Origin of the sequence: Micromonospora sp. DT229 (assembly GCF_049844505.1) — a bacterium.
Classification (GTDB): Bacteria; Actinomycetota; Actinomycetes; order Mycobacteriales; family Micromonosporaceae; genus Micromonospora.
Window position 1 is genome coordinate 313,475 of record NZ_JBNCLD010000003.1, and the last position, 57,168, is coordinate 370,642.

52 protein-coding genes (2 of these 52 only partly in view) are annotated in these 57,168 nt (G+C 71.5%); 33 read left to right on the top strand and 19 right to left on the bottom strand.

What is annotated here, in order from left to right:
• Positions 1–216: the 5' end (the start) of a hypothetical protein gene (locus ACLQ2T_RS06945; RefSeq protein WP_425765132.1), read on the bottom strand. 3,426 nt of this gene lie to the left of the window's left edge; only the first 216 of its 3,642 coding nucleotides appear in the window; the start codon lies at positions 214–216; the stop codon falls past the left edge of the window.
• Positions 217–396: 180 nt separating this feature from the next.
• The gene (locus tag ACLQ2T_RS06950; RefSeq protein WP_425765133.1) at positions 397–1,191 is read right to left on the bottom strand and encodes a DNA-formamidopyrimidine glycosylase family protein; all 795 of its coding nucleotides are present in this window, start codon (positions 1,189–1,191) and stop codon (positions 397–399) included.
• Positions 1,192–1,302: 111 nt separating this feature from the next.
• Between ACLQ2T_RS06950 and ACLQ2T_RS06955 the strand changes: the two genes are divergently transcribed.
• Positions 1,303–2,502, top strand: a complete 1,200-nt coding sequence (locus ACLQ2T_RS06955; protein ID WP_425765134.1) for a hypothetical protein — start codon at positions 1,303–1,305, stop codon at positions 2,500–2,502.
• A 64-nt stretch (positions 2,503–2,566) separates the two neighbouring features.
• Here the strand turns inward: ACLQ2T_RS06955 and ACLQ2T_RS06960 are convergent, their stop codons facing one another.
• The gene (locus tag ACLQ2T_RS06960) at positions 2,567–2,794 is read right to left on the bottom strand and encodes a CPCC family cysteine-rich protein (RefSeq protein WP_425765135.1); all 228 of its coding nucleotides are present in this window, start codon (positions 2,792–2,794) and stop codon (positions 2,567–2,569) included.
• 64 nt (positions 2,795–2,858) lie between these two features.
• Complete coding sequence (locus ACLQ2T_RS06965; protein WP_425765136.1) at positions 2,859–3,695, bottom strand: SAM hydrolase/SAM-dependent halogenase family protein; 837 nt, start codon at positions 3,693–3,695, stop codon at positions 2,859–2,861.
• A gap of 125 nt (positions 3,696–3,820) precedes the next feature.
• On the opposite strand from ACLQ2T_RS06965, the gene ACLQ2T_RS06970 reads away from it, so the two are divergent.
• The gene (locus ACLQ2T_RS06970; protein WP_425765137.1) at positions 3,821–4,444 is read left to right on the top strand and encodes a hypothetical protein; all 624 of its coding nucleotides are present in this window, start codon (positions 3,821–3,823) and stop codon (positions 4,442–4,444) included.
• Positions 4,445–4,499: 55 nt separating this feature from the next.
• Here ACLQ2T_RS06970 and ACLQ2T_RS06975 read toward each other — a convergent pair whose 3' ends face one another.
• On the bottom strand, positions 4,500–9,074 hold the full coding sequence (locus ACLQ2T_RS06975) for an ATP-dependent helicase (protein WP_425765138.1): 4,575 nt from the start codon (positions 9,072–9,074) through the stop codon (positions 4,500–4,502).
• A 180-nt stretch (positions 9,075–9,254) separates the two neighbouring features.
• Here ACLQ2T_RS06975 and ACLQ2T_RS06980 point away from each other — a divergent pair, with 180 nt between their 5' ends.
• The 10 genes from ACLQ2T_RS06980 to ACLQ2T_RS07025 all read left to right on the top strand — a co-directional run bounded on the left by ACLQ2T_RS06980 (position 9,255) and on the right by ACLQ2T_RS07025 (position 19,485).
• Complete coding sequence (locus tag ACLQ2T_RS06980) at positions 9,255–9,626, top strand: hypothetical protein (protein WP_425765139.1); 372 nt, start codon at positions 9,255–9,257, stop codon at positions 9,624–9,626.
• Positions 9,627–9,803: 177 nt separating this feature from the next.
• Entirely contained in the window at positions 9,804–12,641 is a 2,838-nt protein-coding gene (locus ACLQ2T_RS06985; RefSeq protein WP_425765140.1) for a Na+/H+ antiporter subunit A, read from the top strand.
• Complete coding sequence (locus ACLQ2T_RS06990; protein ID WP_425765141.1) at positions 12,638–13,105, top strand: Na(+)/H(+) antiporter subunit C; 468 nt, start codon at positions 12,638–12,640, stop codon at positions 13,103–13,105. The genes ACLQ2T_RS06985 and ACLQ2T_RS06990 overlap by 4 nt, the downstream gene beginning before the upstream one ends.
• A 34-nt stretch (positions 13,106–13,139) precedes the next feature.
• Positions 13,140–14,642 (top strand): Na+/H+ antiporter subunit D, encoded by a 1,503-nt coding sequence (locus ACLQ2T_RS06995; RefSeq protein WP_425765142.1) that lies wholly within the window; start codon positions 13,140–13,142, stop codon positions 14,640–14,642.
• Positions 14,639–15,229: a Na+/H+ antiporter subunit E gene (locus ACLQ2T_RS07000; protein WP_425765143.1), complete on the top strand. Its 591-nt coding sequence runs from the start codon at positions 14,639–14,641 to the stop codon at positions 15,227–15,229. Before ACLQ2T_RS06995 ends, ACLQ2T_RS07000 begins: the two co-directional genes overlap by 4 nt.
• Complete coding sequence (locus ACLQ2T_RS07005; protein ID WP_425765144.1) at positions 15,226–15,489, top strand: monovalent cation/H+ antiporter complex subunit F; 264 nt, start codon at positions 15,226–15,228, stop codon at positions 15,487–15,489. Before ACLQ2T_RS07000 ends, ACLQ2T_RS07005 begins: the two co-directional genes overlap by 4 nt.
• Entirely contained in the window at positions 15,486–15,911 is a 426-nt protein-coding gene (mnhG, locus tag ACLQ2T_RS07010) for a monovalent cation/H(+) antiporter subunit G (RefSeq protein ID WP_425765145.1), read from the top strand. The genes ACLQ2T_RS07005 and mnhG overlap by 4 nt, the downstream gene beginning before the upstream one ends.
• A gap of 237 nt (positions 15,912–16,148) precedes the next feature.
• The gene (locus ACLQ2T_RS07015) at positions 16,149–17,501 is read left to right on the top strand and encodes a hemolysin family protein (protein WP_425765146.1); all 1,353 of its coding nucleotides are present in this window, start codon (positions 16,149–16,151) and stop codon (positions 17,499–17,501) included.
• Complete coding sequence (locus ACLQ2T_RS07020; protein ID WP_425765147.1) at positions 17,498–18,565, top strand: hemolysin family protein; 1,068 nt, start codon at positions 17,498–17,500, stop codon at positions 18,563–18,565. The genes ACLQ2T_RS07015 and ACLQ2T_RS07020 overlap by 4 nt, the downstream gene beginning before the upstream one ends.
• An 11-nt stretch (positions 18,566–18,576) precedes the next feature.
• The gene (locus ACLQ2T_RS07025; protein WP_425765148.1) at positions 18,577–19,485 is read left to right on the top strand and encodes a sporulation protein; all 909 of its coding nucleotides are present in this window, start codon (positions 18,577–18,579) and stop codon (positions 19,483–19,485) included.
• Positions 19,486–19,498: 13 nt separating this feature from the next.
• Here ACLQ2T_RS07025 and leuE read toward each other — a convergent pair whose 3' ends face one another.
• Complete coding sequence (leuE, locus tag ACLQ2T_RS07030; RefSeq protein WP_425765149.1) at positions 19,499–20,161, bottom strand: leucine efflux protein LeuE; 663 nt, start codon at positions 20,159–20,161, stop codon at positions 19,499–19,501.
• Positions 20,161–21,402 carry a bifunctional pyridoxamine 5'-phosphate oxidase family protein/GNAT family N-acetyltransferase gene (locus ACLQ2T_RS07035; RefSeq protein WP_425765150.1) on the bottom strand — a complete coding sequence of 414 codons (1,242 nt, stop codon included), beginning with the start codon at positions 21,400–21,402 and terminating at the stop codon, positions 20,161–20,163. The genes leuE and ACLQ2T_RS07035 overlap by 1 nt, the downstream gene beginning before the upstream one ends.
• A gap of 34 nt (positions 21,403–21,436) precedes the next feature.
• Here ACLQ2T_RS07035 and ACLQ2T_RS07040 point away from each other — a divergent pair, with 34 nt between their 5' ends.
• The 9 genes from ACLQ2T_RS07040 (at position 21,437) to rny (ending at position 30,566) form a co-directional block, all read left to right on the top strand.
• The gene (locus ACLQ2T_RS07040) at positions 21,437–22,777 is read left to right on the top strand and encodes an aminotransferase class I/II-fold pyridoxal phosphate-dependent enzyme (RefSeq protein ID WP_425765151.1); all 1,341 of its coding nucleotides are present in this window, start codon (positions 21,437–21,439) and stop codon (positions 22,775–22,777) included.
• A 263-nt stretch (positions 22,778–23,040) separates the two neighbouring features.
• Positions 23,041–23,733: a UdgX family uracil-DNA binding protein gene (locus ACLQ2T_RS07045; RefSeq protein ID WP_425765152.1), complete on the top strand. Its 693-nt coding sequence runs from the start codon at positions 23,041–23,043 to the stop codon at positions 23,731–23,733.
• Between the two features lie 227 nt (positions 23,734–23,960).
• Positions 23,961–25,325: an MFS transporter gene (locus ACLQ2T_RS07050; protein ID WP_425765153.1), complete on the top strand. Its 1,365-nt coding sequence runs from the start codon at positions 23,961–23,963 to the stop codon at positions 25,323–25,325.
• Positions 25,316–25,516 (top strand): DUF3046 domain-containing protein, encoded by a 201-nt coding sequence (locus ACLQ2T_RS07055; RefSeq protein WP_425765154.1) that lies wholly within the window; start codon positions 25,316–25,318, stop codon positions 25,514–25,516. Before ACLQ2T_RS07050 ends, ACLQ2T_RS07055 begins: the two co-directional genes overlap by 10 nt.
• Positions 25,517–25,701: 185 nt before the next feature.
• Positions 25,702–26,748: a recombinase RecA gene (gene recA, locus ACLQ2T_RS07060; protein WP_119573308.1), complete on the top strand. Its 1,047-nt coding sequence runs from the start codon at positions 25,702–25,704 to the stop codon at positions 26,746–26,748.
• 8 nt (positions 26,749–26,756) lie between these two features.
• Positions 26,757–27,449, top strand: coding sequence for a regulatory protein RecX (locus tag ACLQ2T_RS07065; RefSeq protein ID WP_425765155.1), 693 nt, complete (start codon positions 26,757–26,759; stop codon positions 27,447–27,449).
• Between the two features lie 26 nt (positions 27,450–27,475).
• Positions 27,476–28,180 (top strand): 3-keto-5-aminohexanoate cleavage protein, encoded by a 705-nt coding sequence (locus ACLQ2T_RS07070; RefSeq protein ID WP_425765156.1) that lies wholly within the window; start codon positions 27,476–27,478, stop codon positions 28,178–28,180.
• A 476-nt stretch (positions 28,181–28,656) separates the two neighbouring features.
• Positions 28,657–28,803, top strand: coding sequence for a hypothetical protein (locus tag ACLQ2T_RS07075; protein ID WP_425765157.1), 147 nt, complete (start codon positions 28,657–28,659; stop codon positions 28,801–28,803).
• On the top strand, positions 28,800–30,566 hold the full coding sequence (rny, locus tag ACLQ2T_RS07080; RefSeq protein ID WP_425765158.1) for a ribonuclease Y: 1,767 nt from the start codon (positions 28,800–28,802) through the stop codon (positions 30,564–30,566). Before ACLQ2T_RS07075 ends, rny begins: the two co-directional genes overlap by 4 nt.
• Positions 30,567–30,702: 136 nt before the next feature.
• On the opposite strand, the gene ACLQ2T_RS07085 is transcribed toward rny, so the two are convergent.
• The 4 genes from ACLQ2T_RS07085 to ACLQ2T_RS07100 form a co-directional block, all read right to left on the bottom strand.
• Positions 30,703–31,575, bottom strand: coding sequence for an amino acid ABC transporter permease (locus tag ACLQ2T_RS07085; protein WP_425765159.1), 873 nt, complete (start codon positions 31,573–31,575; stop codon positions 30,703–30,705).
• Positions 31,575–32,249, bottom strand: a complete 675-nt coding sequence (locus ACLQ2T_RS07090; protein ID WP_425765160.1) for an amino acid ABC transporter permease — start codon at positions 32,247–32,249, stop codon at positions 31,575–31,577. The genes ACLQ2T_RS07085 and ACLQ2T_RS07090 overlap by 1 nt, the downstream gene beginning before the upstream one ends.
• A gap of 81 nt (positions 32,250–32,330) precedes the next feature.
• Complete coding sequence (locus ACLQ2T_RS07095; protein ID WP_425765161.1) at positions 32,331–33,194, bottom strand: glutamate ABC transporter substrate-binding protein; 864 nt, start codon at positions 33,192–33,194, stop codon at positions 32,331–32,333.
• A 59-nt stretch (positions 33,195–33,253) separates the two neighbouring features.
• A complete protein-coding gene (locus ACLQ2T_RS07100; protein ID WP_425765162.1) occupies positions 33,254–34,009 on the bottom strand; it encodes an amino acid ABC transporter ATP-binding protein in 756 nt (251 codons plus the stop codon).
• 182 nt (positions 34,010–34,191) lie between these two features.
• Between ACLQ2T_RS07100 and selD the strand changes: the two genes are divergently transcribed.
• Positions 34,192–35,181 (top strand): selenide, water dikinase SelD, encoded by a 990-nt coding sequence (selD, locus tag ACLQ2T_RS07105; protein ID WP_425765163.1) that lies wholly within the window; start codon positions 34,192–34,194, stop codon positions 35,179–35,181.
• A gap of 242 nt (positions 35,182–35,423) precedes the next feature.
• Positions 35,424–35,903, top strand: a complete 480-nt coding sequence (locus tag ACLQ2T_RS07110) for a hypothetical protein (protein WP_425765164.1) — start codon at positions 35,424–35,426, stop codon at positions 35,901–35,903.
• A gap of 97 nt (positions 35,904–36,000) precedes the next feature.
• Here ACLQ2T_RS07110 and ACLQ2T_RS07115 read toward each other — a convergent pair whose 3' ends face one another.
• A complete protein-coding gene (locus ACLQ2T_RS07115) occupies positions 36,001–36,210 on the bottom strand; it encodes a DUF2277 family protein (protein WP_425765165.1) in 210 nt (69 codons plus the stop codon).
• A gap of 52 nt (positions 36,211–36,262) precedes the next feature.
• On the opposite strand from ACLQ2T_RS07115, the gene miaB reads away from it, so the two are divergent.
• The gene (gene miaB, locus ACLQ2T_RS07120; RefSeq protein WP_425765166.1) at positions 36,263–37,765 is read left to right on the top strand and encodes a tRNA (N6-isopentenyl adenosine(37)-C2)-methylthiotransferase MiaB; all 1,503 of its coding nucleotides are present in this window, start codon (positions 36,263–36,265) and stop codon (positions 37,763–37,765) included.
• Between the two features lie 48 nt (positions 37,766–37,813).
• Here miaB and ACLQ2T_RS07125 read toward each other — a convergent pair whose 3' ends face one another.
• Both ACLQ2T_RS07125 and ACLQ2T_RS07130 read right to left on the bottom strand, forming a co-directional pair.
• Positions 37,814–39,250: an RICIN domain-containing protein gene (locus ACLQ2T_RS07125; protein ID WP_425765167.1), complete on the bottom strand. Its 1,437-nt coding sequence runs from the start codon at positions 39,248–39,250 to the stop codon at positions 37,814–37,816.
• Between the two features lie 439 nt (positions 39,251–39,689).
• Positions 39,690–40,898 (bottom strand): DUF349 domain-containing protein, encoded by a 1,209-nt coding sequence (locus ACLQ2T_RS07130; RefSeq protein WP_425765168.1) that lies wholly within the window; start codon positions 40,896–40,898, stop codon positions 39,690–39,692.
• Positions 40,899–41,195: 297 nt separating this feature from the next.
• Here ACLQ2T_RS07130 and ACLQ2T_RS07135 point away from each other — a divergent pair, with 297 nt between their 5' ends.
• The 3 genes from ACLQ2T_RS07135 to dapF are packed head-to-tail and all read left to right on the top strand — an operon-like array spanning position 41,196 to position 43,676.
• On the top strand, positions 41,196–41,918 hold the full coding sequence (locus ACLQ2T_RS07135) for a hypothetical protein (RefSeq protein ID WP_425765169.1): 723 nt from the start codon (positions 41,196–41,198) through the stop codon (positions 41,916–41,918).
• Positions 41,915–42,829 (top strand): tRNA (adenosine(37)-N6)-dimethylallyltransferase MiaA, encoded by a 915-nt coding sequence (gene miaA / locus ACLQ2T_RS07140; protein WP_425765170.1) that lies wholly within the window; start codon positions 41,915–41,917, stop codon positions 42,827–42,829. The genes ACLQ2T_RS07135 and miaA overlap by 4 nt, the downstream gene beginning before the upstream one ends.
• 7 nt (positions 42,830–42,836) lie before the next feature.
• On the top strand, positions 42,837–43,676 hold the full coding sequence (dapF, locus tag ACLQ2T_RS07145; protein WP_425765171.1) for a diaminopimelate epimerase: 840 nt from the start codon (positions 42,837–42,839) through the stop codon (positions 43,674–43,676).
• Positions 43,677–44,041: 365 nt separating this feature from the next.
• Here dapF and ACLQ2T_RS07150 read toward each other — a convergent pair whose 3' ends face one another.
• Positions 44,042–45,514 carry an NAD-dependent malic enzyme gene (locus tag ACLQ2T_RS07150; RefSeq protein WP_425765172.1) on the bottom strand — a complete coding sequence of 491 codons (1,473 nt, stop codon included), beginning with the start codon at positions 45,512–45,514 and terminating at the stop codon, positions 44,042–44,044.
• A gap of 174 nt (positions 45,515–45,688) precedes the next feature.
• Between ACLQ2T_RS07150 and hflX the strand changes: the two genes are divergently transcribed.
• Both hflX and ACLQ2T_RS07160 read left to right on the top strand, forming a co-directional pair.
• Positions 45,689–47,131, top strand: coding sequence for a GTPase HflX (gene hflX / locus ACLQ2T_RS07155; protein WP_425765173.1), 1,443 nt, complete (start codon positions 45,689–45,691; stop codon positions 47,129–47,131).
• Positions 47,132–47,182: 51 nt separating this feature from the next.
• A complete protein-coding gene (locus ACLQ2T_RS07160; protein ID WP_425765174.1) occupies positions 47,183–48,997 on the top strand; it encodes a hypothetical protein in 1,815 nt (604 codons plus the stop codon).
• A gap of 129 nt (positions 48,998–49,126) precedes the next feature.
• On the opposite strand, the gene lexA is transcribed toward ACLQ2T_RS07160, so the two are convergent.
• The gene (gene lexA, locus ACLQ2T_RS07165; RefSeq protein WP_425765175.1) at positions 49,127–49,909 is read right to left on the bottom strand and encodes a transcriptional repressor LexA; all 783 of its coding nucleotides are present in this window, start codon (positions 49,907–49,909) and stop codon (positions 49,127–49,129) included.
• Positions 49,910–50,473: 564 nt separating this feature from the next.
• On the opposite strand from lexA, the gene nrdR reads away from it, so the two are divergent.
• Positions 50,474–50,974 carry a transcriptional regulator NrdR gene (nrdR, locus tag ACLQ2T_RS07170; RefSeq protein WP_425765176.1) on the top strand — a complete coding sequence of 167 codons (501 nt, stop codon included), beginning with the start codon at positions 50,474–50,476 and terminating at the stop codon, positions 50,972–50,974.
• A gap of 63 nt (positions 50,975–51,037) precedes the next feature.
• Complete coding sequence (locus ACLQ2T_RS07175) at positions 51,038–53,917, top strand: vitamin B12-dependent ribonucleotide reductase (RefSeq protein WP_425765177.1); 2,880 nt, start codon at positions 51,038–51,040, stop codon at positions 53,915–53,917.
• A 279-nt stretch (positions 53,918–54,196) separates the two neighbouring features.
• On the opposite strand, the gene ACLQ2T_RS07180 is transcribed toward ACLQ2T_RS07175, so the two are convergent.
• Positions 54,197–55,378: an RNA polymerase sigma factor gene (locus ACLQ2T_RS07180; RefSeq protein WP_425765242.1), complete on the bottom strand. Its 1,182-nt coding sequence runs from the start codon at positions 55,376–55,378 to the stop codon at positions 54,197–54,199.
• A 125-nt stretch (positions 55,379–55,503) separates the two neighbouring features.
• Entirely contained in the window at positions 55,504–55,845 is a 342-nt protein-coding gene (locus ACLQ2T_RS07185; RefSeq protein ID WP_425765178.1) for a YciI family protein, read from the bottom strand.
• 163 nt (positions 55,846–56,008) lie between these two features.
• On the opposite strand from ACLQ2T_RS07185, the gene ACLQ2T_RS07190 reads away from it, so the two are divergent.
• Positions 56,009–56,248, top strand: a complete 240-nt coding sequence (locus tag ACLQ2T_RS07190; protein WP_425765179.1) for a DUF5522 domain-containing protein — start codon at positions 56,009–56,011, stop codon at positions 56,246–56,248.
• Positions 56,249–56,256: 8 nt separating this feature from the next.
• Here ACLQ2T_RS07190 and ACLQ2T_RS07195 read toward each other — a convergent pair whose 3' ends face one another.
• Positions 56,257–56,946: a metal-dependent transcriptional regulator gene (locus ACLQ2T_RS07195; RefSeq protein WP_425765180.1), complete on the bottom strand. Its 690-nt coding sequence runs from the start codon at positions 56,944–56,946 to the stop codon at positions 56,257–56,259.
• Between the two features lie 100 nt (positions 56,947–57,046).
• Here ACLQ2T_RS07195 and ACLQ2T_RS07200 point away from each other — a divergent pair, with 100 nt between their 5' ends.
• Positions 57,047–57,168 carry the beginning of a sulfurtransferase gene (locus ACLQ2T_RS07200; protein WP_425765181.1) on the top strand. 736 nt of this gene lie beyond the right edge of the window, so only the first 122 of its 858 coding nucleotides appear in the window; its start codon is at positions 57,047–57,049; the stop codon falls past the right edge of the window.

A 57,168-nucleotide genomic window follows, 5' to 3' on the forward strand; every position in this document is an offset into this window, starting at 1 on the left:
ACTGTGGGCGTGGTTGGGTACCGGGCCGAAGCAACGCGGTGCCGCCGCCGGGTCCAGGCTCGCCGTTGCCGGGGTGCCGGCGGAATCGGTACGACCGGCCAGGGCATCCGCCGTCGGGTCGGTACGGGCGTTGGGCAGGGTAGCGGGCGGGGCCGGCTGATCGCTGCGGGTGGCCCGGTCGAGCCAGGTCGACCGGAGTCTACGGAAGACGGCCATGGCTCTCCCGGTGATCGGGGCGCGGCGGTCACCACTCCGACGTGGTCGGCCGCATCACGCTGCGTTGACTATCCGTGAGCGCTCAACCGCAGCATGCGACCTGACCGGCCGGCAAGCTAGTACCCAATCGTGTCAATTTGCTGCTCATCCGGCGTGTTGTCGCCCGCCACCCCGCCGCGATCAGGTCGGGGCGGGCTGGCAGCGGGGACACCAGTAGGTGACCCGTTCGCCCAGTTCCTCCTTGCGGATGGCGGTGCCGCACCGCCGGCACGGCTGGGCCCGCCGTCCGTACACGTAACTGGTCTGGCCCCGATGCAGCGACCCGGTGGTGCTCTGGGTCCATCGGCCCCGGTTGGCGGCCAGCAGGTCGTGCGCCAGGGTGACCAGGCCCGCGAGGTCGGGCACGGCGTCCACCCGGGTGCGCGGGTTGATTCCGCGCAGGAACAGCAGCTCGCACTTGTAGAGGTTGCCGACACCGGCCAGGTTGCGCTGGTCCAGCAGGGCCTCCGCGATGCTCTCCGCCGGACGGTCGGCCAACCGGCGGACCGCCTCGGCCGGGTCCCAGTCCGGCCCCAGCAGGTCGGGGCCGAGGTGCCCGACCAGCCGGTGCTCCTCGGCGGTCGGCATCAGCGCCACCTCGTGCAGGTGGTAGCCGACCGCGGTGGCGGTAGCGGTGGTCAGCACCACCCGGATCAGGTGGGCCGGACGGGCGGTCCAGCGTTGCCCCGGGGCGTACACCCGCCAGGTGCCGTCCATCCGCAGGTGTGAGTGCAGGGTCCAGGGTGTGCCGCCGGTCGGCTCCGCCAGCCGGATCAGCAGGTGCTTGCCGCGGCTGGCGCAGTCGGCCACCCGCCAGTCGGTCAGGTCGGTGGCGGCCAACTGGGGCACCCGGAAGTCGCTGCCGGTCAGCCGGGCTCCGGTGAGGGCGCGAGCCAGGAGACGGGCGGTGTTCCACACGGTGTCACCCTCGGGCATCCCGCCATTATCCCCCCTTTCGAGCGCAATTCACATGTATCGCTATCTGTATCGCACTTCTCATCGCTGTGCCGATCTGGGCAGGATTAGTCGACTACATGGAGGATTGACATGAATTCTCTCCGCATTCCGTTCCTCTCGATGGCCCTGACCACAGTGCTCGCGGTGACCCTGCATCCGACACCCGCCTCCGCCGCCCGCGTCGACCGGTGGCAGGTCGACCTGTCCGTCGTGGACGCCGACGACGTCAACGTCCGGCACACCCGGGCCGGTCTGGGACTGGCCGATCCCCGCCCATCCACGGCCCCGGCGCGGCACAGCGCCGTCGCCGAGGGAATGCTGGTGACCCCCGCCCGGACCCTGGCCGCGCAGGCCACCCGGGTCCGGGCCGAGGTCACCGCCACCGCCGGGCCGGGGGCCACCGCGACGGTCCAGGTCCGAGGCTGGCGGGCCAGCGGCTGGACCGAGTGGCGTGCGGCCGGCCCGGCCGCCGTCTTCGACGGCCCGGTCACCCGGGTGCAGACCCGGGTGACGCTCACCGCCGGCCGCTCCGGCGCCAGCGCCCAGGTCCGGTCCGTCCGACTGACCGCCGACCAGATCCCCACCATCACCGCGGCCACCCCCGGCCTCACCTTCCGGGTGTTCGCCACCCGGATCGGTCTGGTCGGCAACACGACCGCGAACGGGCACGTCATCGTGGCCCGTGACCACTTCGTGGCCCTGCCCTCCGGCCGCGCCCTGTCGCCCCGCAACAGCGGGGACTACACCGTCCGGGTCTGCACCACCACCGGCAGCCGGTGCGAGTACGCCCCGGTCTGGGACATCGGCCCGTGGAACACCCGCGACGACTACTGGAACCTCAGCGGGGTGCGGGAGAACTGGAAGGATCTGCCACAGGGCCGACCGGAGGCGCAGGCCGCCTACCAGTCCGGCTACAACGGCGGGCGGGACCAGTTCGGTCGGGTGGTGCTCAACCCGGCCGGCATCGACCTGGCCGACGGGACCTTCTTCGACGGGCTGCAACTGACCACTAACGCCTGGGTCGACGTGGCCTACCTGTGGACGGGTACCGGCACCCGGGGGGTGGTCGGTGACGGCCCACTGAACATCCGCACCGGCCCGGGCACCAGCTACGCCACCCGGGGCCTGGCCGCCCAGTACGCCAGCGTGCCGATCCAGTGTTACGTGACCGGGCAGACCGTGACCGGCCCGTACCGCACCACCAACCGGTGGAATCGACTGGCCGGCGGGCAGTTCGTCAGCCACGCGTACATCTCGGCGGTCTGGGGCGACTCGGTGCCCGCCTGCTGAGTGCGGTCGGGTCGGGGTCAGATCACCTCGACCCGACCCGGCCGCGATCCGGCGGCCCACAGGGTCAGGGCAGTTCCTCGGGCCGAGGGGGGCGTACCGCATCCTGGTAGCGGGGGTGGCAGGCACCGTAGACGGCGAAGTTGAGCCGGGCCATGGTCAGGCTCAGCTCGCCGTTCGGGCCGCCCCGCACCACCTCGGCGTCGGCCTCACCCTGGCCGTCGTCGGTCCAGAAACACACCGGACAGGTGCCGCCGCCGGTACGCGACGCGCAGCAGGGACAGGCGGCAGGCACCCAGCGATCTTCCACTCCGACAGCCTTCCACAATGGAGGTTTCGTGCGTGTGGCGCCGGACCGGTCAGCAGTCGGCGAGCCCATCGACCCGCAGCAGCGTACCGGCAGCGACGCCGAGCACCTCGGCCGCCCGGCCACCGTTGGCCGACAGGGCGACCCGACCGGCCGAGTCCGGGTGTGCCACCAGGGCACCGGGCGAAGCGTCCCCGAAGGTACGACCATGCACCACGACATGCTCCCAGGTCTGCTCGCCGACCGGGCGGATCCGGACCCGGGCCGGCAGGGCCAGCAGCAGGTCGGCCGGGGCGGCCAGTTGGACGTTGCCGAAGTGGTCGACCGTCAACACCTCGGCGGTGAAGCCGTCCGGCCGCACCTCGACCACCGGCTCGGGCAGCCGGATCAGGGTCGACACCTCGACGGCCGCACCGGCCTCGGACAGCGGGGCGCCGGAGGCCAACCGGGCCGCGACCGGAGCGAAGACGTCCCGACCGTGGAAGGTGGCCGACACCCGCTCCGCCAGCCACCGCGGATTGGTCAGCTCCACCGCCTCGGTGACCCCGCCGAGCGCGGCGGCGGCGTCGATCAGCAGACCGTTGTCCGGCCCGACCAGCAGGCCCCCGGGGGTGGCCAGGGCGATGCCCCGGCGGGCCGTACCCACACCCGGGTCGACCACCGCCACGTGCACCCCGACCGGTAGGTACGGCACGGTCTGCGCGAGCACCACCGCGCCCCGACGGATGTCTCCCGGTGGCACCAGATGGGTCACGTCGATCACCCGGAGGGTCGGGGCCAGCCGGGCGATCACCCCGTGGCAGGCCGCCACGAAGCCGTCGGCCAGGCCGTAGTCGGTGGTCAGGGAGACGATCTGAGTCGACCCGGTGAGGTGCGCACTGCTGGTCACGGCATCGGATGGTACGTGCGGTCCACCGGCACCGGTGCCACCGCGGCCACCTGCCGGATAGGTGACAGGTGCACTGGCCGACCGGCCACTGCCCGGTCTGCGCCGAGTTGGGCAGACTGCCAGGAGTGAACCAACGGATGATCCTCCCCGCCGTCGTCCTGCTCACGGCCACTGTCGCGCTGACCGGCTGCGGTGGTGACCCGGATCGGCCGTCCACGGCCGCCCCGGCGCCGTCCACCTCCCTACCGGCGGCCACCCCGGCCGTACCGGCGCCGTCCTCGGCCGGACCGACCACCTCGGCCGCCGCCCCGGAGCCCGCCACCACGCCGAGCGCCGCCGTCCCGCCGGCCCCACCCGCGCCGAAGGAGGCGAAGCCCGGGCCGGAGAGCACCTCCCCACGGTTGCCGCTGAGCCCACCGCCGGTGGAGTTGCCGCCCCGCCAGCCGGGGGCACCCAGCGCCCGGGAGGTCGTAGCGGCCTTCCGCAAGGCCGGTCTCAAGGTGGCCAACTCGCGCAACCGCTCGGTCGAGTGCGGGCCGGACGGTCTGGGGCTGGGCTGCTCCGAGCTGATCGTCACCGACAACATCGCGGTGTACGTCTTCCCCGACGAGAGCAGCGCCATCGACATTGCCGAGGTGTGGAGCGGCGCCTCCCACCGCCGGGGCACCATCGTGCTCAACTACCTGCAGGGGCCGACCCCGAATGGTGACCGACCCCGCTACGAGAAGGCCCTCGCCGACCTGCACTGAGCGCGCGGCGTGGTCGGTCGCCGAGTGACCCTGCCGTTCGGTGTGGTCGGCAGGATCAGGCGCGCAGGCGTAGGCCGCGGGGGGTGGCCCGGAAGCCGGCGGCGGTGAGCGCGTCGCGCAGCGCGGAGGAGCGCACCGACTGGCCGTCGGCCCGCTCCACCGAGATCGGCCCCAACGCGCCGGAGGCCACCGCACCGGCCAGGGCCTTACCGGTAGCGGCCAGGGTCTCGGGGTCGTCGGTGTAGGAGAGCAGGGTCCGCCCGCCCCGCTCCACGTAGAGCACCAGGTCACCGGCGACCAGCACGACCAGGGCGCCGGCCTTGCGCCCGGCCCGGTGGCCGGTGCCCGGTGTGGCCGGGTCGCCGGAGTCGACCACCCGTTCCGGCCAGGGCAACGCCGCGCCGTACGGGTTGGCCGGATCGGTGGCGGCCAGCACCAGGGCCGGGCCACCGGGGGTCTTCGGGGCGTCCAGCGGTTCGGCCAGGGCACGGATCCGGTCCACCGCCCCGGGCACGGCGAACTGTGCCGCGCCCAGCCCGTCGACGAAGTAGCCACGTCGGGCGGCGCCGCGTTCCTCCATCGCGGCCAGCACCGGATAGACCGCCGCGAAGCCGCCGGACACCTGCTCGGCCACGACCGCCCCCCGGGTCAGCACGCCGTGTCGTTCCAGCAGCACGTCGGCCAGGGCCGCGGCCCGTCGGGTCGGATCGGTGTCGCGTTCGGGCAGCCGGGACCAGCGGCCGGCCACCGTCGGCGGGCCGCCCCGGCTGGGCAGGGCCACCCGGCCCGGACGCCGGTACCGACTGCGGGCCGCCGTCGGTCGGGCCCGGTGCGCGCCGCCACCACCCAGCGCCGCACGCAGGGGGGCCAGGGTGTCGTTGGTGAGGTGCCCGGCCCAGACCAGATCCCAGAGGACCCCGGTCAGATCGGCGTCGTCGGTGGCACCGACCCGGTCGGCCAGCGCCCGGAAGAACAACGCCTGTCCCTCGCCGAGGGCGTCGAGCACGGCGTCGTGCAAGGGGGTACGGGCCAGTGTCTCGTCCGGCGCCGGGAGCAGCAGGGGTGCCAGGTCGGCGTAGGCCAGGCTGACCCAGCCGTCCCCGCCGGAGATCGCACCGGCACCGGCCCACAGCACCTCGCCGCTGGCGCACAGTTCGTCGAGCAGGGCGGGGGAGTAGTCGGCCACCCGGGCCGGGAACACCAACCGTTCCAGCGCCGAGGCGGGCACGGACATCCCCTGCAACTGCTCCACGACGGCGGCCACGGCCTCCACCCCCCGGGCCGAGGAGCCGACCTGCTGCCACCGGGGCAGGAAGGTGGCCAGCGTCCGGGGCGGCACCGGCTCGATCTCCCGGCGCAGAGCGGCCAGGGACCGGCGGCGCAGCAGCCGCAGCACCTCCGCGTCACACCACTGGGTGCCGACGGTCTCCGGGGTGAACTCGCCGGACACCACCCGCCCGGTGGCGGCCAGGCGGCGCAGCGCCTGCTCCACCACGAAGACCCCCAACCCGAACCGCGCTGCGCAGCCGGCCGCCGCGAACGGACCGTGGGTGCGGGCGTACCGGGCCACCAGATCCCCCAGCGGGTCGGCCACCGGTTCGAGGTACGCCTCGGCCACCCCCACCGGCAGGGCCACCCCGAGGGCGTCGCGTAGCCGACCGGCGTCCTCCACGACCACCCAGCGGTCCTGCCCGGCGACGCGTACCGGCAGCACCCGGCGGCTGGCCGTCAGCTCGGTCAGCCAGTCCAGCGGCACCCCACGTTCGGCCAGCTCCTCGGTGCTCAGGTCGCCGACCTGGCGCAGCAGCTCGACCACGTCCTCCGCGTCGCGGGGCCGGCGCTGGGGGGTCAACCAGCGCAGTTGCCGCTCGGACTCGGCCAGCACCGCCGGGTCGAGCAACTCGCGCAGGTCCACCCGGCCCAGCAGCTCACCCAGCAGGGCCGAGTCCAGGGCCAGGGCCGCGGCCCGCCGCTCGGCCAGCGGGGCGTCACCCTCGTAGAGGAAGGCACCGACATAGCCGAAGAGCAGGGAGCGGGCGAAGGGTGAGGGTCGGGGGGTCTCCACCTCGACCAGCCGGACCCGACGGCCGGCCAGGTCGCGCATCACCTGGACCAGGGCGGGTACGTCGAACACGTCCTGGAGGCACTCCCGGGCCGCCTCCAGGGTGACCGGGAAGTCGGCGTACTCGCGGGCCACGTCGAGCAGTTGGGCGGCGCGTTGCCGCTGCTGCCACAGCGGCTGCCGGCGGCGGGGGTCGCGGCGGGGCAGCAACAGCGAGCGGGCGGCGCACTCCCGGAACCGGGCGGCGAACAGTGCCGAGGCGCCGACGGACTCCTCCACCAGTTGGGCGATCTCCTCGGGGTCGAAGGCCACCACGTCGGCGCCGGGCGGGCTGTCGGCGGTGTCCGGCAGGCGTACGACGATGCCGTCGTCGGAGGGCAGGACCTGGGCGTCCATCCCGTAGCGTTCGGCGAGTCGCCGGCCGATGGCCAGGGCCCAGGGCGCGTTGACCCGGGCCCCGAGCACACTGTGTACGGCCAGCCGCCAGTCACCCAGCTCGTCGCGGAACCGCTCGACCACGACCGTCCGGTCGTCCGGCAGGGAGCGGGTGGCGGTCTGCTGTTCGCGCAGGTAGGCCAGCAGGTTCCCGGCGGCCCAGTCGTCCAGCCCGGCGGCCCGCAGCGCGGCGGTGGCCTCCTCGTCGCCCTTGCGCAGCAGGGTCCGGATCCGCGCCCCGATCGCCCGGCCCAGTTCCACCGGGCGGCCCGGCTGGTCGCCCTTCCAGAAGGGCATCTTGGCCGCCTGCCCGGGGGCGGGGGAGACCAGCACCCGGTCCGGGGTGATCTCCTCGATCCGCCAGGAGGAGGAGCCGAGCAGGAAGACGTCACCCACCCGGGACTCGTAGACCATCTCCTCGTCCAGTTCGCCGACCCGGGCGGCGCGTTCCGCCCCGGCCAGGAAGACGCCGAACAGTCCCCGGTCCGGAATGGTGCCGCCACTGGTCACCGCCAGCCGCTGGGCCCCCGGGCGGCCGGTCAGCACATCGGTGACGCGATCCCAGACCAGCCGGGGACGCAGCTCCGCGAAGGCGGTAGAGGGATAGCGCCCGGAGAGCATGTCCAGTACGGCGTGCAGGGCCGAGTCGGGCAACTCGGCGAAGGGTGCCGCCCGGCGGACCACGGCCGCCAGGTCCTCGACCCGCCACTCGTCCAGGGCGACCATCGCGACGATCTGCTGGGCGAGCACGTCCAGTGGGTTGCGGGGATGGTGCAGTTCCTCGATCCGGGCCTCGCTCATCCGCTCGGCCACCACCGCGCAGGAGAGCAGATCCCCCCGGTGTTTGGGCAGCACCACCCCCCGCGACACCGCGCCGACCTGGTGCCCGGCCCGGCCCACCCGCTGGAGACCGGCGGCCACGCTCGGCGGTGCCTCGATCTGCACCACCAGGTCGACCGAGCCCATGTCGATGCCGAGTTCCAGGCTGGAGGTGGCCACCACGGCGGGCAGTTGACCTGCCTTGAGTGACTCCTCGATGTGCCGGCGTTCCTCCCGGGAGACACTGCCGTGATGGGCCCGGGCGATCACCGGCAGGGCCCCGGCCACCGCACCGGCCTGGGCCATGATCCGCGCCGGGGTGGCGGTGCCGTCGGTCGGTCGTGCCGCCGATGGCTCCTGGGGGGACTCCTCGGCGGCCAGCTCGTTGAGGCGGGCGCAGAGTCGTTCGGCGCTGCGTCGGGAGTTGGTGAACACGATCGTGGAGCGGTGTGCCTGGATCAGGGCGTACACCCGTTCCTCCAGGGCGGGCCAGATCGAGGCGGTGCGCGGGCCGTCGAGCCCTTCCTCGGGGCCCGGTTGATCGTCGAGGCGGGTCATGTCCTCCACCGGCACCTGGACGCTGACCTCGATCGTCTTGGCGCTGGTCGGGGCGACCACATCGACCGGTCGGGCGCCGCCGAGGAACCGGGCGCACTCCTCGATCGGTCGAACGGTCGCGGAGAGTCCGATCCGCTGCGCCGCCGCCGGCAACAGTTCGTCCAGCCGCTCCAGGGAGAGCGCCAGGTGGGCGCCGCGTTTGGTGCCGGCCACCGCGTGCACCTCGTCCAGGATCACCGTCTGGACGCCGCGCAGCGAGTCGCGTGCGGCGGAGGTCAACAGCAGGAACAGCGATTCCGGGGTGGTGATCAGGATGTCCGGTGGGGTACGGGCGAAGGCCCGGCGCTCGTCGGCCGGGGTGTCGCCGGTACGCATCCCGACGGTGATCTCCGGTGGGGGAAGTCCGAGCCGACTGGCGGCCTGTCGGATGCCGGCCAGCGGGGCCCGGAGATTGCGTTCGACGTCCACCGCCAGCGCCTTCAGGGGGCTGACGTAGAGCACCCGGCACCGGTGTCGGGGGTCGGCCGGTGCGGGGTCGCGGGCCAGCCGGTCCAGGGACCAGAGGAAGGCGGCGAGGGTCTTGCCGGAGCCGGTCGGCGCCACCACGAGAGCGTTGCGTCCGGCGGCGACCGCGGCCCAGGCACCGGCCTGGGCTGCCGTCGGTGCTTCGAAGGCGGCGCCGAACCATTCCCGGGTGGCCGCACCGAACCGGGAGAGGGTCGCCCCGCCTGCCGGGGCCGCACTTGGTGTTGCCACCAGCCCATCCTGCACCGGACCCTGGGCGTCTGCCGACCCGCAGCCTGGTGGTTATACAGCAATTAAGGCTTTCGCTACTGTCTGAGCGCTTAATCCGTTAAGTCTCACTTAACTGCTTGCTTAGGCTAGGCAACATAAAGTAACTTCACCCGCGGTGTGCTCCAGGGGTGAGGAGATCGGATGGCCGTCGAGCAGCGGGGCCCAGGGACCTCCGGCACCGATGTCCTGATTCGCAAGGTCGACAGTCGGGTGGTGGCTCTGCGTGCCGGGCTGCGCGGCGCCGACCTGGAGTTGGCCGAGCGGCTCGCCGACTGCCTGCGGGAGTTGGTCCTCGTCACCGCACAGGCCAGCGCGGCCGATCGGGCCCAGGTGCGGGTCGCCGTGCACTACTTCGTGCTGCGTCGGGAGAGCCGGGGTCGGCTGCTGTCCGTGCGCTCCCTGACCGCCACCCAGGGGCTGGTCAACAAGGTGGCCCGTCGGATCGGCCGACCGGACCTGATGGTGGACCCCCGTCCCGGGCGCGACCCGGTCCCACCGGCCCCCCACCGCTGACCCGGCACCGACCCGGGGGACCCGGGCCGCGCTGCGGTGATGCCCGGCCACACCGAAGGTGAATATGGGGCTTTTTCGGCGAACTAGCACATTAGGGCCCTGAACTGTCGTCTGATCCTTGTCAGGCGCCAGGCACCCGACACGGGCGCCGCTACCCCACCTCGACCGGGAGCGCGCGTGCTCGCACTGCTGACCCTGCACCTCGCGGCGGCCATCACGGCGCCGCTGCTGGTGCGCCGCTGGGGTCCGCGCGCCTGCTACCCCCTGGCCCTGGCCCCCGCCACCGCCTTCGGCTGGGCGCTGGTGCAGACCCCGCAGGTGGCACACGGCGGGGCGATCGTCGAGACGTACCGGTGGATTCCGCAGTTGGGGTTGGATCTGGCGTTCCGGACGACCACCCTGTCCTGGCTGATGACCCTGCTGGTCGGCGGGGTCGGCGCGGTGGTGCTGATCTACAGCGCCCGCTACCTGCCGCCGGAGGCCGTAGGCACGGCCCAGTACGCCGGCGTCATGGTCGGCTTCGCCGGGGCGATGCTCGGCCTGGTCTTCGCCGACGACCTGCTGCTGCTCTACGTCTGCTGGGAACTGACCACGGTCCTGTCGTACCTGCTGATCGGGCACAGCACCGAGCGACGCTCCGCCCGCTGGGCAGCCGGTCAGGCGCTGATGGTGACCAGCCTGGGCGGCCTGGCCATGCTCGTCGGATTCATCATGCTCGGCCACCACGGCGGCACCTACCGGTGGTCCGAGCTGGCCGAGCGGCCGTTGCCCGGTGGCGCGTACCTGGTCGTCGCCGTGCTGCTGATCCTGCTGGGCGCCCTGTCCAAGTCGGCGCTGCTGCCGTTCACCTCGTGGCTGCCGGTGGCGATGGCGGCACCGACCCCGGTGAGCGCGTACCTGCACGCCGCGGCGATGGTGAAGGCGGGTATCTACCTGCTCGGTCTGCTCGCCCCGGTGCTGGCCGGGGTGGGGCCCTGGCGCCCGGTGGTGCTGGTCTGCGGCCTGGCCACCATGGTGCTCGGCGGCTGGGCGGCGCTGCGGCAGAACGACCTGAAACTGCTGCTGGCGTACGGCACGGTGAGCCAACTCGGCCTGCTCGCGGTGGCGGTCGGGGTGGGCACCGCGGACGCCGCCCTGGCCGGCCTGGCGATGCTGGCCGCGCACGCGTTGTTCAAGGCGACCCTGTTCCTCGTGGTCGGGGTGATCGACCACGGCGCGGGCACCCGGGACCTGCGACGCCTGTCCGGGCTGGGAGGTGCCGCACCGGTGCTGGCCGGGGTGGCCGTGCTCGCCGCCGCGTCGATGGCCGGGGTGCCGCCCCTGCTCGGCTACGTGGCCAAGGAGGCGATCTTCGCCGCCTTCACCGACCGCCCGGTGGTCCTGACCGTGCTGGTCCTCGGCACGGTCCTCACGGTCGCCTACAGCCTGCGCTTCCTCTGGGGCGCCTTCGGCACCCGCCCGCAGACCCCGCCGACCACCCTGGGGCCGATCCCTTCGGCGATGCTGCTGCCGCCGGCCGCCTTGGCCCTGGCCGGGCTGGTCGCCGGTACGGCCGCGGGCCCGGTCGAGAACCTGCTGCGGCCGTACGCCGAAAGCCTCGGACCGCTGCACGGGCACCTGGCCCTGTGGCCGGGCCTCAACCTGGCGCTCGGGCTCTCCGCGCTGGCCCTGGCCGGCGGGGCGGTGCTGTTCCTCGCACGCCGCCCGCTGGCCCCCGTGCTGGCCTGGCTCCGTGCCCCGGTCGGCGGCCGACAGGGGTACGAGTGGGTCACCCACCGCTTCGACCGGATCGCCGTGGACGTCACAAGCGTCACCCAGCGGGGTTCCCTGCCCCAGTACCTCGGCCTGATCCTGCTGGTGCTGGCCGCCGTGCCCGGTGGTGTGCTGCTGACGATCCGGCCCTGGCAGCAACCGATCGCGCCGTGGGTGACCCCGGTCCAGCCGGTGGTCCTGCTGGTGATCAGTGTGGCCGCACTGCTCGCCGTGGGGGCCCGTCGCCGGATGACCGCGATGCTGCTGGTCGGGGTGACCGGCTACGGCACGGCGATGCTCTTCGTGCTCCACGGCGCCCCCGACCTGGCACTGACCCAGTTCCTGGTGGAGACCGTGACGATCGCGGTCTTCGTGCTGGTGCTGCGCCGCCTGCCGCGCCGGTTCTCCGTCCGGCCACTGTGGAGCAGCCGGTGGTTGCGACGGACGATCGGGGCGATCGTGGGGGTGACCGTCGGCGGACTGGCCGTCGCCGCCGCCACCGCCCGCCAGGCACGCAGCATCTCGGAGGACTTCGCCCAACTCGCCGTCGAGCAGGGACACGGTCGCAACGTGGTGAACGTGACCCTGGTCGACATCCGCGCCTGGGACACCCTGGGTGAGCTGTCCGTACTGGTGGTCGCCGCGACCGGGGTGGCCAGTCTGGTCTTCCAACGCTCCCGCACCGGTCCCCGGCCCCGTCGGCTGAACATCGACCGTCGGGAGGTGGTCGACGGCCGGCCGATCTGGCTGCGTGGGGGTGCCACCCTGCGGGAACGCAACCGCTCCCTGGTGCTGGAGGTGATCACCCGGCTGATCTTCCACACCGCCGTGCTGTTCTCGTTCTATCTGCTGTTCTCCGGCCACAACGCGCCCGGTGGCGGCTTCGCCGGCGGGCTGGTCGCCAGCCTGGCCCTGACCATGCGGTATCTGGCCGGAGGGCGGTACGAACTGGCCGAGGCCGCCCCGGTCAGCGCCGGCACCGTGCTCGGGGCCGGCCTGGCCGTGGCGGTCGGCTCCGCGATGGTCACCCTGCTGGACGGCGGCGCCGCACTGCGGAGCACCAAGGTCGACTTCTGGCTGCCGTTGGTCGGCGACTTCTACCTGGTCACCTCGCTCTTCTTCGACATCGGTGTCTACCTGGTGGTGATCGGGTTGGCGTTGGACGTGCTGCGCAGTCTCGGCGCCGAGGTCGACCGCAACATCGAGGCGTCCGGCGGGTCCACCGGTGGGCTGGCCGTCCGACGTCGGGGAGGGCCCAGGTGACCGGTACCGGCGCCAACCTGGTGTCCTTCATCGCGATCGGGATGCTCGTGGGTTGCGGGGTGACCCTGCTGCTGGAACGCAGCCTGAGTCGCATCCTGCTCGGGGTCATCATGATCAGCAACGGGATCAACCTGCTCATCATCTTCGGTGGCCGCCCCGGCGGGGCCCCGGTGGTCGGGGTCACCGACCCGGCCGCGATGAGTGACCCCCTGCCGCAGGCCATGGTGCTGACCGCCATCGTGATCACCTTCGGGTTCACCGCCTTCCTGCTGGCCGTCAGCTACCGCAGCTGGTACCTGGACGGCGACGACGAGGTGCCCGACGACATCGAGGACCAGCGGATCAAGCACCGTGCCGCACGCAAGGAGGTCTCGACCGTCGACCTCAGCGAGGAACCGCCGGAGGCCGACCCCGAACAACTCGACGCGCCGGCACCCTGGCGACGCCGGCAGGGACCGGGATGAGCCGGCCCGGGCCGGGCGAGAGCGGGTGCCGGCGATGAACGCCCTCGTACCGCTGCCGGTGCTGCTGCCGTTGCTGGGGGCGGCCCTGACCCTGCTGCTGGCGAACCGGCCGCTGCCGCAGCGGTTGGTCAGCGTCAGCTGCCTGGGCGCCACCCTGCTGGTGGCGGTGCTGCTGCTGGTGCGGTCGTACCGGCACGGACCACTGGTCGTCGAGATCGGCGCCTGGCCCGCCCCGGTCGGCATCGTGCTGGTGGCCGACCAACTGGCCGCGCTGATGCTCGTCGTCTCCTCGGCGGTGACCCTGTGCGTCCTGCTCTACTCCATCGGTCAGGGGCAGGGGGAGACCGGCGAGAGCGCCCCGCTGGCCATCTTCCACCCCACCTATCTGGTGCTGACCGCGGGCGTGACCAACGCCTTCCTCGCCGGTGACCTGTTCAACCTGTACGTCGGCTTCGAGATGCTGCTCGCCGCGAGCTTCGTCCTGATCACCCTGAACGGCACCCGGCTGCGCATCCGTACCGGCTCCACCTACGTGGTGGTCAACGTCCTGGCCTCGATGATCTTCCTGATCTCGGTGGGCCTGGTGTACGCGGCGACCGGCACCCTCAACCTGGCCCAGCTCGCCGCCCGACTGGACGCCCTGCCTGACGGGGTCCGACTGAGCCTGCAACTGATGCTGCTGCTGGCCTTCGGCATCAAGGCGGCGGTCTTCCCCCTGTCGGCCTGGCTGCCGGACAGCTACCCGACCGCCCCGGCCCCGGTCACCGCGGTCTTCGCCGGACTGCTCACCAAGGTCGGGGTGTACGCGATCATCCGGACCCAGACCCTGCTCTTCCCCGGCGACCAGGCGGGCACCCTGCTGCTGGTGGTGGCCGGGTTGACCATGCTGGTCGGCATCCTCGGCGCGGTGGCCCAGTCGGACATGAAACGACTGTTCTCCTTCACCCTGGTCAGCCACATCGGCTACATGATCTTCGGGGTCGGGCTCAGCACGGTCGCCGGGCTGGTCGGAGCGATCTTCTACGTGGTGCACCACATCACCATCCAGACCACCCTCTTCCTGGTCGCCGGCCTGGTCGAACAACGCACCGGCAGCACCGATCTGCGTCGGCTGGGAGGACTGGCCCGGGTGGCGCCCCTGCTCGGGCTGCTCTTCTTCGTCTCGGCCATGAACCTCGCCGGCATCCCGCCCTTCTCCGGCTTCCTCGGCAAACTCGGGCTGCTCCAGGCCGGGGTGGCCGTCGGAGGGGTGCTGCCCTGGACCCTGGTCGCGGTCGGCACGGTGACCAGCCTGCTGACCCTCTACGTGGCCAGCCGGGTGTGGAGCCTGGCGTTCTGGCGTGCCCCCTGCGAGACCGTCCACCCGAGCGGCCCGCTGCCCGGTCTGACGGTCGGTGCCACCACCGCCCTGGTGGTCCTCGGAGTGGCCCTGACCGTGGTCGCGGGACCCCTGTTCGAGGTGACCAGGGGGGCGGCGGTCGACCTGCGGGAACGCACTCCGTACATCCAGGCCGTCCTGCCGGGCGGGCCGCCGTGACCGGGCCGGGGTCGGCGGGGCCGCAGGGGGTACCGGCCGGGCGGGGACGCCGACGTGACCGACTGATCGCGGTGGGCTGGCTGGTGCTGGCCTGGAACCTGTTCTGGGGCGACTTCAGCTGGGGGAACCTGCTGGGTGGCCTGCTGGTGGCCGCCGCGGTGCTGCTGTTCTTCCCGTTGCCGCCGGTGACCTTCGGTGGCCGGCTGCGGCTGCCCGGCCTGCTGGTGTTCGGGGTGCGGTTCGTCGCCGAACTGGTCCGGGCCAGCCTGCACGTGGCCCGGATCGCGGTGCAGCCCGGCTATGTGCCCCGGTCGGCCGTCGTGGCGGTCCGGCTGCGGGTGCCCACCGACCTCAACCTGGCGCTCACCGCCGAGGTGCTGTCCCTCGTACCGGGCACCTTGATCGTGGAGACGGACCGGGAGGCCGCCGTTCTCTACGTGCATGTGCTCGACGTGCACGGCCCGGCGGACCTCGTCGCCGCCCGCCGGCAGATCCGCATCGTGGAGCGGCGGATCGTCGCGGCGGTCGGTTCGGACGCCGAGTTGCGTCAGGTGCGCTCCGTTTCCGTAGACAAGGAGTCCTGGTGAACTTCGTCCTGGTCCTGGTGATCGCCGGTCTGCTGTCAGTGACCGCCCTGCTCGCCCTGGTGCGGCTCTACCGGGGGCCCTCACTGCTGGACCGGGTGGTCGCCGCCGACATGCTGCTCGCCACGATGGTCAGCGCGGTGGGCGCGGAGGCGGCGCTCAACCGGCATGCCAGCACCCTGCCCGTACTGGTGGTGCTGGGGCTGCTCGGCTTCGTCGGCTCGGTGGCCCTGGCCCGCTTCGCCGTCCGGGACCAGCCGTGACACCGCCGCCCGCCGGGTCGGCCGAGGCGGTGTCCCAGGCGGCGGCGCCGGGGGAGGCCGGCGCGGTGATGGCCCTCGACTGGAGCCCCACCCTGGCGGAGGTGGCCGACTGGCTCGGTGCGGCCAGCCTGGTCGCCGGGGCCCTGCTGAGCCTGGCCGCCGCCATCGGGGTGCTGCGGTTTCCCGACACCCTCAGCCGGATGCACGCCGCCACCAAGCCGCAGGTGCTGGGCGTGCTGTTGCTGCTGCTCGGGGTGGCGCTGCGGCTGCGTACCCCCGCTGATCTCGGCATGGTCGCCCTGGTCGGAGTCTTCCAGCTGGCCACCGCCCCGGTCGCCGCCCAGATGGTGGGTCGGGCCGCCTACCGCTCCGGCCGGCTGAATCGGGACCTGCTCGACGTCGATGAACTGGCCGACCGCTGAGTGACCGGAGAGGGCTGTTGAGGAAGCTGGTACCTGCGGTGACGGCGCTTGCGGAGGTGGCGATGACGGGCGCGCCACACCGTCGCAGGGCACACGGTGCAGCCTCAGCAACGGGCCGGATTCGGCCGGTAGAATGGCTCGCATGATCGACTCTTCTGCCCAGGAGGGCAGCAGTAGCCAGCCGGGTAAGCCCCGGCATTCCCCCGACCCGACGGCCCCGGGAGCCCTGAGCGTCCCGTGTTGATCCTCGTCGGTCTTCTTCTGATCACCCTTCTGACCGTCGCGACGGGTTACTTCGTCGCGCAGGAATTCGGCTACGTCGCCGTGGACCGGGGCAAGCTCAAGCAACGCGCCGCCGAGGGGGACCAGGTTTCCGCCCGGGCCCTGGAGGTGACCGCCCGGCTGTCGTTCATGCTCTCCGGTGCCCAGCTCGGCATCACCGTCACCGCCCTGCTGGTCGGTTACGTCGCCGAGCCGTTCCTCGGTGCCGGCCTGGCCGAGCTGCTCGGGCTGGCCGGGGTCTCCAGCAGCGTCACCCTGCCGCTCTCCGTCGTACTGGCGCTGGTCATCGCGACCGTGGTGCAGATGGTGGTGGGCGAGTTGGCCCCGAAGAACCTGGCCATCGCCGAGCCCGAGCGGGTCGCCCGGGCCCTGGCCCGGTCGACCCTCCTCTACATGACCCTCGCCGGGCCACTGATCAAACTGTTCGACCGGGCCGCGGTGCGGCTGCTGCGGCGCCTCGGTATCGAGCCGATCGAGGAGCTGCCCAGCGGCGCCACCCCGGAGGACCTGGAACGGATCATCGCCGAGTCCCGCCTGGAAGGTCACCTCGACGCGGAGACCTCCGCACTGCTCGACCGAGGGCTCGACTTCCGTGAGCTGACTGCGGGCGAGGTCATGGTGCCCCGGGTCGACGTGCACACCGTACGCGCCGACGAGACCATCAGCCGGGTGGTCGAACTGCTCGACACCGGCCGCTCCCGGTTCCCGGTACGCGGTGCCGAAGGGGTGGACGACCTGATCGGTGTCGTCGGCATCTCCGACGTGCTCCGGGTACCCCCGGCGCAGCGCGCCACCACTCCGATCAGCGAGGTCGCCGGAGCACCGTTGCTGGTGCCGGAGACCCTGCCCCTGCCGATCGTCCTGGACCGGCTGCGCTCCGGACACCGGCAGTTGGCCTGCGTGGTCGACGAGTACGGCGGCTTCGCCGGGGTGATCACGCTGGAGGACATCGCCGAGGAGTTGGTCGGCCCGATCCGCGACGAGGACGACCCGCCGGAGCGGGCCCCGGCCCGACAGGACGACGGTTCCTGGGTGGTACCGGCGCGCTGGCGTATCGACGAGGTCGCCGACAGCACCGGCATCGCGCTGCCCGAACACCCCGAGTACGACACCCTCTCCGGGCTGGTCATGCGGGAGCTGGGCCGGGTGCCGGAGGTCGGCGATCGACTGGAGATCGGCCTGCCGGCCGACGGTGACAACACCGAGGACGGCCCGCGGGCCCTGGTCGAGGTGCTCGCGGTCGACCGGCACGTGGCCGACTCGGTTCGCCTGCAACTCGCCGGCGGGCGTGAGGAGGTGAGCGCGTGAGCACCGGATTCGCGCTGATCACCTCGGTGATCCTGCTGGCGCTCAACGGATTCTTCGTCGCCGCCGAGTTCGCGCTGGTGGCGAGCAAGCGCTACCGCCTGGAGCAGGCGGCAGTCGGCGGTGGTCGGGCGGCCAAGGCCGCGCTCGACGGCGTACGCGAGCTGTCGCTGATGCTGGCCGGCGCACAGCTGGGCATCACCCTGTGCACCCTGGGCCTCGGTGCCCTGGCCGAGCCGGCGATCGAACGGCTGTTGGGGCCGCTGCTGCACGCCGTCGGCCTGCCCTCGGGCGCCAGCCATGTGATCGCCTTGATCTTCGCGCTGAGCCTGGTCACCTTCCTGCACCTGGTGGTCGGCGAGATGGCACCGAAGTCCTGGGCGATCACCCATCCGGAGCGGTCCGCCCTGCTGCTGGCCCTGCCGTTCCGGGCCTTCGCCCGGGTGGCCCGGCCGGTGCTGTCCGCGCTCAACGCGCTGGCCAACGCGATGCTGCGGCTGGTGAAGGTCAACCCGCAGGACCAGTTGGCTCAGGTGCACGGCCCGGACGAGCTGCGGATGCTGCTGGAGCAGTCCCGGGAGCACGGCCTGCTCGGTGCCGCCCAGCACGAACTGCTGACCAGCATGCTGGCGTTGCAGGGGACCACGGTGGCCCAGGTGATGGAGCCCTTCGACCGGATGGTGACGGTCCGCCACGACGACCCGGTCGACCGGATCGAGCAGGTCAGCCAGGACAGTGGCCGGTCGCGGCTGGCGGTGCTGGACTCCGCCGGTGAGGTGGTCGGCCTGGTGCACGTACGGGAGGCGGTGCGAGCCACCGCCGTCCGGCCGGAGGCGACCGCGGCGGATCTGATGAACGAGGCGATCACCCTGCCCGACACGGCGACGGTGAACGAGGCGGTGGCCGTGATGCGGGCCCGTCAGTCGCAGTTGGCCATGGTCCGCAACGGTGCCGGGCCTACCCGGCCGGTCGGCTTCGTCGCCCTGGAGGACCTGCTGGAGGAGGTCATCGGGGAGTTCGACGACGAGACCGACCCGATCCCGCGCGTGATGCGCCGACTCAGGTAAGAGCGACACGGATGCGGCTGACGGGGGTGTCACCGGGCGGTACCGGCCTGACGGTGCAGACCACGTTGGCCAATCCGAGCACCCGCCCCGGCCTACGACTGCCGGGGCGGGTGAACCTGATCGCCGGTTCCGTCGACGTGCCGGTCTACCACGTCCGGCTCGGCCTGGTCAGCACGGTCGAGCCGGACGACCCGGAGGCCCCCCGCCGCCTGGTGCAGTTCCACCAGGCGCAGGTTTCCGACGCCCTGGTTCTGCGGGCGGGTCGGGCCCGCACGATCCCCTTCGAGTTCCCGCTGCCCTGGGAGACTCCGCTGACCACCCTCGGCGGCGTACCGCTGCTCAGCCTGCGGATGGGGCTGCGTACCGAGGTGGCCATCGAACCGGCGCTGGACCAGGGCGCGATGGTGCCGGTCTTCGTCCACCCTCTGCCCACCCAGCAGCATGTCCTGGCGGCCCTGGACACCCTCGGTTTCAGCGCACGTCAGGCCGGGCTGATCGACGGTCGGCTGCCCGGGGTGGCGCAGACCCTGCCCCTGCACCAGCGCTGGGGTTTCTGGGTAGGCCCCCTCTACGCCGGGCCGATCACCGAACTGGAAGTGATCTTCGTGGCCGACTCCGCCGGCCTTGAGGTGATCCTCTGGTGCGATCGCCGGCTGGCGCTGGCCGGCATCACCCACACCAGCATCAGCCGGTTCCGGGTCTGGCATGTCGGCGCCGACGAACGAGACTGGATCTCCACGGTCGACGGCTGGCTACGCGAGACCATCAACCGGCACGCCGCCGCCGCGGCTCACGCCGACTGGTCGGCGACCATCAACGAGTCCGCCCATGTCAGCCGCCCGCCCGACGAGCCGGTCCCGCCCGGCTACGGACTGGGTGGCACGGCCGGTGGTTCCGGCACCGGCGGCGACGGCACCTGAGCCTTCCTGCATCTCAGCCCTGGGCGAGCTTGAGGCCGAAGCCGATGAAGAGGGCCCCGACGGCCGAGGTGGCACCGGCGGACAGCCGGCGCCGCCGCCGGAACTGGGCGGCCAGGAAGGTCCCAGCGAAGATCAACGCGGTCAGGTACAGCGCGCTGGTGACCTGGGCGATCAGGCCGAGCAGCAGGAACGACAACGCCGGCCAGGGGTAGGTCGGGTCGACGAACTGGATGAAGAACGAGACGAAGAACAGGATCGCCTTCGGGTTCAGCAGGCTGATCACCAGCGCCTTGCGGAAGGGGCTGCGCAGCTCCGCCGGCCGGGCGGCGTCGATGAGGCGCGGGGTGGCGGGATCGTTGCGGTCCCGCCAGCGCCGCCAGGCCGCGAGCAGCATGGTCAACCCGACATAGCCCAGGTACGCCGCACCCACGTACTTGATCACGAGGAAGATCGGCGGATACGCCTTGAGCAGCGAGGCCACCCCGGCGGCGGAGAGGAACATCAACACCCCGTCGCCGACGAACACCCCACCCGCCGCCCGGTAGCCGGTGCCCACCCCGCGTTGCGCGGCGGTGGAGAGTACGAACAGCGAATTGGGTCCGGGCAGCAGCACGATGGCCACGGTGCCCAGCACGTACGTCCAGATGTCGGTGATCCCCAGCACGCTGGACATCATCAGGCCGAGGGTGCCTGCGCGCGAAGCATTTCCCGCAGCCTGACCTGTGCATTCGGCCACTCTTCGACAGTCATCGAATACTGCACGGTGTCCCGCCAGGAGCCGTCCGGACGCAGGCGGTGCTTGCGCAGCACCCCCTCCCGGGTCGCGCCGAGCCGTTCGATGGCGCGCTGGGATCGCTCGTTGCGGATGTCGGTGTGCCAGACCACCCGCACCGCCTCCAACTCGCCGAAGGCCCGTTCCAGCAGCAGCAGCTTGGCCTCGGTGTTGATCCCGGTACGCCACCAGGGTCGACCCAGGATGGTGTGCCCGACGGCCACCGACCGCCGCTCGGGATCGATCTCGTAGTACGAGGTGGTGCCGACCACCGCGCCGGTCACCGCGCAGCGCTGCACCCAGGGCACCTGCTCACCCCGTCGCCCGGCGGCCAGGTAGGCCCCGACGGCGGTCCTCAACTCGTCCACGGTGACCGGCTGAGGGGCGCCGAGATGCTGCCACACCTGCGGGTCGGCGGTGGCGCCGAACAGGTCCTCGGCATGGGTCAGGTCCAGCGGCTCCAGCAGTACGTGCTCGCCGCCCAGCACCACGGGCTCGTGCCAGGGGGTGTGGACCGGTCGCAGATAGGGCGGCACCGGCACGGTGACCCCGAGGTCCGGCTCCGGCAGCCCGGCGGTCAACCGCAGCGGGAGCACCCCGGCCCAGTGCGGCAGCGCGTGGTCGGCCGGGTCTTCGTTGACGCCACCGGCGCGGGCGCGTACGGAGACCTCCGTCAGTGGCAACGCCAGCACGGCGGTCTCGGCCAGTTCCCGCCGGTTCGGCGGCCGGCTGTCCGCCGCGCGGCCGGGGCCGACCTTGTCGACCAGGGCGGTCAGCACCTCGGCCTTCTCGGCGGCGTCGGTGACCAGCCGGGCGGTGCCGTGCGCGATGACCGAGCGGTAGTTGGCGCTGTGGTGGAACTGCGAGCGGGCGTAGACCAGGCCGTCCAGCAGGGTGACGGCCACGCAGACCGGCAACCCCTCACCCCGGGCGGCCAGCAGGGGCCGGCTGCCGGTGGAGCCGTGCAGGTAGAGGGTGTCGCCGAGGCGTACGTGCAGGGTGGGCAGCACCCGGGGCTCGCCGTCCACGGTGAATCCGAGGGCGCAGTGGTACGCCTCGTCCAGCACGGCGTGGGCGGCGTCCCGGTCGTAGCTCATCCGCTCCCGGGAGCGGCTGGCGGTGGTTCGGGCAGTCGGCGCGTACATGCTCCCGCCTTTGTTCTAGTACAATACTGAATTTGTGTCAGCACGATATCAGGTGACCGGTGCGACGGCCGCCGAGATCTCCGCCAGCATCGAGTCCGGCATCCGCGACGCCGCCCTGACCCCCGGCGACCCCCTGCCGCCGGTGCGGGTGCTCGCCGCCGCCCTGGCCGTCAGCCCGGCCACGGTCTCCCGCGCCTACGCCGAACTGCGCCGACGTGGACTCATCGTCACCGCCGGCCGGCACGGCACCCGGGTACGCCCCCGCCCACCGGTAGCCGCCCGCCGGTCCGCCCTGCACCCGCCATCCGGCGCCGGACTGCGCGACCTGTCCCGAGGCGAACCGGACCTCCGGCTGCTGCCACCGCTCGGCCCCCACCTGGCCGCGCTGGCCGACACCATCGGCCCGGCGACCAGCTACTCCGACGCCGGCACCCTGCCCGAATTCGCCGAGGCGGCGCGTGAACGGCTGGCCGCCGACGGCGTACCCGCCACCGACCTGACCCTCAGCGGCGGCGCGCTCGACGGCATCGAGCGACTCCTCACCACCTGGCTGCGCCCCGGGGACGCGGTGGCCGTGGAGGATCCCGGCTGGGCCAACCAACTCGACCTCATCGCCGCCCTGGGCCTGCGCCCGATCGGCGTACCGGTCGACGACGACGGCCCACTGGTCGCCGGGGTGGCCGCCGCGCTCGCCGCCGGGGCCCGGGCGCTCATCGTGACCAGTCGCGCCCAGAACCCCACCGGCGCGGCCGTCTCCGCCGACCGCGCCGCCGCCCTGCGTGACCTGCTGGCCGGTCGCGCCGACGTACTGCTGATCGAGGACGACCACGCCGCCGAACTGGCCCGGGTACCGCTGCACCCGCTGGCCGGGGCGACCGCCCACTGGGCCTTCCTCCGCTCGGTGAGCAAACCCTTCGGCCCCGACCTGCGCCTGGCCGTGCTGGCCGGAGACGAGACCACGGTGGCCCGGGTGGCCGGCCGTACCCGGGTCGGCACCGGCTGGGTCTCCACCGTGGCGCAGCGGCTGGTGCTGTCCCTGTGGCGCGACCCGGCGGTGACCGCCCTGATCGAACGGGCCGCCGACAGCTACGAACGCCGCCGACGTGGACTCGTCGAGGCCCTCGCCGAACGCGGCCTGACCGCACACGGCCGCAGTGGGCTCAACGTGTGGATCCCGGTGACCGACGAAACCGTCGCCTCCACCGTGCTGCGCGACGCCGGCTGGCTGGCCGCCCCCGGCGCCCTCTTCCGCATCGCCAGCCCGCCCGCCCTACGCCTCACCGTCAGCCCCCTCACCGACCCAGACCTCCACCCCCTGACCCAAACCCTCACCCAAGCCGCCCACCCCACCCCACCCCCCCACTTCACCACCTAACCCACCCCACCCACCCCACCCCCACCGCGTGCCCCGCGCGCCGCGCCCCGCCGCGCCCTCCGTCCCCCGCGATCTTGCACTTTTGGTCGGGGCATACCTCGTATTCGTGTGCAAAAGGGAGACCAAAAGTGCATGATCGGCGCGGGTGATCGGCGCGGGTGCTCGGGGTGCTCGGGGTGCTCGGGGTTCTCGGGGGTGGCGTGGCGGGGTGGCGTGGCGGGGTGGAGGGGACTGGGGTGGGTGGGGCGGGTAGAAAGGTGGGCATGGTCGATATTGCGCCCGGGGCGCAGCAGTTCATCCCACCGCAGGCGGAGACCCTCGACGACCTGCGCGCGGCCGCTGCCGGTTGTCGGGGCTGCGAGCTGTACCGGGACGCCTCGCAGACCGTCTTCGGCCGGGGTGACGCCACCGCCCGGCTGGTCTTCGTCGGTGAGCAACCCGGCGACATGGAGGATCAGAAGGGGCTGCCCTTCGTCGGCCCCGCGGGCCGGCTGCTGCGTCGCGCGGTCGACGACGCGGGGCTCGACCCCGGCCACATCTACCTCACCAACGCCGTGAAGCACTTCCGATTCGAGTTGCGCGGCAGGCGACGCATTCACCAGACCCCGGACCAGGTGCACATCACCGCCTGTCGACCCTGGTTGGTCGCCGAGTTCACCAAGCTGAACCCGCAGGTCATCGTGGTGCTCGGCGCTACCGCTGCGAAGGCCCTGCTCGGTCCGGGTTTCCGGGTCACCCGCCAGCGTGGCGAACTGCTGCCCTGGCCGGCCGCCGCCCAGCACCCCGAGGACTTTCAACGGGTACCGGTGGACAGCGCCGGAGATACCACCGACGCGCCGTCGGCCCGCCTGCTGGCCACCATCCACCCCTCCGCCGTGCTCCGCGCGGACGACCAGGACAAGGCGTACGAAGGACTGGTCGCCGACCTGACCGTCGCCGCGCGTGCCCTCACCTGACCACTGCCCGGTAAACCCGGCCACTGCCCGGAACTCGGCCCCGGCTGCGGGGTGCCCGCCCCTGCTGGTGGACACGAGTACGCTGCCTGCGGAGTGTCGATGGGTCGCCCCCGACATGCCTGCCAGGCCCACAGGGGACGGCGGTGCGGCCGGTCCGTGGTCGATCGAGATCAAGAAAGAGATCTTCGGGTGCGGCCTGGGACTGTGACGGAAGCCGAGGAAGAGCGTTGACCACCGATCTGACCATCACGGCATCCGCGCCGCCCGACATCGTGCCGATCCAGCGGCGTACCCTGCGCCTGCTGTTCAGCACCCAGATCATCGGTGGCATCGGGGTGACCATCGGCATCGCCGTGGGCGGGCTGCTCGCTGCCGAGATCGCCGGCACCGCGGTCTCCGGCCTGGTGCTGAGCGCCTCCGTGGTCGGCGGTGCCCTGCTCGCCATCCCGGTCACCCGGATCATCACCCGACACGGCCGTCGCCCGGGCCTGGCCTTCGCGTACGGTGTCGGCGCCGTGGGCGGGGCCCTGGTGGTGCTCGCCGCGGCGAGCGGGTCGATCCCGCTGCTCTTTCTCGGCATGCTCATGTTCGGTGGCGGCTCCGCGGCCAATCTCCAGGCCCGCTACGCCGCGGTCGATCTCGCCGCGCCGAACCGCCGGGCCCGGCAACTGTCACTGATCGTCTGGGCCACCACGGTCGGCGCGGTGGCGGCACCGAACTTCGCCGCGCTCGCCGACCGGGCCGGTGGGGGTTGGGGACTGCCACCACTGTCCGGCCCGTTCGCCTTCAGCACGGTGGCGTTCCTGCTGGCCGCCGGCGTACTGCTGCTGTGGTTGCGACCGGACCCGCTGCTCACCGCCCGCCGGTTCGCGGCGGCCCGGGCCGCCGCGAACCCCGCCACCGAGCCGGCCGAGGCCGGTGCGGGGACGCCGGTCAAGTTGCCCACCGCGCCGTCGGCCGGGCGCGGCGCGGGCCTGCGGGCCGGCTGGCTGGTGGTACGCGCCCAGCCCGCCGCCCGGCTCGGCGTCGCCGCCGTGGCGGTCGGTCACCTGGTGATGGTGGCGGTGATGGCGATGGCCCCGGTGCACCTGCGGGACCACTATCCCGTCGAGGAGGTGCTCCCGGTGGTCGGCCTGGTGCTCAGCCTGCACATCGCCGGCATGTACGCGTTGGCGCCGCTGGTCGGCTGGCTGGCCGACCGGCTCGGTCGGCGCGGGGTCATCCTCGGCGGGGTCGGCATGCTGCTGGCCGCCTGCGCGGTCGCCGGTACCGCCGGGCACAGCACTTTCCGGCTCGCCGTCGGGCTGGTGCTGCTCGGGCTGGGCTGGTCGGCGACCATGGTGGCCGGCTCCACCCTGCTGTCGGAGTCGGTGCCGGACGCGGTACGACCGCACGCCCAGGGCCTGTCCGACCTGCTGATGGGGTTGGCCGGTGCCCTGGCCGGGGCGGTCAGCGGTTTCGTCATGGAGTGGGCGGGCTATCCGGTGCTGAGCCTGCTCGCCGCGGTCGCGGTGGCACCGCTGCTGGCACTAGCGTTGCGTCCGGTGCGGCCGGGCGTACCGGAGGAGGAAGGGCGGGCACAGTGCGGCTGACGGACTTCTGGACGCGGCTGGAGGAGGCTTTCGGGCCGGGCTACGCGGCCAGCATCGCCCGCGACCAGGTGCTGTCGCAGCTCGGTGGGCGAACCATCGAGCAGGCCCTCGCCGACGGTGAGCAGACCCACGTGGTGTGGCGTGCGGTGGTCGCCGCCTATCCCGACCGGGTGCCGACCCGGCTACGCTGAGCAGCCGATTCGTTACTTCCGCGTGTCTGTTGCCGACTCGTACACCTGTTCGGCTATTGTCCACAGCGAGGTGCTCGTCCACAGGTCACGGCCGGTCGGCTGGTTTTCTGTCGGACCTAGCGCCTAGCGTGTGTCGCGTGACGCGAAGCTCAGGAAAGACGCCGGTGAAGGCAGGGGTGGCAACGATGGCGGCAGGGCCCGACCGGGAGAAGGCGCTCGACCTTGCTCTCGCTCAGATCGACAAACAGTTCGGCAAGGGCTCGGTGATGCGGCTGGGGGAGCGGCCGGTCGTGCAGACCGCGATCATCCCCACCGGTTCCATCGCCCTCGACGTCGCCCTCGGCGTGGGTGGCCTGCCCCGGGGGCGGGTCATCGAGATCTACGGCCCGGAGAGCAGCGGTAAGACCACGGTCGCCCTGCACGCGGTGGCCAACGCCCAGCGCAACGGCGGCATCGCCGCCTTCATCGACGCCGAGCACGCACTCGACCCGGAGTACGCCAAGGCCCTCGGTGTCGACACCGACGCCCTGCTGGTCTCCCAGCCGGACACCGGTGAGCAGGCGCTGGAGATCGCGGACATGCTGGTCCGCTCCGGCGCGCTGGACATCATCGTGATCGACTCGGTGGCCGCGCTGGTGCCGCGCGCCGAGATCGAGGGTGAGATGGGCGACAGCCACGTGGGTCTCCAGGCCCGGCTGATGAGCCAGGCGCTGCGGAAGATCACCGGTGTGCTCAACAACACCGGCACCACCGCGATCTTCATCAACCAGCTCCGCGAGAAGATCGGGGTCATGTTCGGGAGTCCCGAGACGACCACGGGTGGTCGGGCGTTGAAGTTCTACGCCTCGGTCCGGCTCGACGTGCGGCGCATCGAGAGCCTGAAGGACGGCACCGACGTGGTCGGTAACCGCACCCGGGTCAAGGTCGTGAAGAACAAGGTCGCCTCTCCGTTCAAGCAGGCCGAGTTCGACATCATGTACGGCAAGGGCATCTCCCGCGAGGGCTCGCTGATCGACGTCGGTGTCGAGCAGGCGATCATCCGGAAGTCCGGCGCCTGGTACACCTACGAGGGCGACCAGCTCGGCCAGGGCAAGGAGAAGGCCCGCGAGTTCCTCCGGGAGAACCCGGACGTGGCCGCCGAGATCGAGAAGAAGATCCTGGAGAAGCTCGGCGTCGGGGTCGGCGCGGGCGATGCCGCCGGTGGCCCGGAGCTGCCGCCGGTCGACTTCTGATCTGATCAGTGACTGGACGACGTGCCCGTACGGGGCGGGGCTGGGATGCCAGTCCGCCCCGCACGGGCGATTCCACACCGCGTCCGCGCCGGGGCCGCCGCACGTCCGGCGACGAGCCCACACCGGGCCCCGGTGCCGCCGGGCGGGACGAGGCCGACCAGGCGGCTGCCACCCCTCGGGACGAGGCCGAGGTGGCTCGGGAGATCTGCCTGCGGCAACTGGCGGTCCGCCCCCGCACCCGCGCCGAGTTGGCCACCGCGCTGGCCCGGCGGGGCATCTCCGAGGAGACCGCCGGCGAGGTTCTCGACCGTTACGACGAGGTCGGCATCATCGACGACGCCGCGTTCGCTCGGGCCTGGGTGAGTAGTCGGCACTCCGGTCGTGGGCTGGCCCGCCGGGCCTTGGCCAACGAGCTGCGGCAACGCGGGGTGGACGGGGACACCGCCAGCGCGGCCCTGGAGGAGTTGGACGAGAACACCGAGGCGGAGACGGCCCGTGCTCTGGTGCAGCGGAAGCTGCGTACCGTCCGGGGTGAGCCGGAGGCGGTGTTCCGGCGGCTGGTCGGCATGTTGGCTCGCAAGGGCTACCCACCGGGGGTGGCGATCCGGGCGGTCAAGGAGGCCCTGGCCGCGCAGAGCGCCGAGGCGGCCGAGTTCGCCGAGCAGATCGACGCGGACGCCCTGGCCGACACCGAGGGGTGACCGCCCGGCCGACAGGAGGCGCGAGCATGTTGCAGGGTTGCCTCAACGGGAACCGTGGCCGCGACAGCCATCCTGCCGTGCCGTTGAGCCCTGCCGAGTTGGCGGCCGACGTGGCCCGGTGCGCCGGGCTGGGGGTCACTGCGGTGCACGTCCATCCGCGTACCGCCGAGGGGGTGGAGTCCCTGGGGCCGGGGGTCGTCGCTGATGCCCTCGTGGCGATCCGCGCGGCGGTGCCGGGCCTGTTGGTGGGGGTGAGCACCGGGGCGTGGATCGAACCGGATCCGCAGGCCCGGGTGGCGGCGGTGCAGTCCTGGACGGTGCTGCCCGACTTCGCCTCGGTCAACGCGCACGAGCCCGGGGCGGAGGCGGTGGCGCGGGCCCTGCACGAGCGGGGGGTCATGGTGGAGGCCGGGCTCTGGACGGTCCCGGCGGTCGAGGCCTACCTCGGTTGGCGGGTGCCGGTCGGCCGGGTGCTGGTGGAGTGCATGGCGCCCGCGCCGGAGGATGCCCTGGCCGAGGCGGCCGCTATGCTCGACGCGCTCCCGCCGGGAGGGCCTGCGGTGCTGTTGCACGCCGAGGGTGCCGGGGTCTGGGCGGTGTTGACGGAGGCGGTCCGGCGGGGCCTGGCCACCCGGATCGGGCTGGAGGACACCCTGCGGCTGCCGGACGGGTCGCCGGCGCCGGACAACGTCGCTCTGGTGGCTGCCGCCGCCGCACTGGGTGCCGGTTGACCCGGGCCGCTGGGCCGTGGCCGGGGATCCGGGTGGATAATCGTCTCGATTGTGTCGGTCTGACCGACTCGTGCTCAGCGCAGCGTCACGACACAACTTCGCTCCGTCTGGGTGGTTTGATCATGACTTCTTGACCGGAGGCCCTCGGAGACCTAGCCTCGCCATAAAGGCTCACATTGCCCGACCAAGCGCAGGCTAAGCGCACAACATAGATCGCGTAACAGAACAGCATCACTTTGGCCAGCGTCAACGGCCACTGACGCCAGCTTCGGACAGGCCGGTCCGAGGCCGAGGCGACAACTGCACCTGGCCTGCCGACGGTCCCACGGGCCCCGTCGGCAGGGAGAGCTATCCGCGGCCTGCGCTCCGGTCGGGCGTCCAGAGCCGTAGGAGCACGCCCACCGGCGGGTCCTACGGCGCGACGTTCAGGGGAGGCGCGCCATGGCGGGGCGACAGAGGTTCACCAGGTGGCCGGCATGAGCGAGCGTGGCGGGCGGGCCGGCGCGGACTCCGGCGCCGCCGACGAGGATGAGCAGAGCTCCGGGCACCCGGATCCGGTGTTGCGGCCGGGCGCTGACAGGTCGGGCTCTGCGGCCCTTCGACAGGGCGGGGTGCCGGCATGAGGGCACTGGACGTCGTACTCCTGATCGTCGTGTTGGTGCTGACCGTGGTGGTGCTCGCCGCGGCGGTCTTCGGGGCGCGGGTGCTGCGCGGGCTACAGACGCGACCGGTGCCGGAGGATCCGGCGTACATCGCCGAGAAGGACCGCCAGGAGCAGTCCCTGGCCGCGCTGCGGACGGCCGCCGACGAGGCGAACAGCACCATTGATGTGGCGAAGTCCGCGGCGGCGGCGGCCCGGGCTGAGGCGGCGGCGGCCCGGGCTGAGGCCAAGGCGGCCCGGGCGGAGGCGCGGCGGGTCCTCGACGACGCCCGTGCCGAGGCGGACACCGTGCTGGAACGGGCGCACAAGCAGGCCGAGGCGGACGCCGAGCAGTTGCGCAACGCGGCCCGGCGCAGTGGTGAGCGGGAGGTGGCGGTGCTCGCCGCGACCACCCGGGAGCAGGCGGCCGAGGTGGAGCGGCGGGCGGCCCGGATGGACGAGCGGGAGCGGATGCACACCGAGGAGGTGGAGCGACTCGCCGAGCGGGAGCGGCAGTTGACCGCGGTCAGTGCCGCTCTCGCCGCCCGGGAGGCCGCCCTGACGGCCCGGGAGGCGGAGCTGGCCGAGGCGGAGAGCCAGCGGCGGCGCGAGTTGGAGCGGGTGGCGGGGTTGACCGCCGACGCCGCCCGGACCGAGCTGGTGGAGACCATCGAGGGCCAGGCCAAGCGGGAGGCAGCGCTGCTGGTGCGGGAGATCGAGTCGGATGCCCGCTCCACCGCGGAACAGCGGGCCCGGCACATCGTGGTCGACGCGATCCAGCGGGTGGCCAGTGAGCAGACCGCCGAGAGCGTGGTCAGTGTGCTGCATCTGCCGGGTGACGAGATGAAGGGTCGGATCATCGGCCGGGAGGGCCGCAACATCCGGGCCTTCGAGTCGGTCACCGGGGTCAACCTGATCATCGACGACACCCCCGAGGCGGTGTTGCTGTCCTGCTTCGACCCGGTACGTCGGGAGGTGGGTCGGCTGACCCTGGAGAAGCTGGTGCTGGACGGGCGGATCCATCCGCACCGCATCGAGGAGGTGCACGAGTTGGCTCGGCAGGAGGTGGACCAGCTGTGCCAGCGGGCCGCCGAGGACGCCCTGGTGGAGGTCGGCATCACCGAGATCCACCCGGAGCTGGTCACCCTGTTGGGGCGGCTGCGCTACCGCACCTCGTACGGGCAGAACGTGCTCAAGCATCTGGTGGAGACCGCGCACATCGCCGGCGTCATGGCCGCCGAACTGCGCCTGGACGTGCCACTGATCAAGCGGTCGGCCTTCCTGCACGACATCGGCAAGGCGCTCACCCATGAGGTGGAGGGCAGCCACGCCATCATCGGCGCCGACGTGGCCCGCAAGTACGGCGAGAGCGAGGACGTGGTGCACGCCATCGAGGCGCACCACAACGAGGTGCCGCCGCAGACCGTCGAGGCGGTGCTGACCCAGGCCTCGGACGCCTGCTCGGGGGGTCGGCCGGGGGCACGGCGGGAGAGCCTGGAGGCGTACGTGAAGCGGCTGGAGCGGATCGAGGAGATCGCGGCCGGCAAGCTCGGTGTGGAGAAGGTCTTCGCCATGCAGGCCGGTCGGGAGATCCGGGTGATGGTCAAGCCGGACGACGTGGACGACATCGGCGCGGCGGTGCTGGCCCGGGACGTGGCCAAGCAGATCGAGGAGGAGCTGACCTATCCGGGTCAGATCCGGGTGACCGTGGTCCGCGAGTCCCGGGTCACCGAGATCGCCCGCTGACCGAGGGCCCGGCCGCAGCGGCGGGGCGGGGCACACCAGCGGCGCGGCGGGGCACGCCTTCGGGGCGCACCACCACAGACTGAAACGACAGGGCCGGCCCGAATGGGCCGGCCCTGTCGCGTACGTCGAGGTTCGCTCAGCCTTGCGGCTCGACCGTGGTGGCGTTGGCCGGGGCCTGGTTGTTACGCGGTTTGCGCGCCCGACGGGTGGCGGTGCGGCGCTCCAGCCAACCGGCGAAGGCGGTCAGCAGCGAGTTGATGATGATGTAGATCACCGCGATCACGATCGCCGCCGGGATGATGTTGCCGTAGTTGGCGGCGAGGTCGTTGACACCCCGCTGGAGCAGCTCGGGGTAGGCCACGATGTAGCCCAGTGCGGTGTCCTTGAGCAGCACCACCAGCTGGCTGACGATGATCGGCAGCATGGCCCGGGCCGCCTGCGGGATCAGGATCAGCTGCATGACCTGGCTCTTGCGCATACCGATCGCGTACGCCGCCTCGGCCTGCCCACCGGGCACGGACCGGATGCCGGCGCGGAAGGCCTCGGCGAGCACCGATCCGTTGTAGAGGGTCAGACCGATCACCACGGCCCAGAAGGCGTTCACCGGCCCGTTGATCACGTACGGCAGGCCGTAGAAGATGAAGAAGATCATCAACAGCAGGGGTACGGCCCGGAAGAACTCCACGATCGCACCGGCCGGAATGCTGATCCACAAGTGGTCGGAGAGCCGGGCGACCGCGAAGATGATGCCGAAGGCCAGGGAGAGCAACATGCCCACCCCGGCCGCCTTGAGGGTGGCCCACAGGCCCGGCACGATGAACTGGGTCCAGGTCTTCGGCTCGGTGAACGGCTTCCACAGCCAGGCTTCCAACTGGTTCGCCTGGTCGAACTTGGTGTAGATCCAGTAGACCAACCCGAGCAGGGCGACACCGAAGACCACGCTGAGGACGGTGTTGCGCACCTTGGCGCGTGGCCCCGGGTGGTCGTAGAGGACGCTGCTGGTGCTCATCAGCGCTTCACCGCCAGTTTGTTGGCCAGCCAGCCGAAGAAGTAGCCGGTGGGGATGAGGAGCGCGGCGAACGTGCCGGCGAAGACCAGGAAGATCTGGATGACGGCGTCACCGTTGAAGTTGATCAGGTCCTTCATCACGTTGGAGGACTCCATCAACCCGATGGTGCCGACGATCGTGGCGTTCTTGCAGAGCGCGATGAGGATGCTGCCGAACGGCGCGATCACCGAACGCGCGGCCTGCGGCAGGACCACGATCCGCAGGGTCTGCCCGAAGGTCAGCCCGATGGCCCGGGCCGCTTCGGCCTGCCCGGTCGGCACGGTGTTGATGCCGGAGCGGACCGCCTCACAGACGAACGCGGAGGTGTAGGTCGACAGGCCGATCACGCCGAGCCAGAAGACGTTGAGGTCCAGCTCCTGCGACAGGCTCAGCCCGAGGGTGACGAACAGGCCGAAGTAGCAGAAGAAGACGACCAGCGTGAGCGGGGTGTTACGGAAGATGTTGACCCAGGCTGCGCCGAAGCCGCGCAGTACGGGTACGGGGGAGACCCGCATCGCGGCCAGCAACACGCCGAGCACCAGCGCGGTGGCCGCTGACGCGCCGGTCAGCTTGAGGATCCAGAGGAAACCCGACACGTACGCGTCGAAGTTCTTCGGATCAGAGAATACGTGCATGCTTCGGCTCCCGGGGCACGTGTTGGCGGCCGGTGACAGGCCGGAGCCGGCACCCACGCGGGATGCCGGCTCCGGTACCGGTCATGCGCCGCAGTGGGTCAGCTTGGTGGTGTCCAGCTCGGGCGCGGGGGTGCCGCTCTTGCCCAGGGTGGTGTCCCAGGCGGCCTTGTAGCTACCGTCGGCGGCGGCAGCCTTGAGGATCTCGTTGATCTTCTCGCAGCCGGTGGTGTCGTCCTTCTTCAGGCCGATGCCGTACGGCTCGTCGGAGAAGGTGCTGCCGACGACCTTGAACTTGCCGGCGTACTGGTCCTGCGCGGCGTAGCCGGCGAGGATGATGTCGTCGGTGGTGACGGCGTCAACCTGGCCACCGTCGAGCAGCGGCAGGCACTTGGAGTACGAGTCGAACTGCTGCAGCCGAGCGTCCGGGTAGTTCTCCTGGATCCGCTTGGCCGGGGTCGAGCCGCTGACCGAGCAGACCGTCTTGCCGGCCAGCTGGTCCGGGCCGGTCAGGGTGGAGTCGGCCTTGACCAGCAGGTCCTGGCCGGCGATGTAGTACGGGCCAGCGAAGTTGATCTTCTGCTTGCGCTCGTCGTTGATGGTGTAGGTCGCCACCACCAGGTCGACGGTGCCCTGCTCGATGAAGGGCTCGCGGTTGGCCGACACGGTGGTCTTCCACTCGATGTTGCCCGCGTCGACGCCGAGGCCCTTCGCGATGATCTTGCCGATCTCGATGTCGAAGCCCTCGTACTGGCTGCCGGTCTGCAGACCCAGGCCGGGCTGGTCGGCCTTGACGCCGATGACCAGCTTCTTCTGGCTCTCGGCCTTGCCGACGATGCCGGTGGCGCCGGTGCTGCTGCCGCCCTCGTCGCTGTCGCCGCCACAGGCGGCCATGGTGACCGCGAGACCGGCAGCGGCGGCAACGGCCGCCATGCGCTTCATTCGCATAGGTGTTTCTCCTTCTGGAACGGGAGCCTGCCGGGTCACGGCACACTCCGCTAAGGGGTTTAGTGCGTGAGGATTTTGGAGAGGAAGTCCTTGGCGCGCTCGCTACGCGGGTTGGCGAAGAACTCCGCCGGAGTCGCGTCCTCCACGAGCTTGCCGTCTGCCATGAAGATGACCCGGTTGGCGGCGTGCCGCGCGAAGCCCATCTCGTGGGTCACCACGACCATGGTCATGCCTTCGCGGGCCAGCGAGGTCATGACGTCCAGCACCTCGCCGACCATTTCCGGGTCCAAGGCGCTCGTGGGCTCGTCGAAGAGCATCGCCTTGGGCTGCATGGCCAGCGCCCGCGCGATCGCGGCACGCTGCTGTTGCCCGCCGGAGAGCTGGGCCGGGAACTTGTCGGCCTGGTTGGCGATGCCCACCCGGTCGAGTAGGGCCAGTCCCCGCTCGCGTACTGCGGCGGACTTCTCCTTGCGCACCTTGATCGGGCCCAGAGTGACGTTCTCCAGGATCGTCTTGTGCGCGAAGAGGTTGAACGACTGGAACACCATGCCGACCTCGCTGCGCAGCTTGGCCAGTGCCTTGCCCTCCGCCGGCAGAACCTGCCCGTCGAAGGTGATGGTGCCGGAGTTGATCGGCTCAAGTCGGTTGATCGTGCGGCACAGGGTCGACTTGCCGGAGCCGGACGGGCCGATGACCACGACCACTTCACCCCGACCCACCGACAGCGAGACGTCGTTCAGCACGTGCAGCGGCCCAAACCACTTGTTGACCGAATCCAGCACGATGAGCGGTTCGCCCGTCGTCACGTCGTCCACCGTCCCCCTCGTTGCTTTCGGGGTCGGTCGACCCCCGGATGACGGCCACTGTAGGCGGGGTGACGTGGCAGAACACAACCCAGATGGTCACGAGGCGGTAACACCCTGGCGGATCGCGTCCCAGCGTCCGAAATTGCCCGCTCCTGGTGGCGATTCCGAGCGGTGATGTAGATCATGTCAGAATGGCAGAGCAGGTGCGATTGACCAGGTACGCCCGGGGTGGCGGATGCGCGTGCAAGATCCCGCCGGGTGAGTTGGAGGCGATGGTGGCCGGGCTGGGCCCGGCCGTCAGCTCGCCGGATCTGCTGGTCGGGCTGGACCATGGCGACGACGCCGCCGTGGTCCGGCTGGACCCGCACACCGGGGTGGTGAGCACAGCCGACTTCTTCACCCCGGTCGTCGACGACGCCTACGACTGGGGCCGGATCGCCGCGACCAACGCCCTGTCGGACGTGTACGCGATGGGCGGCCGAGCCCTGGTCGCCCTCAACCTGCTCTGCTGGCCCCGGGAGGTGCTCCCGCTGGAGCTGGCCCGAGAGGTGCTGCGCGGCGGGCGCGACGTCGCCCGGGAGGCCGGCTGTCACCTGGCCGGCGGGCACAGCGTCGACGACGACGGCCCGAAGTACGGCCTGGCGGTCACCGGGCTGGTCCATCCCGATGAGCTGATCACCCTGGACGCGGGGCGAGCCGGACTGCCGCTGTCGCTGACCAAGCCGCTCGGCGTCGGGGTCCTCAACACCCGGCACAAGAACACCGGGGAGACCTTCCCCGAGGCGGTCGCGGCGATGACCACCCTCAACCGGGAGGCGGCCCAGGCGGCGGTGGCGGCCGGGGTGCGATGCGGCACGGACGTGACCGGATTCGGCCTGCTCGGCCACGCCTCGAAGCTGGCCCGGGCCAGCGAGCTGACGGTGGCCATCGACATCGACCGGGTGCCGTACCTGTCCGGTGCCCGGGAGGCGGCCCGGGAGGGGTACGTCAGCGGTGGCTCGCGCCGCAACCTGGAGTGGGTCACCCCCTGGACCGACCTGGACGCGGCGGGGGAGATCGACCGGTTGCTGCTGGCCGATGCGCAGACCTCCGGCGGGCTGCTGGTGGCCGGGGAGATTCCGGGCGCACCCGTGATCGGTGAGCTGCTGCCTCGCGGCGAGCACCTGGTCGTACTGCGCTGACCACCCGAAGTCGCGCTCGGGCCGCAGGGAGGTGCTCGGGCTGCGGCGTGCCGTGCTTACCCGCGCGCACGATACCCGATAATCTGTCACCTTCCCGATACTCACAGCAACGTGGCATGGGGAAAATTGCCCAGAATGGTCACAGACCGGTAACTTGCCCCCGCCTGAGGGCAAATGCCCCCCACCATCGTGGGTAGGGCCCGCTCCCGAGGCCCCTGGGACGAGCACAGCGAGGAGGCGGCATGACCGAGCTGTGGAACTGGAGAATCGACCAGGTACGACCGGTGGAGGTCTACCCGGCACTGGCCGATGCGCTCGGTCGGGTGGTGATGCCCCTGGCCGTCGCCGACCCGGCGCGACTGCCCACCTACGCGGTGGTCTGCGACGTGTGGCAGGCGCCCGGGGAGTTCGCCACGATCGTGGACTGCTACGGAGTTCCTGACGGGCTGCCCGAGTTGCCCAGCATCGCGGCACTGGCCCGGCTGCTGGCCCGCAACTGCCTGTTGCGGGACGACACCCTGGACGAGACCCGGCACCTGCTGGTCGCACCGGACGGCAGCATCCGCCCGGTGCACTTCGACGTGCGGGAGACCGACGAAGGCGAGGTGCTCAGCGACCGGCGGCTGTGCACCGAGGCCGACCCCCGGTGCCGGGGTTGGTCGCGCTGCCACCGGTCGCGCTGGGCCCCGGACTCGGTGAACCCCGCCCTGGCCGCCGCCTGAGCCTCACCCAACCGGCCTGAGCGCCACCCAGCCGGTGAGCGCCAACCCTGGCCCGGCCTGAGCGCACCCGGCCGCCTCAGCGGCAAGGGGCCCTTGTTTACCGGCTGCGGACGACGAGGTCGTCCAGGAGGGTGCGGGTGGCGGCCGCCACGGCGGTCACCGCGGCGTCGAAGGCGGCGGCGTTGTGCGGCGCCGGTGCGCGGAAACCGGAGATCTTCCGGACGTACTGCAACGCCGCGGCCTGCACGTCCGCGTCGGTGACCTCCGGGGTGTACGGCTCACGCAGGGTCTTGATGCTTCGGCACACGGCTCCTCCTAGTTCCGTCCGACCACAGGGTGCCGGATACGCTGTGCATGTCATGACTACCGCAGCGGCGGGCAGCCCGCGCACCTACCAGGTGCGCACCTACGGCTGCCAGATGAACGTGCACGACTCCGAGCGCATCTCCGGCCTGCTGGAGCAGGCGGGTTACGTCCGCGCGGGCGAGGCCGAGGACTCTCCGGACGTGGTGGTGTTCAACACCTGCGCGGTCCGGGAGAACGCCGACAACCGCCTGTACGGCAACCTCGGTCATCTGCGTCCGGTCAAGGACCGGCATCCGGGGATGCAGATCGCGGTCGGTGGCTGCCTGGCCCAGAAGGACCGGGGCGACATCGTCCGCAAGGCGCCCTGGGTCGACGTGGTCTTCGGTACCCACAACATCGGGTCGCTGCCGGTGCTGCTGGAGCGGGCCCGGCACAACGCCGCCGCCGAGGTGGAGATCCTCGAATCCCTCGACGTCTTCCCGAGCACCCTGCCGACCCGGCGGGAGTCGACATACGCCGGCTGGGTGTCGATCTCGGTGGGCTGCAACAACACCTGCACGTTCTGCATCGTGCCGTCTCTGCGGGGCAAGGAGAAGGACCGACGCCCCGGCGACATCCTCAGCGAGGTACGCGCCCTGGTCGACGAGGGTGTGCTGGAGGTGACCCTGCTCGGGCAGAACGTCAACTCCTACGGGGTGGAGTTCGGCGACCGGTACGCCTTCGGCAAGCTGCTGCGGGCCTGTGGGGAGATCGACGGGCTGGAGCGGGTGCGGTTCACCAGCCCGCATCCGAAGGACTTCACGGACGACGTGATCGCCGCGATGGCCGAGACCCCGAACGTCTGTCACTCGCTGCACATGCCGTTGCAGTCCGGGTCGGACGACGTGCTGCGGGCGATGCGCCGGTCGTACCGGGCCGAGCGCTACCTCGGCATCATCGACAAGGTCCGGGCGGCGATGCCGGACGCGGCCATCACCACCGACATCATCGTCGGGTTCCCCGGCGAGACCGAGGCGGACTTCGAGCGCACCCTGGAGGTGGTCCGGGCGGCCCGGTTCTCCTCCGCCTTCACCTTCCAGTATTCGAAGCGCCCCGGCACCCCGGCCGCCACCATGGACGGTCAACTGCCCAAACAGGTCGTGCAGGAGCGCTACGAGCGGCTGATCGCCTGCGTCGAGGAGATCACCTGGGCGGAGAACAAGAAGCTGGTCGGCGAGGCGGTCGAGGTGCTGGTGGCCGTCGGGGAGGGCCGCAAGGACGAGCGCACCGGCCGGCTGTCCGGGCGGGCCCGCGACGGTCGCCTGGTGCACTTCGACGCCGGGTCGTACGCCGGGGCGATCCGCCCGGGGGACATCGTGCACACCGTGGTCACCTACGCCGCGCCGCATCACCTCAACGCCGACGGGGAGCCGCTGTCGCACCGGCGGACCCGGGCCGGTGACGCGGCCGAGGCGGGGCGTGCGACGCGTACCCCCGGGGTGTTGCTCGGTCTGCCCACCATCGGTGCGCCGGCCGCGGCGCCCGCGCCGACGACCGGCTGCGCCGTCTCGCACTGAATCGAGCCGGTCGGGGCCCGGTGGCACCGGACCCCGACCGTCCTGGGGTCAGACCGAGATCCGGCCGGCGCCCGCGCCGCCGGTCACGATGGACTTCACGCTGCTGGCGCTGTCCAGGGTGTAGCCGTACGGGATGCCAGCCACGCTGCCGCCGCTCTGCCCGCTGCCGGAGTTGACGAAGTGGTTGTTGCGGGCCACCAGGGAACCCGGCCCGGAGTCGCCCTCACCCCGGTGGAACGGGTCCGGGGTGTTCTCGAAGTAGTTGCCCTCGACCAGTACCCCGGCGTTCATCGTGGACACCACGCCGTAGCCGCGTACGTTGCTGTAGAAGTTGTTGTAGACGTGCACCGGGTTGCCGAAGCGGACCCGCGGGTTGCGCTGGTTGCTGCCGTCGAACCAGTTGTGGTGGTAGGAGACCCGTAGCTTGCCGGTGTCCTGGCTGCCGTTGCTGTCACTGTGTCCGAGCAGCATCGCCTTGTCGTGGCTGAAGATCCGGTTCCAGGACACGGTGATGAAGTCCGACCCCCGCTTGATGTCGACCGCGCCGTCGTAGCCGCTGCTGAAGGTGTTGTGGTCGACCCAGATGTTGGTGGCCGACTGCTCGATGTTGATCGCGTCGTCGCCCCAGTTCCGGAAGGTCAGGTTCCGGATGATCACGTTGCGGTCCCCGTTGATGGTGAAGCCGCAGCCGACGATGGTGGCCCCCGCGTTGCCGAGGATGGTCTTGTTGGACCGCACCCGCAGCATCCCCGAGCAGTTGATGGTGCCGGAGACCCGGATCACCGCCGCGCTGCTGGAGTTCAACGCGCTGGTCAGCGCCGAGGCGCTGGTGACCGTGGTGGTGCCGGCGTTGCCGCCGCCGGTGGTGCCGCCGTTCTGGGTGGCCCAGCCGACCAGCCCGGTCTGCGGGGCCGGGTTGGGCGGGGGAGTGGTGCCGCCGCTGCCCAGCCTGATCAACTGCCAACGCTGGTTGGCGCCGTCCAGGTCCGCGTACTGCGAGACCATCCCGCCGTCAGCGGTGGACCACTGCCACACCTCCAGGGCCTTGCTGCTGTGCCGGTTGATGAACCGGACGTCGCCGTTGGCGGAGTCCGCGAGCCGCCAGTGCTGCTTGGTGTCGCTGCTCGCGGTGACCTGGGTGACCTGCACGCCGTCGTTCGAGTTCGGGATGGCGACGACCTTGCCGGAGTGCCGGTTGCGCAGTTGGTAGTAGCCGCTGCCCACGTCGACGAACTGGAACTGCTGGTTGTTGCCGTCGGCACGGGTGAACTGCCGGATCTCACCGCCGTCGGCGGTGGACCAGTTCCACAGATCCATCGCCTTGCCGCTGTTGCGGTTGACGAACACGTATTGCGCGCTGGTGTCCACGGTGGCCGCCGAAGCGGGGGTCACCGCCACCGCCACCACCGCCGCGGGCAGTACGACCGCCGTCGCGGCCATGACCGCCAGTCGCCGGGTCAGGCGACGTGTGACGAGTGCATGCACGGTCAATCTCCTCATCCTCTGGGTACGCGGAACGGGTCGGACGACGCGCGTCAGGGCGTCACGGACGCAGCTGCCGGCACCGGCGGCGGAGGGCCCGTGACGCGGGTGGCCGCGGCGACCGTGGATGGTGGTGGAGCGTCGCGGCGTACGCCTGGAGGCGTCATCGGCGTGTGGTCGGCAGGGGTACGCCCCGACATCGGAGGCTGCCGTGCCCAGCGGCAGCGATGCCGGTGGCGGTCGCAGAGTTGCGCCCTGCCGTCGGAGGAACTGGTCGGAAACGGCTCCCATGCCCACCCCGAAAGGGCAACCGCTTTCCTCAGATAATCACAGATCGACGTCGATGTAAATGTCGAACGTTAACATCGCCGTGACCAGGGGCGCGACAACCGAAAAAGCCCCCGGTTCCAGGCGGAACCGGGGGCTTTTCGCAAGCGGTGACTCAGCCGGCCTGCTCCGCCAGGGCGAGGAACTGGCGCTTGGAGGCGAGCGCCTGCTCCGCCTCCTTGATCCGGCGGGCGTCCCCGGCGGCCTGAGCCCGGCTCAGCCGCTCCTCGGCCTCGGCGACCTGGGCCCGCATCTGCGCCAGCAGCGGGTTGTCCTCCCGGCTGGTCCGACGCCACGCGGAGTCCATCACCTCGCGGACCTTCTCGTCGATGGCGCGCAGCCGGCGCTCCAACCCGGCGGCCGCCTCCCGCGGCACCCGCCCGGCCTCGTGCCACTGCGCCTGGATCTCGCGCAGCTTGGCCTGAGCGCCCTTCGGGTCACCCTCGATGTCGAGGGCCTCCGCCTCGGCCAGCAGCGCCTGCTTGCGTTCCAGGTTGGCGCGCTGCTCGTTGTCCCGCGCCGAGAAGACCTCGCTGCGCCGGGTGAAGAAGGCGTCCTGGGCGGCCCGGAACTTCTCCCACAGCCGCTGCTCGGCCTCCTTGGAGGCACGCGGCGCGGCCTTCCACTGGTTCATCAGCTCCTTGAGCTGGTTGGCGGCCGAGGCCCACTCGGTCGAGTCCTTGACCTTCTCGGCCTCGGCGACCAGCTCCTCCTTGACCGTCTGCGCCTGCTTGCGCTGCGCGTCCAGGGAGGCGAAGTGCGCACCCCGACGACGGGTGAAGCCGTCCCGGGCGGCGGCGAACCGCTTCCAGAGTTCACCGTCGGTCTTCTTGTCGACCCCCCGAATGGTCTTCCACTCGTCGAGGATCTCCTTGAGCCGGTCGCCGGCGGTCTTCCAGCCGGTCGACTCGGCGGCCAGCTTCTCCGCCTCCTCCACCAGTGCGGTCTTGCGGGCCAGGGCCTCGCTGCGGGCCGCCTCCTTGGCGGCCTTCGCCTCGCCGGCCTTCTCCTCGGCCACCGTGGCGAGCCGGTCCAGTCGCGCGGCCAGCGCGTCGATGTCACCGACCACGTGCGCCTCGGCCAGCGAGGCGCGGATCCGTCGTACGGTGGCCAGGGAGTGGTTCGCGTCCGCAGCGCCGGAGTTGAGCCGTGCCTCAGTCAGGTTCACCTCGGTCACCAGGTCGGCGAAGCGGCGGGCGAAGTGTGCCAGCCCCTCCTCCGGTGCTCCCGCCTGCCAGGATCCGACCACCCGCTCGCCCTCGGCGGTCTTGACGTAAACGGTGCCGTCCGCGTCCACCCGTCCGAAGGCAGTCCAGTCGCTCATGTGCCCATCCTCGTTCTCCCGGTGCCCTGGGAGAACTCTCTCCCGGGCACCGCCACGGCGCAGCCAAGTTTCTCCGGGCATTGTCACAGGTACGCCCCGGTCCGCGTCGAGCGCCTATCGCCGACCGTGACCATACGGTGTCCTAGGCACTCGGCGGCATCATCCGGACCGGCGTGCCGTACCGCGCCGGTCGGCTCGTTCGGCACCGGCGTCGCACGGAACTGACGCCCCAGCTCAGTGGGCAGGGTGGCGACCTGGGGTGCACGGGCGGCCGCGCCGGACCGATACGGTTGCCGGGTGCCACTGGTCGCCGCCGCCGTCTGCCCACACCCGCCGTTGCTGATTCCCGAGGTCGCGGGTGCCGCCGCCGCGGAATTGGACGATCTCCGGCGGGCCTGCCACGCCGCGGTCACCCGGCTGCTCGACTCCGGCGCCGCCGAGGTGCTGGTCGTCGGTGAGGGCCCGCAGACGCTGCGTCACGAACCGCCCTTTCACGGCTCGCTCGCCTCCTTCGGCCTGCCGGTCGAACCGGCCCTCGGTCGGCTGCCCGCCGGTAGCCGTCCCGATCTGCCGTTGAGCCTGACCATCGGCACCTGGCTGCTGGGCCGGGCCCGCCCGGAATCGACCCCTGCGGTGTCGGCCATGTACGCCCTTGCCGGAGAGACCGACCCGGTCGCCTGCGCGGAACTCGGCGCCCGCCTCGGTGGCGAAGGGGACTGGGCACTGCTGGTGATGGGTGACGGGTCGGCCTGCCGGGGTGAGGGGGCGCCCGGCTACGCGGATCCCCGCGCCGAGGCGTACGACGCCGGGGTCGCCGAGGCCCTGACCGACGCGGACCTCGACGCCCTGCTCGACCTGGACCCGGAACTCTCGGCGCAGCTGCGGGTCGCCGGCCGGGCCCCGTGGCAGGTGCTGGCCGGGGCGGCCCGGGCCGCCGGCGGTTCCTGGCGGGGTGAGCTGAGCTACCACGCCGCCCCCTACGGAGTGGCCTACTTCGTGGCCAACTGGGAACGGCAGTGACCCCGGGCACGGTGCTCGCCGTGGTCGGACCCACGGCGGCGGGGAAGTCGGCGCTGAGCATCGCCCTGGCCCACGCCCTGGACGGCGAGGTGGTCAACGCCGACTCGATGCAGCTCTACCGGGGGATGGACATCGGGACGGCCAAGCTCACCGTCGCCGAGCGGGAGGGGGTACCGCACCACCTGCTCGACATCTGGGAGGTCACCGAGGCGGCCAGTGTCGCCGAGTACCAGGGGCTGGCGCGGGCGGCGGTCGACGACATCCTCGCCCGAGGGCGGGTGCCCCTGCTGGTCGGCGGTTCCGGGCTGTACGTGCGGGCGGTACTGGAACAGTTCGAGTTTCCCGGCACCGACCCGGTGCTGCGGGCCCGGCTGGAGGAGGAACTGGCCACCGAGGGCCCGGCACCCCTGTACGCGCGGCTGCGTGAGGCCGACCCGGCGGCGGCGGCCGGCATCCTGCCCGGCAACGGCCGGCGGATCGTCCGCGCGCTGGAGGTGATCGAGCTGACCGGGGCTCCGTTCACCGCGGCCCTGCCCGAGCCGACACCGTACTATCCCGCCGTGCAGATCGGCGTCGACCTGGACACCCCTCTGCTCGACGAGCGGATCGCCGTCCGGGTGGACCGGATGTGGGCCGACGGACTCGTCGCCGAGACCGAAGGGCTGGTCGGGCGGGGCCTGCCCGAGGGGCGTACGGCCAGCCGGGCGCTGGGCTACCAGCAGGTGCTGCGGATGCTGGCCGGGGAGCTGACCGAGACCGAGGCCCGCGACGACACCGTACGGGCCACCCGGCGCTTCGTCCGCCGCCAGCGTTCCTGGTTCCGGCGCGACCTGCGGGTGCGGTGGCTGGACTCGGCCGCGCCGACCCTGGTCGAGGATGCCCTGCGGATCGTCGGTGACGCTGCGCGATGATGGAGGCGTGAACTTCACCAAGGGGCATGGCACCGGAAACGACTTCGTGATCCTGCCCGACCCGGACGGTGCGCTGGACCTGACCCCCGACCTGGTGGCCGCGCTCTGCGACCGGCGACGGGGGATCGGCGGTGACGGCGTGCTGCGCGTGGTCCGGGCGGCCAAGCACCCCGATGGGGCGGCCCTGGCCGGTGACGCCGAGTGGTTCATGGACTACTGGAACTCCGACGGCTCCTTCGCGGAGATGTGCGGCAACGGCGCCCGGGTCTTCGTCCGCTTCCTACTCGAAAACGGACTGGCCACCCCGGTCGACGGTGTCCTGCCGGTGGCCACCCGGGCCGGACTGGTGCGGGCCCGCCTCGACGGTGCGGACATCGCCGTCGAGATGCGCCGCCCGCAGCTGTACGCGACCTCGACGGCCGCCCTGGGCGGACTGGCCCTCAGCGGCACGGCGGTGGACGTCGGCAACCCCCACCTGGTCTGCCCACTGCCGGCCGGGCTCGACTTGGCCGGTCTCGACCTGACCCGGGCACCGGGCTACGACCCGGCGATCTTCCCGGCCGGGGTGAACGTGGAGTTCACCACCGCCGGTGACCCGCTCGACGGGGTCGACGGGCACGTGCTGATGCGGGTCTACGAGCGCGGCTCCGCCGAGACCCTGTCCTGCGGCACCGGCGCCTGCGCCGTCGCCGCGGTCGCCCTGCGCGACCTGGCCCGGGAGACCGGCACAGTCGCCGTCGACCTCCCCGGCGGCCGACTCACCGTCACCCTGACCGCAGACTCCTGCTGGCTCTCCGGCCCCGCCATCCTCATCGCCACCGGCACCCTCACCCACCCCACCCCCTAAACCCCACCCCCACCCGGGCACCCACCCCACGCCGCCCCACCCTCGCCCGCCGATCTTGCACTTTTGGTCGCCGAAATGCCCCTTTGGGGTGCATCTGTCCCGACCAAAAGTGCATGATCGCCGCGCTGGGCTGTGCGGGACGGGCTGGGCTGTGCGGGAGGGGCTGGGCTGTGCGGGACGGGCTGGGCGGCGCGGGGCGCGCGGCTGTGCGCGGTGCGGGCCTGGGCTGGGTAAGGCGCGGGGGTGAGGGTGGGTGGTCGGGGCGCGGGGCGGACTCCTGCTGCACGAGGAGTGGGAGCGATCCGCGTCGCCCGCGCGCCTGGCTAGGCGCGCGGGCGATGAGGTGTGCGGGCGTGTTCCGCGCGTCAGGGGGTGGCGGAGGCGTTGGCGGCTATCTCGGGGAGGTCGGCGGGACCGGGGTCGGCGGCCGGCGGGGGAGTGCTGGCGGGGTTCTGGGCGGCGGCGCGGACGGCGGCGGCCACCGCCGGGGCCACCCGGGAGTCGAAGACGCTCGGCACGATGACGGTGGCGTTGATCTTCTCCTCGCCGACCACGTCGGCGATGGCCTGGGCGGCGGCGAGCGCCATCTCCTCGGTGAACTCCTCGGCGTGCGCGTCGAGCATGCCGCGGAAGACGCCGGGGAAAGCGAGCACGTTGTTGATCTGGTTCGGCTGGTCGGAGCGGCCGGTGGCCACCACGGCGGCGTGCTTGCGCGCCTCCCGCGGGTCGACCTCCGGATCCGGGTTGGCCAGCGCGAAGACGATCGAGTCCTTGGCCATCCGGGCGACGTCGTCGCCGGTGAGCAGGTTCGGGGCGCTCACCCCGATGAAGACGTCCGCACCCTCCAGCGCCCCGGGCAGGTCACCCGAGTAGCCGTCCCGGTTGGTGTTCTCGGCCAGCCACTGCCAGGCCGGGTTGAGGTCGGGCTGGCCGCGGTGCAGGGCCCCCTGGCGGTCGTACGCGATGATGTCGCCGACGCCCTGGCGCAGCAGCAGCTTCATGATCGCGGTACCGGCCGCGCCGGCCCCGGAGACGACCACCCGCACGTCCGCCAGCCGCTTGCCCACCACCCGCAGCGCGTTGGTCAGCGCGGCCAGCACACAGATCGCGGTGCCGTGCTGGTCGTCGTGGAAGACCGGGATGTCCAGCGCCGCACGCAGCCGCGCCTCGATCTCGAAGCACCGCGGCGCCGCGATGTCCTCCAGGTTGATCCCGCCGTACGCGGGCGCGATCGCCTTGACGATGGCGACGATCTCGTCGGTGTCCTGGGTGTCGAGCACCACCGGCCAGGCGTCCACCCCACCGAAGCGCTTGAACAGGGCCGCCTTGCCCTCCATCACCGGCAGGGAGGCCGCCGGGCCGAGGTTGCCCAGCCCCAGCACGGCCGAGCCGTCACTGACCACGGCCACGGTGTTGCGCTTGATGGTCAGCCGGCGGGCGTCGGCCGGGTTGTCCGCGATCGCCTGGCAGACCCGGGCCACCCCCGGGGTGTACGCCCGGGACAACTCGTCACGGGTCCGCAGCGCGACCTTCGGGCTCACCTCGATCTTGCCGCCGAGGTGCAGCAGGAAGGTGCGGTCGGAGACCTTGCGTACGTCGACCCCGTCGAGGGTCCGCAGCGCGTCGACCACCTGGTCGGCGTGGCCCGCGTCGGCGGTGTCGCAGGTGAGGTCCACGATCACGTGGTTGGGGTCGGAATCGACCACGTCCAATGCGGTGACGATGGCCCCCGCCTCGCCCACCGAGGTGGTGAGACGACCGATCGAGGAGGCATCGGCGGGCACGGCGATACGGACCGTGATCGAAAATCCAGCACTGGGCAGTCGGGTGATGGCCACGCAATTCCCTCCGGCGGCGGCGAACGGCTCATGGAATTTCTACCCGTTCTACCTGGGCCTCTGGCAGCCACCCCCAATTGTGCTGCTTTGTGTGCTGGGCATATAGCGGGTGCGACCGGCGTTGCCACGTGACAGGATTACTTCGTACAGCAACAGTTCGGACAGGAGAAGCGCTTGCGAGACCAGGAGACCTACGTTCTCGACGACGACATCGAGACAACCACCGGTGAGTACGAACTCTCCGAGCGGCAGGCGTTGCGACGGGTCCCCGGCCTCTCCACCGAGCTGACGGACGTCACCGAGGTCGAGTACCGCCAGCTGCGACTGGAGCGGGTGGTCCTGGTCGGGGTCTGGACCGAGGGCACCCAGGCCGACGCGGAGAACTCCCTCACCGAGTTGGCCGCGCTTGCCGAAACCGCCGGCTCCGAGGTGCTCGAAGGGCTCATCCAGCGACGCACCCGGCCCGACCCGGCCACCTACATCGGTCGCGGCAAGGTCGACGACCTCAGCGCGATGGTGCTCGCCGCCGGTGCCGACACGGTGATCTGCGACGGTGAGCTGTCCCCGTCCCAGCTGCGCAATCTGGAGCAGCGGACCAAGGTCAAGGTGGTCGACCGCACCGCGCTGATCCTGGACATCTTCGCCCAGCACGCCAAGAGCAAGGAGGGCCGCGCCCAGGTCGAGTTGGCCCAGCTGGAATACCTGCTGCCCCGGCTGCGCGGTTGGGGTGAGACCCTGTCCCGGCAAACCGGTGGTTCCGGTCGCGGTGGGGGCGCCGGCGGCGGTGTGGGTGTGCGTGGTCCGGGTGAGACCAAGCTGGAGACCGACCGGCGACGGATCCGCCACCGCATCGCCCGGCTGCGCCGGGAGATCAAGGCCATGAGCACCGTACGCGAGACCAAGCGCTCACGTCGCTCCCGCAACGCGGTCCCGGCGGTGGCCATCGCCGGCTACACGAACGCCGGCAAGTCCAGCCTGCTCAACCGGCTCACCGGGGCCGGTGTGCTGGTGGAGGACGCCCTGTTCGCCACCCTGGATCCGACCACCCGCCGCGCCACCACGGCCGAGGGACGGGTCTACACCCTCTCCGACACGGTCGGGTTCGTTCGGCACCTGCCGCACCAGATCGTCGAGGCCTTCCGCTCGACCCTGGAGGAGGTCGCCGAGGCCGATCTCGTGGTGCACGTGGTCGACGGCACCCATCCCGATCCCCAGGAGCAGGTCCGGGCCGTGCGGGAGGTGCTGAGCGAGGTCGGCGCCGACCGGCTGCCCGAACTGCTGGTGGTCAACAAGACCGACGCCGCCGACGAGGAGACTCTGCTCCAGCTCAAGCGGATCTGGCCGGATGCGGTGTTCGTCTCCGCGCACAGTGGGCGGGGCATCGAGGACCTTCGCGCCACCATCGAGCAGCGGTTGCCCCGTCCGGCGGTCGACGTGCGAGTCGTGCTGCCGTACGACCGGGGTGATCTGGTGGCCCGGGTACATCGACAGGGTGAGGTGCTCAGCACCGCCCACCTGGCGGAGGGCACGATGCTGCACGTACGGGTCAACGAGGCATTGGCGGCCGAACTGGCCCCGTACCACGACACGGCGGAGACGATCCGTACCGCCCGGTAACGCGGCTGCCACGTGACCCGGCGGAAACCTGCGGCATGCGACACTTCCTTCATGCTCCGCACTGCTTCCCCGGTCACGGTGGCACTCGGCCTGCTCGGGGCCACCGTGGCTGTCGCCGGTGCCGTCCTGGCGGCGCCGGTACCGCAGCCTGCCTCCGCTGCGTCGGCCGTCGCGGTGACAGGCCGGGCGGCGGCGCCCAGCACGGTCCTGCCGGCGGCCCTCGGCTCGCCGTTGGCCAAGGCGGGCAAGAAGCAGTGCACGGTCACTGATCCGCGCCTGCGGGAGATGTCCGGTCTGGTGGTCACCCGCAACGGGTACATCGTGATCAACGACAGCACCGACCAGGCCGACCGCAAGCGGGTCTTCTACCTCAACAAGGACTGCCAGGTCGTCCGCGACGTGGGCTTCTCCGGTGCGGGGCCCTTCGACACCGAGGATCTGGCCCTCTCGCCGGACAAGAAGAAGCTGTGGATCGCCGACACCGGCGACAACGTGACCAGCCGGCAGCGCCGCGAGCGGGTGGCCGTCTGGAGCATGCCGGTCAACGGCAGTGAGCAGCCCAAGCTGCACCGGCTGGCGTACCCGGACGGCAAGCCCCGCGACGCCGAGGCCCTGCTGATCGGCGACGACAACCTGCCGCTGATCATCACCAAGGTCACCGCCGGCAAAGCCGAGATCTTCGCCCCGGACGGGGCACTGAAGACCGGTGACACCGAGCCGGTGCCGATGAAGAAGCTCGGCGACATCACCCTGCCGAAAACGGACACGGAGAACCCCCTGAGCACCTTCGGGCGGGTCGCGATCACCGGTGCGGCCCGGTCCCCGGACGGTTCCCGGGTGGTGCTGCGCACCTACGCGGACGCCTTCGAGTACGACGTCCAGAACGGCGACATCGTCGGTGCCCTGACCAACGGCAGCCCTCGGGTCACCGCCCTGGCCGACCCGTTCGGCGAGGCGATCTCGTACTCCACCGACGGGAAGACCTTCCTGACCGTCTCCGACGCCGGTCACCTGGACGACGACGAACCGGTCGACATCCTCAGCTACACCCCCTCTACGGAGGGCCCGAAGAACCTGGCCGAGGATCCGGACGCGGCCAAGAAGTCGACCGGCCAGTCGTTCCTGGACGGGTTGACCCTCGACGACATCACGTACCTGATCGCCTCCGTCGGGGTGCTCGGTGCGTTGCTGGTCGGCGCGGGCATCTTCGGCATCCTGCGGGCCCGCAAGCGGCGGCCACCCGCGGGCAAGGGAGGCGACCGCGACGACGGCGGCCCCGGACCCACCGGCGGTAGCGACGACGGTACGCCGAAGGACCGCGCCCGCTCCGGTGCTGTCTACGGCGGTGGTGGCAGTGCCGCTGGGGTCTACGGTGGCGGCTCACCGGACGGTGAACGCCCCGGGGTGGCCCGTTCCGGGCCGGTCTACGGGGGGCGTACCGGCGGCAACGGTGCCCGTCCGGGTGGTGGCGGTGTCTACGGCGGTGGGGGCCGTGCCGGCGAGGCCGGCCCCGGTAACGGCGGTCGACCCGGCGGCGGGGTGTACGGCGGCGGGGCCCGGTCCGGCGGCCCACCACCCGCCGGCGGTCGCGCGGAGCCCCCGCGAGGTGGTGCACGTGTCGAACCGCCCCGGGGCGGTGGCCGAGCGGAGCCGCCACGCGGCGGTGGCCGCGCGGAACCGCCACGGGGTGACGCGCGCGCGGAGCCGCCACGCGGTGGGGGGCGTGCCGAGCCGCCGCGGCGGGGCGGTGGCCCGGCCGAGAACGACTATCGGGGTCGACGCTCCGGTCGCTACCGCGAAGACAACTCCGAGCCCTACGGCCAACCGCCTGGCGGCACCTACGGCTACCGGGGCGACCGGTACTGATCCGGCCGTGGCCAGCACCGGGCCGTGAGCACCGGTCGGTGCCCAGGGCGGTTCCTGGGCACGGCCCAGCACCGGTAGGTGCCCAGGTAGATCCCTGGGCACCGTCGAGATGGGGTGGCTGGGTGCCGGTCAGATCCGGCGCAGTACCGCCACCACCCGACCCATGATGGTGGCGTCGTCACCGGGAATGGGGTCGAATGCCGGGTTCTGCGGCATCAGCCAGACGTGACCGTCGCGGTGCCGGTAGGTCTTCACGGTCGCCTCGCCGTCCAGCATGGCGGCGACGATCTCCCCGGAGTCGGCGGTCGGCTGCTGCCGGACCACCACCCAGTCACCGTCGCAGATGGCCGCGTCGAGCATCGAGTCGCCCTTGACCTGGAGCATGAAGACCTCGCCCTCGCCGACGAGTTCGCGGGGCAGCGGGAAGACGTCCTCCATCGACTGCTCGGCGAGGATCGGCCCACCGGCGGCGATCCGGCCGAGCATCGGCACGTACGCCGGGGTGGGTCGCTGGGAGCGGCTCAGCTCGTCGTCGAGGTCAGCGGGTGGGCGGACGTCGACCGCCCGGGGTCGGTTCGGGTCCCGGCGCAGGAAGCCCTTCTTCTCCAACTCCTTGAGTTGGTAGGCGACGCTGGAGGGGGAGACCAGCCCGACCGCCTCGCCGATCTCACGCACGCTCGGCGGGTAGCCGTGCCGTTCCACCCAGGTACGGATGAAGTCCAGGATGCGCCGCTGCCGGGCGGTGAGGTCGGCGGTGGCCGGGTCCGGGAAGCTGTTGGTCACCGGGGCCACCGGGCGTACCGCGGGCTGTGCCGCCCGGGCGCGGGTGACACTGCGGCGTCGGGTGGGCGGCGGCCCCGCCTCGCTGCTCTGCTGCGGGCTGTGTGGCCGGTTGGCCCGGTCCTGGGTCACGTCCGTCCTCCCTGGTCGGCGCTGGGTGCCTCGGCGGCTCGTGGTGCGTGCGGTGGTCTGCCGGACAGCAGGTCGACCATGGTCACCTCCGGCTGTTCAGACCGTATAGGTGAGATCAGTCATTTTCAAACATCTGTACGAGGTTTCTCCGCGTGTCGACACGCCTGACGGTGACAGTCGTACGCCTGTTCTGATAAATGATACGTCTGCTCGAACGGATGTTCGATCCGATGCCTTTTCTGAAGATCCGATCCCCTTGGGCGGTAACCGGTATCACCCCGGTGCGTTGGGTTCTCGGGTTGCGCCGGAGTCGCCGGTCGGGTGGGCTGTCAGGCGACGCGCCGGACACGCCGGTCAACTTGACCGCGGTTCGCCAGCGGCTTAGGTTCAACCCCTAGATGTAGTAGTCACATGGGCGTAACTCGCCTACAGGTTGGGTTCGACTACGGACCGCACTCCCGTACAGTCAGGTCGGCGGCCATCGGTTTCAGGATGGTTCGTCGCGCTGAATCGTGCCCGGAGGCGGCCGTAGGCGTGCCCTTTGTCGATCAAGGAGGTCGGGCGATGCGGTGTCCGTACTGCCGGCACGCCGACTCCCGCGTGGTCGACTCGCGGGAGGCCGACGACGGCCAGCTGATCCGTCGCCGACGCTCCTGCCCGGAGTGCGGCAAACGGTTCACCACGGTCGAGGAGGCCGTGCTCGCGGTCGTCAAGCGCAGCGGGGTGACCGAGCCGTTCAGTCGTACGAAGATCATCGGTGGGGTGCGCAAGGCCTGCCAGGGCAGGCCGGTCGACGAGGACTCGATCGCCCTGCTGGCGCAGCGGGTCGAGGAGACCATCCGGGCCAAGGGGGCCGCCGAGATCCCCAGCCACGAGGTGGGGCTGGCCATCCTGGGTCCCCTGCGGGACCTGGACGAGGTCGCCTACCTGCGGTTCGCCAGCGTGTACCGGTCGTTCGACTCGCTCGCCGACTTCGAGCGGGAGATCGAGACGCTGCGGGCCGCCGCGCTGGCCCGGCAGGGTGCCGAGGCCGAGACGGCCGGCGCCGCCGGCCCCGCGCAGTGAACTTTTTTCAGCGGTAGTGACAGTCGGATCGCGCGGTGCCGCGCGGACGAGGGGGCGGATGAGATGCCGGGGGATGGCGTGACAACAAGCAGGGTACGAAGCAAGGCCGGCGCAGCTCTGAAGGTCGAGCGGGTCTGGACCACCGACGGTGTCCACCCGTACGACGAGGTCGCCTGGGAGCGGCGCGACGTCGTGATGACCAACTGGCGGGACGGCTCGATCAACTTCGAGCAGCGGGGGGTGGAGTTCCCGGAGAGTTGGAGCGTCAACGCGGCCAACATCGTGACCACCAAGTACTTCCGGGGCGCGGTGGGCACCCCGGAGCGGGAGTGGTCGCTGCGGCAGCTGATCGACCGGGTGGTCACCACCTACCGCACCGCCGGTGAGGAGTACGGCTACTTCGCCTCCCCGGCCGACGCCGAGATCTTCGCCCACGAGCTGACCTGGATGCTGCTGCACCAGGTGTTCAGCTTCAACTCCCCGGTCTGGTTCAACGTCGGCACGCCCTCACCCCAACAGGTCAGCGCGTGTTTCATCCTGGCCGTCGACGACTCGATGGACTCCATCCTCGACTGGTACAAGGAGGAGGGGCTGATCTTCAAGGGCGGCTCCGGCTCCGGGGTCAACCTCTCCCGGATCCGCTCCTCCCGGGAACTGCTCTCCTCCGGCGGCACCGCCTCCGGCCCGGTCAGCTTCATGCGCGGCGCGGACGCCAGCGCCGGCACCATCAAGTCCGGCGGCGCCACCCGGCGGGCGGCCAAGATGGTCATCCTGGATGTCGACCACCCCGACATCGAGGAGTTCGTGGTCACCAAGGCGCGCGAGGAGGACAAGATCCGCGCCCTGCGTGACGCCGGGTTCGACATGGACCTGGGCGGCGCCGACATCGTCAGCGTGCAGTACCAGAACGCCAACAACTCGGTCCGGGTCTCCGACGAGTTCATGACCGCGGTGGAGAACGGCGGCGGCTTCGACCTGCGGGGTCGGCTCGACGGGCAGACCATCGAGACCATCGACGCGAAGAAGCTGTTCCGCACCATCTCCCAGGCCGCCTGGGAGTGCGCCGACCCCGGCCTCCAGTACGACGACACCATCAACGACTGGCACACCTGCCCGGAGACCGGTCGGATCACCGCCTCGAACCCCTGCTCGGAGTACCTGCACCTGGACAACTCCTCGTGCAACCTGGCCTCGCTGAACCTGATGAAGTTCCTCCGCGCCGACGGTGGCTTCGAGGTGGAGAAGTTCGTCAAGTCGGTCGAGTTCGTCATCACCGCGATGGACATCTCGATCTGCTTCGCCGACTTCCCGACGGAGAAGATCGGCGAGACCACCCGGGCTTACCGGCAGCTCGGCATCGGGTACGCCAACCTGGGTGCCCTGCTGATGGCCTCCGGCCTGCCGTACGACTCGGACCAGGGCCGCTCCCTGGCCGCCGCGATCACCTCGCTGATGACCGGCACGGCGTACCGCCGCTCCGCCGAGCTGGCCGGGATCGTCGGGGCGTACGACGGCTACGCCCGCAACGCCGAGCCGCACAAGCGGGTGATGCGCAAGCACGCCGCCGCCAACGACGAGATCAAGCCCAGCGGTACGGTGGCCACCGCGGTGGTCCGCGAGGCGACCAAGCAGTGGACCCAGGGCAACAAGATCGGTGAGAAGAACGGCTGGCGCAACTCGCAGGCCAGCGTCCTCGCCCCGACCGGCACCATCGGCCTGATGATGGACTGCGACACCACCGGTGTCGAGCCGGACCTGGCGCTGGTCAAGTTCAAGAAGCTGGTCGGCGGCGGCTCGATGCAGATCGTCAACCAGACCGTGCCGCGCGCCCTGCGTAGCCTCGGCTACCCGGAGGAGCAGGTCGAGGCGATCGTCGAGCACATCGCCGACCACGGTCACGTGGTGGACGCCCCCGGCCTCAAGCCGGAGCACTACCCGGTCTTCGACTGCGCGATGGGCGAGCGGTCCATCGCCCCGATGGGCCACGTACGGATGATGGCCGCGGTGCAGCCGTTCATCTCCGGTGCCATCTCCAAGACGGTGAACATGCCGGAGCAGGCCACCGTGGAGGACGTCGAGAAGATCTACTTCGAGGGTTGGAAGCTCGGCCTCAAGGCCCTGGCGATCTATCGGGACAACTGCAAGGTGGGCCAGCCGCTGTCGGTGGCCAAGCCCAACAAGACCACCGAGCCGGCCCCGACCACCGCGGTCGCGCCGGTGGTGGAGAAGGTCGTGGAGTACCGCCCGGTGCGCAAGCGGCTGCCGAAGAAGCGTCCCTCGGAGACCATCTCCTTCTCGGTCGGTGGCGCCGAGGGCTACCTCACCGCCTCGTCCTACCCGGACGACGGCCTGGGCGAGGTCTTCCTCAAGATGTCCAAGCAGGGCTCCACCCTCGCCGGGGTGATGGACGCCTTCTCGGTGGCCATCTCCATCGGCCTGCAGTACGGCGTCCCGCTGGAGACGTACGTCAGCAAGTTCACCAACATGCGCTTCGAGCCGGCCGGCATGACCGACGACCCGGACGTGCGGATGGCCGCCTCGGTGATGGACTACATCTTCCGTCGCCTGGCACTGGACTTCCTGCCGTACGACCGCCGCGCCGAACTGGGCATCTTCACCGCCAAGGAGCGGGCCGCCCAACTGGCGGCCGAAGCCGAGGCGGAGGCCAACGGCACGGATCTGACCGCGATGGCCGCCTCCGCCCCGGTGGAGAACCGGCCGGAGGAGCCGAAGGCCGGGCCGATCGCCCAGCCGGCCCAGGAACTCGCCGAGGTCGCCGCGGTCAAGCCGGCCCCGGCGGTCGGTTCCAGCACCGAGCTGCTGGAAGCCGTGATCGGCAAGGCCGCCGACGCGCCGCTCTGCTTCACCTGCGGTACGAAGATGCGTCCCGCCGGCAGCTGCTACGTCTGCGAAGGCTGCGGCTCCACCAGCGGCTGCAGCTGACCCACCCCACCCCGACCGCCCGGCCTCGCACCCGAGGCCGGGCGGTCGCCGTCACCCTGGCCCCCGGTTGACCCGGATGGCGTGGCGGCGGGCGATGGTGCCGCACCTCCCCTCCAACCCACCCGCCACCCCATCCACACCCCACCCCCTCCCGCCCCTTCTCCGCGATCTTGCACTTTTCGTCGCAACAAAAGGTGCATAGCAGGTCTTTTTAGCGACCAAAAGTGCAAGATCGGCGCGGCGGCCGGCGGCGCGGCGGGGCGAGGGTGGGGTGCGGGGTCAGGGGTGGGGGAGGGTGGTGAGCATGGTGGTCAGGTGGGTGCGTTCGGTGGTGTTGTCGGTCAGGGCCAGGGCGGCGCGGTAGGCGTCGGCGGCTTCGGTCGGGCGGTTCAGACGGCGGAGCAGGTCGGCGCGGATCGCCGGTAGGTAGTGGTAGCCGGCCAGACGGGGGTCGCGGGCCAGGGTGTCGACCTCTGCCAGGGCCGACTCCGGACCTTGCACCATGGACACCGCCACGGCTCGGTTCAGGGCGACCACCGGGGACGGCCAGCGGGTCAGCAGCGCGTCGTAGAGCCGGAGGATCTGCGGCCAGTCGGTCGCGGCGTAGCTGGGCGCGTGGGCGTGCAGCGAGGCGATGGCGGCCTGTAGGGCGTACCGGCCCGCCCGTCCGGTGCGCAGGGATTCGACCACCAGCCGATGACCCGTACCGATGGCGGTCCGGTCCCAGCGGGAACGGTCCTGGTCCTCCAGTCGGAGCAGCCGACCTTGATCGTCGGTGCGGGTGGCCCGGCGGGCGTCGGTGAGCAACAGCAGGGCGAGCAGTCCGCCCACCTCGGGCTCGTGGGGCATCAGCTCCCGCAGCATCCGGGCCAGGTGCAGCGCCCGGTCCACCAGGTCGGCGCGGACCAGGTCACCGCCGGTCGGCGCGGTGTGCCCGGTGGTGAAGAGCAGGTGTACGACGGTGAGCACCGCGTCCAGCCGTTCGGGCAGTTCGGCGGTGTCCGGTACCCGGTACGGGATCCGGGCCGCCGAGATCTTCTTCTTGGCCCGGGTGAGTCGGGCCGCCATCGTCGACTCGGAGACCAGGAACGCCCGGGCGATGTCGTGGGTGCTGACCCCGCAGACCAGACGCAGCGTGAGGGCCACCTGCGCCTCCCGGGGGAGGGTCGGATGGCAGCAGGTGAAGACCAGGCGTAGCCGGTCGTCCGGTACGGCTACCTCGTCGGGCGCGTCCGGCTCGACCGGCTCCGGCTCCACGAGCAACGGAAGCTTCGTGCGGAACACCTGCCGCCGGCGCAGTACGTCGAGGGCTCTGCGGCGGGCGATGGCGGTCAGCCAGGCACCGGGCTTGTCCGGTACGCCGTCCCTGGTCCAGGAGCCCAGCGCCGCGACGTACGCCTCCTGGACGCACTCCTCGGCCAGGTCCAGGTCACCGGCGACCCGGGCGGTGGCGGCGAGCACGAAGGCCCACTCCCGGCGATGCGCGTCGACCAGCGCCTGACCGGTGCCGCTGAGATCGTGCGGCGTGGCGCCGGTGGGATCGCACGGCGTGGCACCGTCGGACACGGCGGGCTCTGCGCCCTCGTTCACTCCGTCGGGGCGATGAACAGGGGTCGGACCTCCACCCCGCCGTGGATGGTGGCCGGGTTCAGCTTGGCGATCTCCAGTGCCGCCTCCCGGTCGGGTGCCTCCAGTACGTAGAACCCGGCGACGACCTCCTTGGCCTCGATGAACGGGCCGTCGGTGACGAGGTCCCCGCGTACCGCGGCGGCGGTGGTGCTCGGTTGCAGCGCGAAGCCGGTGACGATCCGCCCGCCCAACTCGGTCACCTTCGCCGGATACTGTTCGAGCAACGCGACGTAGTCGGGGGTCAGCTCCATCGGGTCGGCCGGTGCCGGCGAGTAGATCAGCACTGCGTATTCGGGCATGAGTCCTCCTTGGATCGCTGTTCATCCTCGGCGCAACCGGCGCGGGAGGCCAGCGTGAACCGGTCCGGGCGGAAAGATCTCCACCGATCCGCCTACGCGCTCAACTCGACAGGGCACGGCCGCACCAGGCAGCGCATCCGGTACGGCTGCCTAGACTGCCGCGATGAGCGGAGAGCGACGGCCCTTGGCGGGGCGGCCCCTGACCGAACCGCATCCGTCCCGGCTGTCGCCGGAGCATCCGGAGCGGAAGCGGATCCTGGCCGCCCACGCCGCCGCCCTGGCCGCTGGTGAGGCCGGGTACCTGGACCCGGCCACCGGCCTGTTCGTGCTCACCGCCGGCTATCTGGCCCGGCGGGGCACCTGTTGTGGCCGGGGCTGCCGGCACTGTCCGTACGTGACCTGAGGCAGGCCTCAGGCTGCGGCGACGAACACCCGGGAGGCCACCTCACGGGGCAGCCGGATGCTCTCTCCGGAACGGTCGATGGAGACCCCGTCGCGTTCCTGGGCCACCGTGACGGTGGCACCCGGGTCCACCCCGGCGGCGTGCAACTGCCGGAGCACCTCCGCGTCGGTCTGCACGCTCTCGCAGATCCGCCGGACGACCACCTGCCCGGTCAGGCCCGGGAAGGCCAGGTTCCGCTCGCCCTCGACCGGCTCCGGTTCGGTCTCGCCCGGCGAGCCGAGATCCTCCAGCCCGGGGATGGGGTTGCCGTACGGCGACCTGGTAGGCCGGTTCAGCAGGTCGTAGACCCGCTTCTCGACCGCGTCGCTCATCACGTGCTCCCAGCGGCAGGCCTCCTCGTGGGCCTCCTCGTAGGGCATCCCGATGATGTTGACCAGCAGCAGTTCGGCGAGCCGGTGCTTGCGCATCACCGAGACGGCGGTGCTGCGGCCCAGCGGGGTGAGGCTGAGGTGGCGGTCGCCCTCGACGGTGAGCAGGCCGTCGCGCTCCATCCGGGCGACGGTCTGGCTGACGGTGGGGCCGCTCTGGCGCAACCGTTCGGCGATCCGGGCGCGCAGCGGCGGTACGCCCTCTTCCTCGAGTTCGAGGATCGTACGCAGGTACATTTCGGTCGTATCGACCAGGTCGTGAGACTTCATGGTGTCAGCGGCCCTCCAATGATCGATGGTACCCTCCCGCACCTTCGACAACTGTCGCCGAACCGCAGCCAGGGCTCACCGATGGTGTTGACTGAGCGACATGTCCGCTACCGATGATCTTCTGGTGGAGGCGGAGCAACTCGCCGCCGAACTCGCCGCAGCCGACCCGCCCACCCTGCTCGACGTCCGCTGGCGGTTGACCGGTCCGCCGGGCCGGGCCGA

Bases quoted from the DNA above. Each gene is read 5' to 3' on its own strand.
- ACLQ2T_RS06950 (WP_425765133.1), bottom strand. From the start codon at position 1,191: ATGCCCGAGGGTGACACCGTGTGGAACACCGCCCGTCTCCTGGCTCGC.
- ACLQ2T_RS06955 (WP_425765134.1), top strand. From the start codon at position 1,303: ATGAATTCTCTCCGCATTCCGTTCCTCTCGATGGCCCTGACCACAGTG.
- ACLQ2T_RS06980 (WP_425765139.1), top strand. From the start codon at position 9,255: ATGGCCGTCGAGCAGCGGGGCCCAGGGACCTCCGGCACCGATGTCCTG.
- ACLQ2T_RS06995 (WP_425765142.1), top strand. From the start codon at position 13,140: ATGAACGCCCTCGTACCGCTGCCGGTGCTGCTGCCGTTGCTGGGGGCG.
- ACLQ2T_RS07025 (WP_425765148.1), top strand. From the start codon at position 18,577: ATGCGGCTGACGGGGGTGTCACCGGGCGGTACCGGCCTGACGGTGCAG.
- leuE (WP_425765149.1), bottom strand. From the start codon at position 20,161: ATGATGTCCAGCGTGCTGGGGATCACCGACATCTGGACGTACGTGCTG.
- ACLQ2T_RS07035 (WP_425765150.1), bottom strand. From the start codon at position 21,402: ATGTACGCGCCGACTGCCCGAACCACCGCCAGCCGCTCCCGGGAGCGG.
- ACLQ2T_RS07045 (WP_425765152.1), top strand. From the start codon at position 23,041: ATGGTCGATATTGCGCCCGGGGCGCAGCAGTTCATCCCACCGCAGGCG.
- recA (WP_119573308.1), top strand. From the start codon at position 25,702: ATGGCGGCAGGGCCCGACCGGGAGAAGGCGCTCGACCTTGCTCTCGCT.
- ACLQ2T_RS07070 (WP_425765156.1), top strand. From the start codon at position 27,476: ATGTTGCAGGGTTGCCTCAACGGGAACCGTGGCCGCGACAGCCATCCT.
- ACLQ2T_RS07075 (WP_425765157.1), top strand. From the start codon at position 28,657: ATGAGCGAGCGTGGCGGGCGGGCCGGCGCGGACTCCGGCGCCGCCGAC.
- rny (WP_425765158.1), top strand. From the start codon at position 28,800: ATGAGGGCACTGGACGTCGTACTCCTGATCGTCGTGTTGGTGCTGACC.
- ACLQ2T_RS07085 (WP_425765159.1), bottom strand. From the start codon at position 31,575: ATGAGCACCAGCAGCGTCCTCTACGACCACCCGGGGCCACGCGCCAAG.
- ACLQ2T_RS07090 (WP_425765160.1), bottom strand. From the start codon at position 32,249: ATGCACGTATTCTCTGATCCGAAGAACTTCGACGCGTACGTGTCGGGT.
- ACLQ2T_RS07095 (WP_425765161.1), bottom strand. From the start codon at position 33,194: ATGCGAATGAAGCGCATGGCGGCCGTTGCCGCCGCTGCCGGTCTCGCG.
- selD (WP_425765163.1), top strand. From the start codon at position 34,192: ATGGCAGAGCAGGTGCGATTGACCAGGTACGCCCGGGGTGGCGGATGC.
- ACLQ2T_RS07110 (WP_425765164.1), top strand. From the start codon at position 35,424: ATGACCGAGCTGTGGAACTGGAGAATCGACCAGGTACGACCGGTGGAG.
- miaB (WP_425765166.1), top strand. From the start codon at position 36,263: ATGACTACCGCAGCGGCGGGCAGCCCGCGCACCTACCAGGTGCGCACC.
- ACLQ2T_RS07130 (WP_425765168.1), bottom strand. From the start codon at position 40,898: ATGAGCGACTGGACTGCCTTCGGACGGGTGGACGCGGACGGCACCGTT.
- ACLQ2T_RS07160 (WP_425765174.1), top strand. From the start codon at position 47,183: ATGCTCCGCACTGCTTCCCCGGTCACGGTGGCACTCGGCCTGCTCGGG.
- nrdR (WP_425765176.1), top strand. From the start codon at position 50,474: ATGCGGTGTCCGTACTGCCGGCACGCCGACTCCCGCGTGGTCGACTCG.
- ACLQ2T_RS07175 (WP_425765177.1), top strand. From the start codon at position 51,038: ATGCCGGGGGATGGCGTGACAACAAGCAGGGTACGAAGCAAGGCCGGC.
- ACLQ2T_RS07185 (WP_425765178.1), bottom strand. From the start codon at position 55,845: ATGCCCGAATACGCAGTGCTGATCTACTCGCCGGCACCGGCCGACCCG.
- ACLQ2T_RS07190 (WP_425765179.1), top strand. From the start codon at position 56,009: ATGAGCGGAGAGCGACGGCCCTTGGCGGGGCGGCCCCTGACCGAACCG.
- ACLQ2T_RS07195 (WP_425765180.1), bottom strand. From the start codon at position 56,946: ATGAAGTCTCACGACCTGGTCGATACGACCGAAATGTACCTGCGTACG.